We start from the raw sequence: 55,489 nt of genomic DNA, 5'->3' as shown, positions 1-55,489 counted from the left end.
TCGTCACCGGCACCGCCCGCCGCACCGGCCGCGACGAAACCGCGGCCTACTTCCGCACCCGCCCCCACGGTTCCCAGCTCGGCGCCTGGGCCAGCGCCCAGTCCTCGGTCATCTACTCCCGCGCCGAACTCGACGCCACGTACCAGGAGCTCACCGCCCGCTACCCCGAGGGCGCCCAGGTCCCGGTCCCCCCGCACTGGGGCGGCTTCCGCATCGCGCCGTCGGCGGTCGAGTTCTGGCAGGGCCGCGAGAACCGCCTTCACGACCGCCTCCGCTACGTCGCGGAACCGGACGGCACCTGGCGGGTGGAGCGCCTCAGCCCCTGACCCCGGCGCCCGAAAACGCAGACGGCCCGCGAGCTCAGGTCCTCCGCCGAAAGACGAAGGAGCCGGCCGGACGTACCGGCGAGCCCGCGGGCCGGGTGACTGCGTTGGATTAGGCCGGCTGCGCGCATCTCACACGCGCTGGTCCGGCGCCGAACCGAGTACGACGGCGGGCCACTAGCCCGCAGCCACCTCACGCGTCCGGATGTCATACATCTGCCGAACCACCTCCTTTCCGTGTACCTCACACCCTAGGAAGCGATCGCAACCCAATCAACAGGTTTTTCGAGATGTCGACGACGGGCGTGCCCGGCATGCCGGTCATCGTCCCATGCCTCGATCTTCACCTGAGCCCAGGGCCTGCAAAGGAATGGTTGCAACGTTTTCTTTGCAACGCTACCTTTGTATCCATGAACGAGCCCCAGGACCCGCAGGTCCGCAGTCTCGACGCCCGCTCCCTGCGTGGGCTCGCACACCCGCTGCGCATCCAGCTGCTGGACGCCCTGCGCTTCGGCGGTCCGGCCACCGCGTCCCAACTTGCCGAGAAGCTGGGTGAGTCGAGCGGTGCAACCAGCTACCACCTGCGACAGCTCGCCGCCCATGGCTTCATCGAGGACGCTCCCGAGCGGGGCAAGGGGCGGGAGCGGTGGTGGAAGGCGGTCCACCGGGGCCTGCGCTTCGACGACGCCCTGCTCACGGACGCCAACCCGGACGTACGCGGGGCCGCGGACACGTACCTCCATGAGGTCGCGACCGCCCAGACCCGCGACCTGTCGACCTGGCTCGGCAATCGCCACGCATGGCCCGAAGAGTGGAACCGCACCTGGGACATGAGCAGCGTGACGCTACGGCTGACGCCGGAGCTCACCCGGGAGCTCGTCGAGAAGATGCACGCGCTCGTCGCCACCTACCGGGACCGGGTCGGCGACGAGGGCGAGGCGGACACCGCTCAGGTGCGCATCCAGACACGTGCGTTCCCCCTCACGACGGATTGAGAGGCCACAGCCCGATGCACCCCGAGACCCATCTCGCCCTGCACCGAGTCCGCGCTGCCGAACTGCGTGCCGGAGCCGACGCGTACCGCCTCGCCGCGGCGGCCCGGCGCCCCCGGGACCTCCGTATCCGTCTCGGCTGGACCCTGGTGGAGGTCGGCCTGCGGCTGGCCGCCGGGCCCAGGACGGCTGCCGTCGGCCCCTAGGGGCTGGCAGCGCAATCAGGCAGGCGGCCGGTGAGGGGTGGCGGCGCTCACGGAGCCGGTACGCCGTCCAGGAACGGCTCGATCGCCGCTCGCCAGGCCTCCGGCTGGTCGTAGTGGAGGAAGTGTCCGGCGTCGGGGACCTCCGCGTACTGGCCGTGGGGGAGGACGCGGACCATTTCCTGGGCCTCCGCGCGGCCCAGTTCGCCGTCCAGGCCGCGGACGACCAGGGTGGGGCAGCGCACCTGCGCCAGCTCCTCCCAGTGCGCGTCGTACACCCAGGTCTCCCGGGATCTGAGCATGTGCTCGGGGTCGAAGACGGGGCGCCAGCCGTCCGGGGACTCGGTCATCACCTCGGCGTAGAACTCGCCGCGGGCGCGGTTCGGGCGCTCGGCCCAGGGATCGTCCTCGCCGAACCACTTGCGGACGTCGGCGAGTGTGGCGAAGGGGAGGGGCCAGGACTTGAACCAGGTCTCCCATTCGCGCTGGGAGGCCGCGCCGAGTGCGGACGCCCGCATGTCGCAGATGACCAGGGCACGCACCAGGTCGGGGCGTTTGGCGGCGAGCTGCCAGGCGGTCAGGGCGCCCATGGCGTGGCCGATGAGGACGGCCGGGGCGAGGCCGAGCTGTTCGAGGGCGGCTTCGGCGTCGTCGATGTAGGCCTCGCGGGTGTAGCCGTCGGCGGGCTTGTCGCTCCGGCCGTGGCCGCGCTGGTCGAGGGCGACGACGCGGTGCCGTTCGGCCAGCCGGCGGGCGGTGGGTGCCCAGTGCGAGGCGCGGCCCATGAGGCCGTGCAGTAACAGCACGCCCGGCGCCTGTTCGCCGTCGCCGGTCTTGGGCGGGTCGGCGAACTCCCATGCGGCGAGGCGTACGCCGCCCGCTCCGGTCACGTCGATGCGACGCATCGTCCTGGCACCCCCCTGCTCGGCCGGGACCGCTCGCTTCCGCGTCGGGCGGTCGGTCCGCGCGCTTTGTCGTACTGGTCGTACTTTCGCTGTCGTGCTGCTCCTGCTGGTGTCGGCGGTCGTCGCCGGCGCCGGGTGTCGCCGCCGGGCGCTGATGCCTGGTGCTCGCTGTGTGACGGTCGCGTCGGTTGGTACAGCGCCCGGCCCGGCGAGATCGTCACCGCCCACGCTATCGAATGGCTATTCGAAAGCACCGTTTTCGGCCACAACACCCCACCTTCGAGTGACCTCCCTCGAGGATTGGCCGCCCTCTGCGCGGGGAGATCTTCTGCGGGAGGCGGACCGCTCGGGGAAAACCGGTCCGAGGGGGACGACCCTGAGAGCTCGGGGCTCCGGGTCGAAACAGGGGAGGACAGGCCCCGGTGCCGATGGGCGCCGGGGCCCTCCCCGGGTCCGGGGTCGCGTTCGGGGGCACATCCTCCCTCCCCTTCCCGGCCGTTGACATCGCTGTCAAGCCCGGCCAAGAACCCTCAGGTCATATGCCTCATGCGACAGCCTTGCATGCGAACCGTCCGGGCGCTGCGATTCCGCTCACTGAATCTTGATTGCAGTACGATCGCGAAATCATCACAACCGTCCCGGGAGCCGCAGGAGTTGTGACGCAGGCGGGACCAGGGCGGACGAAGAGGACCGAGAGGGATCAAGAGGGCCTGGCAGGGCCCTCAGGTCCTCAGGGCTTGGCCACGAACACGTGGGACGCGACGTCCGCCTGCAACTCGGCCGCCTCGCCGCCGCTGCCGACCAGGACACCGCCCGCCGACTCCGTCACGCTGACCACCGAGCCGGGCTGCACACCCGCCCGCCGCAACGTGTACATCAGCTGGGCGTCCGTCTGGATGGGCTCGCCGATACGGCGCACGACGACCGTCTTGCCGTCCGTGCCCGGATCCAGGTCGGCCAGCGAGACCATGCCCTCGTCCAGGAACGGGTCCGCCATCTCCTTCTCGCCGAGCTCCTCCAGGCCCGGGATCGGGTTCCCGTACGGCGATTCGGTGGGGTGGCGCAGCAGCTCCAGGACGCGGCGCTCGACCGCCTCGCTCATCACATGCTCCCAGCGACACGCCTCGGCGTGCACCTGCTCCCACTCCAGCCCGATCACGTCGACCAGGAGGCACTCGGCGAGGCGGTGCTTGCGCATCACACGGGTGGCCAGGCGGCGGCCCTCGTCCGTGAGCTCCAGGTGACGGTCGGCGGCGACCGACACCAGGCCGTCACGCTCCATCCGCGCCACCGTCTGGCTCACGGTCGGGCCGCTCTGGTCGAGCCGCTCGGCGATACGGGCGCGCATGGGGACCACGCCTTCCTCCTCGAGCTCGAGGATGGTGCGGAGATACATCTCCGTCGTGTCGATCAGTCCGGACATACGTGCCCCTCGAAGAGATCTGCCGGAGGCTCGACTGCTCACCGGCGTGTGCGCTGGCCCTGGATTCAATTCTGACTCATCCCACTGACAACCGGGGCGCGGCGAGGGACCACGGGGCTACGGGGCGCGTCGGTACGCCACCCGGCACGCCTTGGGGGGCGCCGGTTCCCGGGCCCGCCCGCGCCCCCCGGGTGCCTGGGCGGCCGTATTGACATGCCACTGGTCCAGACCGCAACGTGATCCGCGACACGGGCCGACTTCGAAGGGGCGTCGCCGATGAGCGCAGGGCCGAGCGGTGGGGAGCCGCAGGGTGGAAGCACGCCGGCGGAGCGGTTCTTCGACGCGGCGATCGGACTGCTGCGGCGCGTGCGGGAGGAGGACGCGGAGGAGATCGCGGCGGCCGGCACCCTGATCGCGGACACCGTGGTCGCGGGCGGCCGGCTGTTCGCCTTCGGCGCCGGGCACTCCTCGCTGGCCGCGCAGGACCTGGTCTACCGCGCGGGCGGCCTCGCCCTGATGAACCTGCTCGCGGTGCCGGGAGTCGTCGGCGTGGACGTCATGCCGACGACGCTGGGCTCCGCGCTGGAGCGGGTCGGCGGCCTGGCGAGCGCGGTCCTCGGCACGAGCCCGCTGCGCTCCGGCGACCTCCTGGTGATCATCTCCCTGTCCGGCCGCAACGAGCTGCCCGTGGAGATGGCGATGACCGCCCGCGCGCGCGGCATCAAGGTCATCGGTGTCACCTCGGTCGCGTACGCGGCGGAGACCAGGTCCCGGCACGCCTCCGGCACGTACCTCAAGGACCACTGCGACCTCGTCCTGGACTCGAAGATCGCGGTGGGGGACGCGGAACTCACCCTGGACACCATCCCGGCGCCCTTCGCCCCCGCCTCCACCGTCGTCACCACGGCCCTGCTGCAGGCGGTCATGGCCACGGCGGCCGGCGTGCTCGCGGAGCGCGGCATCGAACCGCCCCTGCTGCGGTCGGGGAACGTCGACGGCGGTCATGAGTGGAACGCCCGGGTTCTGGCGGAGTACGCCGACCGGATCTTCTACCGCCAGGCGTAGCCGCGCCCCACGGCCCTACTGCGCGGCCCGCCCCTTCACCACGTCGGACAGGTCCAGCGCCGCGGCGATCCGTACCGCCACGTCCTCCGCGTACACCGCGTCCACCCGCTCGAAGCGGCTGCGCCCGGCACCCCGTAGAAACGTCACCACACCCAGCGTCCGTCCCCGGCTGCGCAGCACCGCGCACAGGGCGTGCACCGCGTCCGCGGGCCACTGCCGGGCCAGCGCCCACGCGCGCGCCTGGGCCGGGTCGGCGGCGCCCGCGTCGGCCCGTACGGTCCCGGCGCGCTCCACGCACTGCAAGGCGGGATGCCCCTCGTCGTACCGCACCGGCAGTCCCGCCTTCCCGGTGAGCATGCTCGGCCCGGGTGCACCGGACGGCGTCTCGGCGGCCCGCACCAGCCGTACCGGCCCCGCCCCGTCCGCCACCCAGCCGCCCGCCACCCGGTCGATCAGGGCGTGGTCGGCGAACCCGGCGAGGGCGAAGTCGAGATGGACCGTGGCCGCCTCGCCGGGGTCCTCGCACTCGGCGGCCGCCCGCGCCGCCCGGTGCAGTTGGTTGGAGCGGAAGCGCAGCAGAGCCGCCTCCTGCTCGCTCTGCTTGGTCTCGGTGACGTCCTGGAACAGCCACCCGACTCCCAGCGGAACCGGCTCCTCCGCCAGCGGTGAGGCCAGCCGCAGGAACCCGCTCCGCCAGCACCGCCGCTTCTCGCCCTCCGCGGTCCGCACGCCCACCCAGATCTCGGCGGGGGCGGGCGGCGCCCCCTCGGCGAGCACATGCGTCAGCGCGCTCTCCAGCTCCTCGACCCCCTGTGCGAGCAGGTCCCCGAGGGGCCGTCCCAGCACGGCCGTACGCCCGATGCCGAGCGCCCGGGCCGCGTGGGCGTTGACGACGGCGGGCCGCAGATCCGCGTCGACGAGCACGACACCCCAGCTCGCGTCCTCGAACAGGGCCTCGCTGAGCGCGATCGAGCGCTCCAGGTCGATCTGCGCGTGCACCTCGCTGAACGCGCAGTACACCCCGGCGGGCTTCCCGTCGGGCCCCCGCACCGCCGCGGACTGGGTCCGTACGAGCACCCGCCCGCCGTCCTTGGTCAGCAGCGCGAACTCGTGCACCTGCCGTCCCGGGGCCTGCATCGCGGACATCAGCCACGCCTCGACCTCGGCCGCGTCGGCGCTGCGCACGGCCCACCCGGCGAACCCGCGCCGCCCGACCGCCTCGGCCGCCGACCAGCCGAGGATCCGCTCGGCCTCCCGGTTCCAGTGCGTCACGACCCCGTCGGCGTCGAAGGCGCACAGGGCCGCGTCCATCCCGTCGAGGAGCGCGGCGAGAAGATCCGAACCGTCCCGCTGCGGCTCGTCCGGAACCGGCTCGTCCGTGGTCCCCCTCCGCCAGGAAGCACTCACCCGAACCCCCTGCAGCCTGCGCGTCCGCCCATACGGCACGCTCGTCCGCTCTCTCGCCCACATTCAACTCGACCGTGACCCAGCCCACATCTTCTTCACGGAAGATTGAGGGAAATCCTTGCGTGGTGATTCCCCGGCCTTACGGGCCGCGCACCTACCCCTTGCTGACCGCCGCCAGGATCTCCGGCAGCCGGCGGGCCGTGCGGGGGGCCGCGAGGCGGAGGCCGAGGAGGGTGATCAGGGCGCCGTAGGCGGCGCCCGCCGGCAGCAGCAGCCAGGTCCAGTCGTCGCCGCCCGCGGTGACGTTCAGCCAGATCGTCGCCGCGATCACGGGCGCGGACAGCAGGGCAGCCGACACCATGCCGCCGAGGATGGAGATCCAGGCGAGCCCCGCCTGCCCGGGGACCACGTTCTTGTAGCCCTCCTGCGGTATCGAGTACGGGAAGCGGGCCGAGCACCAGGCACCGGTGGCCATCATCGCGCCGAGCAGCGCGAGGGACAGTCCGAGCGCCTCGGGCAACCTGTCCCAGGCACCGAGCAGGGCGGTCGTGGTGACGGTGACGAGGGTGGCGTACGGCACGGTGATCAGCAGCAGGGCCAGCGCCCGGCCGCGCAGTTCGGCGTGGGCGTCGCGGGCGGAGGAGATGGTCATCGCGACCATCCAGAACGCGGAGGTGTCCTGCCCGAACTGGTTGTACATCTGGATGCCGAGCATGCCGGCCGCGAAGCAGGCGAAGTAGATCGAGCCGGTCCCCTGAAGGGCGTTGAAGACGGGCACGATCAGCCCGATGGCCAGTGACGTCACCCAGGCCGCCTTGGTCTTCGGGTCGCGCCACACATAGCGCAGGCTGCGCTCCGCCACCGTGCCGGTGCGGCCCGCGGGCAGCAGCCGGGACAGGCCCCGCGAGTCCCGCTCCCGGGGGGCCGGTTCGGCGGCCTGGAGGGTGGAGGAGTCCGGCGCGGTCATCAGCTTTGTCAGGCTGCGCGCCCACACGGCCAGCAGGCCCGCCAGCGCCGCCGCGCTCAGAGCCAGTTGCGCGGCCCCGACGCCGTACGAGCCCTTGCTCACGGAGTCCACCGCGCCGATCGCGGAGGCGGGCGGCACCCAGCGCACGACGTCGTCCACCGGGTCCAGCCGTGACAGCCCCGCCGAACCCAGCTCCCGGGCACCGAAGTTGACGAGCTGGGCGCCGACGGCGACGACAAGGCCGCTCAGCACGGCGAGGTCGCGGCCCTTGCGGCTGGTCAGCAGCCGGGTGTTGGCGGCGGCGACGGCCCGGGCGAGGGTGACACAGCTGAGCAGCGTGAGGACGACGGCGGCGACCGCGGTGATGTACGCGGCCGCCCCGCGCGCCACGGAGATCACCGAGCCGACCGCCATGCAGAGCGTGAACAGCGGCCCGATGCCGACCAGGGACGCCACCAGCAGCGCCCGGACCAGGGGACCCGGCCGCAGCGGCAGCATCACCAGACGGGTGGGGTCGAGCGTCTCGTCGCCGCTGGGGAAGAACAGCGGCATCACGGCCCAGCCGAGCGCGAGCACCTCGATGCCGAGCACGGCGACCGCGGCGGCGTGCGCGTTGCCGCGCAGGAGGACCAGGCCCAGCAACTGGGTGGCGGCGAAGAGCAGGACGAGGACGAGGGACGCGATGTACGCGGCGCGCCGCCCGGCGGACCGCCGCAGCCCGTTCCCCAGCAGGGACAGCTTCAGCCGTACGACGACGGAGGACAGGCCGCTCACCGGGCGCCGCCGCCGAGCCAGTCCAGGTCGGTGCCGGCGGTGCGGCCGTGCGCGCCGACCAGTTCCAGGAACGCCTGCTGGAGGGTGGGCGCGTCGCCGCGTACGTCGGCGAGCGGGCCGTGCGCGCGGATGCGGCCCGCGGCCATGACCGCCACCCAGTCGCACAGCGACTCGACCAGCTCCATGACGTGGGAGGAGAAGACGACGGTGGCGCCGGAGGCGGTGTAGCGCTCCAGGACGCCGCGGATGGTCTGCGCGGAGACCGGGTCGACGCCCTCGAACGGCTCGTCGAGGAAGAGGACTTCGGGGTTGTGCAGGAGCGCGGCGGCCAGGCCGATCTTCTTGCGCATCCCGGTGGAGTAGTCGACGACGAGCTTGTGCTGGGCCCCGGCCAGATCGAGGACGTCGAGGAGCTGGGCGGCCCGCTTGTCGACCTCGGCGCCGGGCAGTCCGCGCAACCGACCGGTGTAGGCGAGGAGTTCGCGCCCAGACAGCCGCTCGAAGAGCCGCAGCCCTTCGGGCAGCACTCCGATACGGGCCTTCACCTCGGCCGGGTCGCGCCACACGTCGTGCCCGACGACCTCGACGGTGCCACGGTCGGGCCTGAGCAGCCCGGTGACCATGGACAGCGTGGTGGTCTTCCCGGCCCCGTTGGGCCCGACCAGCCCGATGAACCGCCCGGCGGGCAACTCGAGATCGACCCCCGCGACGGCAACATGTTCCCCGAACCGCTTCCACAGGTCATGCACGCGTACGGCGGCGGGAGCGGTCACTGTTCCCTCGTTCATGCGAGAACCCTACGGCGCGGGGCCCCGTAAGGGGCTCGGGGAACAGCCCGAGCAACCACCCGCAACCCGGCGGCCGCCGACGAACCGGAACCAGGCAGACGCGACGGCGAACCGCTACCGATCCCGCCCGCACGCATACGCCAACGGCGACACCAGCTCCTCCGCGTCCGGCAGCCACCGATTCGCCGACGTGGGCCGCCGCACCCACTGCACGGCCCCCCGCGACCCGAACCGCGTGGGCGGCGCGGCCACATACGCGCCCTCGCCGAGCGTGACCAGGTCGAGCGAGGCCGACTGCCAGCCCAGCTTGCGCAGCAGGTCCGGCACCTTCGCGGACGCGCCCGGCAGCACGAAGAACTGCATGCGCCGCGCCGGCGTCAGCGTCACCGGACCGAGCGTCAGTTCCATGCGTTCCATGCGCGCGAGGGCGAGGAACCCGGCGGTCTCCGGAACGTCGACCGCGTCGAACGTGCGCCCGGTGGGCAGCAGGATCGACGCCGTCGGCCGCTCGGACCACAGACCGCGCGCGACGGTCGCACTGCCGGTCGCCTGCGTCGCCCAGTCGTCGCGTGCCGGGTGCGCGCCGGGCACGGGACACGCGGACTGACCGCAGGAACAGCGGTGCATCCCGTCGACGGCTTCCAGCCAGGTGCCGGGGAACACGTCCCAGTGACGCTCCTCGACGTAACGGACGGCGGCATCCAGGAGTGACTCGCCGCGCTGCTTCGGGATGTGGGCAGCTTCAGGGCCCGCGATGGTCTCTTCCACGATGAACTCAACTCTAGCGGTCACCGGGGGTTACGCCTCGCCCACTCCGCGCCGTCCGGCCCGGGACCAATGCTTTTTGAGCACGTCCTTTTCATCCCACATGCGCCGGGGAGGAGCACTGTCTCCGCGGGTGGGGCGCATGGATGCACGGGTGGGGGCGCGCACGGGCAACCGCGGCGGGCGTGGGGTAACCAGGTGGGGGGTGCGGGATCAGCCTTTACCCCGGCAACCCTCGCATATCTCGCATCAGAGGAATGTCCGCTGGGCATCGATCTTCAGGGCCGGATCTTTTCGGTGCACCGGCCACTCGGCGAACCGAGCCAGGAAGTAGGGGGTACGCCATGGCCGCCAGGCCTCTTGTCGCACGGCAGCCGAACGAACGACTGCAGGCGCTCATCCAGGAAGCGGGCTGCTCGAACGCGGGGCTCGCCCGCCGGGTCAACATGTGCGGCGCGGAGCACGGCCTCGACCTGCGCTACGACAAGACGTCCGTGGCCCGCTGGTTGCGCGGACAGCAGCCGCGGGGCCGGGCCCCGGCGATCATCGCGGAGGCGCTCGGCCGCAAGCTGGGGCGTACGGTCACGATCGACGAGATCGGCATGGCCAACGGCAAGAACCTCGCGTCGGGCGTGGGCCTGCAGTTCTCGCCGACGGTGCTCGGCGCCATCGAGCAGGTCTGCGAGCTGTGGCGCAGCGACGTCGGGCGCCGGGACTTCCTGTCCGGGTCCTCCGTCGCCGCTTCCGCGCTCGTCGAGCCGAGCCGTGACTGGCTGATCTCCGGGCCGGACTCGCAGGTCGCGCGGTCGGCCGGGCCACGGGTGGGGCAGTCGGACGTGGACGCGGTGCGGGCCATGACGCAGGCCCTGGTCGGACTGGACCACCAGTACGGCAGCGGCCATGTGCGGCCGGTCGTCGTGCACTACCTCAACAGCGTCGTCTCCGGGCTGCTGGCGGGCTCCTACCGGGAGTCGGTGGGCCGCGAACTGTTCGGGGCGGTCGCGCGGTTGACCGAGCTCGCGGGGTACATGGCGGTCGACACCGGTCAGCCGGGGCTCGCGCAGCGGTACTACATCCAGGCGCTGCGGCTCGCGCAGGCGGCCGGTGACCGCGGCTACGGCGGCTATGTGCTCGCCGCTTCGATGAGCCACCTCGCGGCGCAGCTCGGAAACCCGCGCGAGATCGCGCAGTTGGCGCGGGCGGCGCAGGAGGGGGCGCGGGGGCGCGTGACCCCGCGCGCGGAGGCGATGTTCTACGCCGCGGAGGCGCGCGGGCATGCGCTCATGGGAGATGTGCGCGCCACGCAGATCGCGTCCGGTCGTGCGGTGACGGCGCTGGAGGCGGCCGACGCGGCGTCCGGGGACGACCCGGCGTGGATCGCGCACTTCGACGAGGCCTACCTGGCGGACGAGCTGGCGCACTGTCACCGGGATCTGGGGCAGGCGGAGGCGGCGGCCCGGCGGGCGGAGGAGTCGCTCGCCGGGCACCCCGAGTCCCGGGCGCGGCGGCGGGCGATCGGCCTGGTGCTGCTCGCCACCGCGCAGGTGCAGCAGCGCGAGGTGGAGCAGGCGTGCCACACCGGGCTGAAGGCCGTGGAACTGCTCGGCACGCTGCGCTCCAGCCGGGGGGCGGAGTATCTGGACGACCTGCAGCAGCGGTTGGAGCCGTATCGGGAGGAGGCCGTGGTGCGGGAGTTCGGGGCGCGGGTGGAGCTGGCGGCGGCGTGACGCCTCCGGCGTTGCGGCTGTGTGACCTGTCCGGCGGCTGTATGACGTGCCCGGGGTCGGGGTGCCGTCGCGGGGCTCCGCCCCGGGCCCCGGGGAGATATCGCCGTTGGGGTGACGGATGTCTCGTTGGTGCGGGATGTTCCTGGCTGGGCGCGCAGTTCCTCCCAGCCTGAAGGGGCGCCCCCCTGTCCGGCGTGGCACCGGTCATGGGGACCCGGTAGCGTGAGCCGACGATTCCGAAGGTCCCCCATTCGTAGGAGTCCCGGTGACGCAGAGTGGACAGGGCGAGGAGCCCTCGGCGCGGCAGGCGCGCGAAGGCATCGTGCTGCCCTCCGACGGCGGCGCGCCCCTGCTGCCGGGCCAGACGGGCCAGACGGGCGGAGTGAACGGTTCCATACCCCCGGCGCCCGCACCGGGCCCCGCCGGCGGACAGGCATGGGGGCAGCCCTGGGGGCCGGGGCGGGCTCCCCAGCACCAGGACCACCAGGGCCACAGCCCGCAGCAGAACCAGCAGTGGGGGACGCAGCCGTCCTGGGAGGGCTCGGACCCGCGCTCGGCCTGGGGTCAGCAGCCGCCGGCCGGATCGGGACAGCCCCTGCCTCAGCAGCAGAGCGCCGGTGCCGGGCCCCTGCCCCCGGCGGTCGGCCCCGCCGACGAGGGCGCCACCCAGTACCTGCCGCCTGTCGCCGCCGCGCCGAGCGAGGGCGCGACGCAGTACATACCCCCGGTGGCCGGCTCTCCCGACGAGGGCGCCACCCAGTACATCCCGCCGGTGGGCCCGGGCGCACTGCCCCCGGAGATGCCCGCGGACCAGGCGACCCAGGTCCTCGGACGGGCCGCCGCCGGTCCGCTCCCGCCCGCCGCCGACCCCGACGCGCAGGCCACGCAGTACCTTCCGCCCGTGCCCGGGCAGCAGTACGCCGTGCGGCCCGGGGCGCCCGGGCAGGCCCCGCCGGCCGAGTTCGACAACCTCTTCCGCGGTGGCGCGGGCGGGGCGCCGGAGCCCACCCAGCACCTGCCGCGGTTCGACGGCGCGGCCGGCCCCGGCGCACCCGCGGGCGGCGCGACCGACCAGCGCGGTGGCCGTACCCGTTCGCGCGTCCCCCTCATCGCGGGCGTCGGCGTCTGCATAGTCGCCCTCGGGATCGGGGCCGGAGCCCTGCTCAGCGGCGGCGGCAGCGACGGCAGGAGCAACACCGGCACGTCCGTCGCCGCGACCGGGCCCGTCCCGGACGCCTCCCAGTCGGGCGCCGCCGACCCGGCCCGGGCGCAGGCCGTCGCCCTGGACAAGCTCCTCGCCGACAGTGGGAACAGCCGCGACGCGGTGATCAGGGCGGTCGCCGACGTCAAGGCGTGCCAGAACCTCGACCAGTCGGCCGGCGCCCTGCAGGACGCGGCCAAGCAGCGCAACGACCTGGTCGGCCGACTGTCCGGACTCCAGGTCGACAAGCTCCCCGACCACGCCGCGCTGACCGCCGCGCTCACCAGCGCCTGGCAGGCGTCCGCGTCGGCCGACGGCCACTACGCGGCCTGGGCCGACCAGGTCTCGGGCAAGAAGGGCTGCAAGAAGGGGCAGGCGCGCGTCACCCCCCAGGCCCAGGCGGGCAACCGGGACAGCGGCACGGCCAGCGCCCAGAAGGCGAAGGCCGCCCGGCTGTGGAACGTCATCGCGCAGAAGTACGGACTGACCCAGCGCCAGCCCACCCAGCTGTGAGCACGGCGGTGCGCGCCGCCCGGTGAACGGGGCGGCGCGCACCGGCACGCCTCACTCGTTGTCCGTGCTCTCCAGCGTCTTCGACACGTTCACAAAGCCCTTGCGCGCCGCCACCAGCCGGCCGTCGCGCACGACCTGGAAGGTCACCTCGGAGTTGATCAGGCGGGGGAAGTCGACGACCGCGGTCAGGTCCTGGAAGCGCCAGCGCAGCGTCGGGGTGAGGCCGCCGGTGTCGGCCTTCAGACCGCCGTCGAGGGCCTCGCGGATCGTGCGGGCGGACACCTCGCCGTTGCCGAGCGACTCGACGACCTGCTTCAGGACCGTGTACGCGATCCAGGTGGTCTGCACACCCGCGTCCGCCGGATCGATCCGGTTGTCGTCGAAGGCCTGCTCCTTGATCACTTCCTTCATCGGGTTCCAGCGCGGGTCCGACGCCTCCGGGTACCAGCCGGTGACGTACGCGCCCTCGTAGGGGCCCGAGCCGCCGCCGGAGGCGTCGATCACCGACTGGTCGACGCTGCCGAGCACGGAGGCGGTGCGCACCGCCGGGTAGTCGGAGCTCAGACGGCGGAAGGAGTCCATGAAGGTGCCGGTGCGTTCGTCGAGCGCGGGCACCACGCACCCCGTCTTCCGCGGGTCCGCGGTCGCCGCCCGCAGTGCCTGCTGGGCCTGGTCGTCGAGGGCGGTGGCGTCCTCCGCGGCGCGCACGTCGACCGCCGGGGCGTGGTGCGCCGCCTTCAGTCCGGCGTCCAGCAGCAGGGGCAGCTCGTCGCCGGCGACGGTGTCGGGGCGCACCAGGGCGACGGGGCCGCAGGTCCGGCCCAGCTCCTCGCCGAGGCCGGCCAGCAGCGCGGGCTGGCCGCCGTTGACGGGGTAGGACAGGACGCTCTTGAACTCGTCGTCGGTGAGGCCGTAGCCGCCTATGTAGGGGATGCCCGCCGATTCCAGGGGGGAGAGGAAGGAGCTGGCGTACTGGCTGTAGGAGCCGACGACCGCAACGGCGTGCTCCTTCACCGCGCGCCGGGCGCACTTCGCGGCGTCCACGTAGTCGTTGCGGTCGTTGCAGGTCAGGACCTCCAGCTTGCGGCCGCCCAGGCCGCCGTGGGCGTTGACCCAGCGGGCGTAGGCCTGCGCCATCGCCGGCATGCCCGGCTCGTTGGTCGCGGAGGTCTGGTCGGGTGCCCAGGTCATGACGGTCACGCGGTCGTCCCCGGGACCGCCCGTGGTACCGGGGACGACCCCGCAGGCGACCGCTATCGACGCACATGCCACCATCGCGCCCGCGGACAGCAGGACGGTCCTGACGCGGGGAGTCGCTTTTTCACGGACGGAGCCCGGAACGCGGGGGCGGGAGGAGGAGGTGCTGGTGCGTCGCCTGCCGGTCATGCACACGCACGATTCCCTCACACCGCTAACCACCGAGTGATCCGAGGCCAACAGAAAGTGACGTCGGGGTGAATTGCGGGGTCCGATGATCCGCATTTCACAGGGAACGTACGATCGATGACCGTGCAAGGTTCGGAGAACTCTTCCCGTCGCGGTCGTCGCTCATCCACCATGGGCGGCATGCCACTCAACGACATGCCGTGGTGGCGCTGGCGCAGCAATGTGCGCTCCGCGCTGCACATGCTCTCCGATCCCGTCTTCCAGCGGGACGTCTGGCTGGCCGGTGTCGAGGGGTACGGCGACGTCACCGACGCCGTCTACCGTCTGGTCGAGGACACCTGGCTGGACAACTGGTCGGCCGAGAAGTACGTCGGCACGATCTTCCGGGACTCGCAGGAGGCGGCCCTCGTCGACACCGCCGTCCTGCGGGTGCTGCGGATCATGCACCAGGTCGGGCCGGACGCCCCGGTGGAGGCCTACCTCAACCACCAGGCGTGGCCGGAGGCGGTGCGGGCGGCACGGGACGCCCATGTACGGCTCTCGGTGGCCGACGGTGAGGACCCGGACGCGCCGCCGCGCACGCTCGAGGTGCTGCGGATCCTGACGAGGAGCGCGTAGGCCCTTTCGTCCGGCGCGGGCCCTGTCGTCCGCCGGACCGTCCGGGTTGCGGGACGGCGGTCCACGCCGACCCGCGGACATGAGACCCTGGCGGGCATGAACGAGCAGTCCAACCGAGCCTCGGCCCCGGCCGACCAGTACGTCCTCACGCTCTCCTGCCCGGACAAGCAGGGCATCGTGCACGCCGTGTCGAGCTACCTGTTCATGACCGGCTGCAACATCGTCGACAGCCAGCAGTTCGGCGACCAGGACACGGGACTGTTCTTCATGCGGGTCCACTTCTCCGCCGAGGCCCCGGTGACCGTGGAGAAGCTGCGTGCGAGCTTCGCCGCGATCGGTGACTCCTTCCAGATGGACTGGGAGATCCACCGGGCCGACGAGAAGATGCGCGTCATCCTCATGGTCAGCAAGTTCGGCCACTGCCTGAACGACCTGCTCTTCCGGGCCCGGATCGGCGCGCTGCCCATCGAGATCGCGGCCGTGGTCTCCAACCACACCGACTTCGCCGAGCTGGTGGGCTCGTACAACATTCCCTTCCACCACATCCCGGTGACGAAGGACACCAAGTCGGAGGCCGAGGCACGGCTCCTTGAGCTGGTGCGCGAGCTGGACGTCGAGCTGGTGGTCCTGGCCCGCTACATGCAGGTGCTCTCGGACGACCTGTGCAAGCAGCTCAGCGGCAAGATCATCAACATCCACCACTCCTTCCTGCCGAGCTTCAAGGGCGCCAAGCCCTACCACCAGGCCCACGCGCGCGGTGTGAAGCTGATCGGTGCGACCGCGCACTACGTGACGGCCGACCTCGACGAGGGCCCGATCATCGAGCAGGAGGTCGAGCGGGTCGGCCACGACGTCACCCCGGACCAGCTGGTGGCAACCGGGCGTGACGTGGAGTGCCAGGCACTGGCACGCGCGGTGAAGTGGCACGCGGAGCGCCGCATCCTGCTCAACGGCCGCCGGACGGTGGTCTTCGCGTAGGCCTCCCGAGGTCTACATCCGGCTCAGGGACGCCGCCGCGAACAGGACGTCCCTGATCGCCTCCCGGTCGCCGACCTGCCCCGCGGCCGCCTCCTGCGGTGGCACATGGCCGGCGGCCAGGCGGCAGAACTCCACCTCGTCGAGGGCGACGTGCGCCACCTCGTGCTCGGCGGAGGCCACCGCGCCGGGGGAGTCCAGCGGTACCAGCCACTCGCCGCCGCCCAGGCCCTCGATCTCCAGGCGCAGGCTGCGCCCGGGCTCGCCCGCCGGGACCAGGTGCCGGCCACCGCGCGGGGGTGCGGCGAGGCCGGCGCGGCGCCGGGCGGCCAGGGTCAGCGGCAGTAGCCGTACCGCCAGGTCGAACATCTGGTGGAGATGGCGCGGCGCCGGCGGGTCGTAGGGGTAGTCGACGGCGTTCGCGATGTCCTCCGCGTGCACCCAGCACTCGAAGGCCCGGTCCAGCATCGCGTCGTGCAGCGACAGCTCGAAGGCGCCGTACGACACCGGGACCGCCCCGTCGGTGTCGTCGGTGAGGGACACCGTCCGGACGAGATGGTGGCTCTGGTCGCGCCACGGGACACGGATGGAGCGGGTCGGCGGGAAGTGGGAGGCGCGCCAGTACGCCTCCGTGCGCCCCTCGGGGCTGCCGTCGTCCCCGGCCGTGTCCCCGAGCGGGTCGTCCAGCCCGAGGGCCACCGCGATCAGCCCGTCGACGGAGAGCAGATGGGCGATCACCCCGGCCACGGTGGTTCGGCGGCTCGCCGGTGCCCTCCCGTCGAACCACCGCAGCCGGACCGGCGCGTGCCACTCGCCGTCGCCGAAGTCCTGGAGCAGGGCGTCCAGGCGCGCGGCCTCGGCGTCGTAGGGGACCGCCCACTCCGGTACCGGGATGCGCGGCGGGCGCCGGTCGAGGCAGCTCGCCAGGACACGGGTGCGCAGGGCGGGGTCGAGATCGAGACTCTCGGGCCGCTGCAGCAGCCCGACGGCCGTCCGCAGCCGCCGCGCCTCCTCCGCGCACGGCTCACAGCCGGCGAGGTGCGCCTCCACGGCGGTGGCCTCCTGCGCGGAACAGGCGGCCAGGGCCCAGGCCCCGAGCAGCGACTTCAGCACCCGGTGCCCGAGCGGGACCGCCCCCTCGGCCGCGGGCGCCGTGGCCCCACCGGCCGGCGGCCCCGGCGCCACTGCCCCTGGGGCGACCTCGGACACCTCGCGCTCGCCGGTACCCCCGGGCACGCCCTGCTCGTCGTATTCCTCGTAGGTGCCGTGCCGCTCGAACTCCTCGCGCCCCCGGGAACGCTCCGCCCCGCTCACCACACACCCCCCGTTTCCGGCGGCGTGCCCGAGGGCCGCGTCTCGTGGGCGGTGGCGAGGAGCTGGAGGCCGAGGCGGAGCCGGCGGCGGGCCTCGTCCTCCGTGATGCCGAGGTCGACCGCGGTCTGGCGGTAGTCCCGGCGCTGGAAGTAGGCCCGTTCCAGGGCGGCGCGCAGCGGCACCGGCATGGAGGTGACGATGTAGTCCGCGCGGGCCGCGACCGAGGCCTGGCGCACCCTGCGCTCCAGGTCCTCCGCCGTGCCCCGGCCGCCCCGGGCCAGCGCGGCGGTCTCGGTGGCGCGCAGCCGCTGGACGGCGAGCCGGTGGGTCAGGCCGGCGACCCAGGTCCGCAGCGGCTCCTGCCTGGGGTCGTAGGACTCGGGGTGCTCCCAGACGTGTGCGAACACCTCGCGGGTGACGGTGTCCGCCTCCTCCTCGTCCCCGAGCACCCGGTGGGCGAGGCCGTGCACCAGGGAGGCGAACCGGTCGTAGCACTCGCCGAGCGCGGCGGCCTCACCCCGGACGAGCCGCTGCTGCATCCTGCGGTCCCACCGGGGCGGTGCGTCCCTCTTCGCCATGCGGCCCCCTCGTCCCCGGACGTGCCCTGCGCCCTGCTCCGGTTCAGCGTGTGCCCCCCACGCTGTCGAATGTAGTCGGCACATCGGACAACGCACGCCCCTTTGTGGCAATGTGCGCCCCTCCGCACGCTGCAGATGGTAGAGGCGGTCCCGTGGAAGATGTGCCGGACGCACGGGCGCCTACCCAGCCGACTGCGGAGCAGGCCTGAACGAACAGGACCGTTACCGATTGAATTGGCTTATCTACTACCCAGTTTCGATCGGCAGTTCGGTGTTTCATAGAAGGACGTTCGGGCAGCCGCGCCCAAAGGAAGCGTAGGGACAGCTTCCGTTTCATGGACGGCGCGGGCAGGCGGGAGGCGTGGCGGTGACGCTCACAGTGACCGGGCAGGAGCACGGCGAGTGGACCGTGCTGCAAGTGGCGGGCGAACTGGACCTGATGACGTCACCGGCGCTGCGCCAACGGGTGCACGACGCGGTGGCGGACGGCCGCCACTGCCTCGTACTCGACCTCTCCCAGGTGCTCTTCTGCGACTCCAGCGGCGTCGGCGTGCTCGTCGCCGCCCGCAGACTGCTCCGCTCCTGCCGGGGCCGGCTCCGGATCGTCCTGCCCGGGCACGGCGCGCCCGAGGGCTCGCACGTCAACCGAGTCCTGGCCGCCCTCGGCGTCCGCCGTCTCTTCGACGTGCATCCGGACCTGGGCTCGGCCACCGACGACACCTCACCGTCCCTGTCGGCCTGAACCCGCTGAACCCGACCGCACGGCACCGCCCGGTGTGAGCGCCGGCACACCACGGTCAACAGAACGTCGCAGGACAGCCACACTGTTGTCCCGGAATTCCTGCGGTCTTGGTACAACCGCCGTTTTCCGTCTCCCCGCACGCCTCCCGCGTCGTACGCTCCCCTGCGAGATACACCCCCGATGTGACGTAAGGCGGCCCGAAACACCATGGTCAGCACCGAGTACGAGCGCAGGATCGCCGCCCGGTTCGCCAGCTTCGACCAGGACGGCAACGGCTACATCGACCGCGCGGACTTCAGCGCGGCGGCCAAGGCGGTTCTCACCGAGTTCGGCACCGCGGCCAGGTCCGAGCAGGGGCAGGCCCTGTACGCCGGGGGTGAGGCGTTCTGGCAGGGCATGGCCGGGATAGCGGACCGGGACGGCGACCAGCGCATCACCCGCGAGGAGTTCGTCGGCAGCGCGGTGAAGCGGCTGCGCGACAACCCCGAGCGGTTCGCGGAGATCGCCCGTCCCTTCCTGCACGCGGCGCTCGCCGTGGCGGACGGCGACCGCGACGGCGCCGCCACGGTCGCCGAGACCGCTCGTGCCCTGAAGGCCCTCGGCGTACCGGAGGACGTGGCCCGGGCGGCGGCGACCACGCTCGACGCGGACGGAGACGGCAAGGTCGGCGAGAGTGAGATCGTGTCCGGGTTCGCCCGCTACTTCACGGTCCCGGAGTAGCGCCCCGGGGCTCTTGTTCCGCGGTCCCCGAATAGCGCTCGCGCAGCTTGTACTTGAGCACCTTGCGCAGAGTGTCGTTGCGCGGAAGGGCGTCCACCACCTCGAGCTGCTCCGGCAGCTTGTGCACCGACAACCCTTCCGCGCGCAGGTACGAGGTGACGGCGGCCAGCGTCAGCTTCGCGGCGCCCGGCGGCTGTGCCGCCGGCTCGACCACCGCGCACACCCGCTCCCCGCGCTCGGCGTCCGGCAGCCCGATCACCGCCACGTCGCCGACCGCCGGGTGCCGGTGCAGCAGGTCCTCGATCTCCTTGGCCGAGATGTTCTCTCCCTTGCGGATGATCACGTCCTTGCGGCGCCCGGTGAGCACCAGATGCCCGGAATCAGTCAGATGTCCGAGGTCGCCGGTGCGCAGGAAGCCCTCCTCGTCGAAGGCCTCCGCGGTCTGCACCGGATCGAGATAGCCCTGGCAGACGGCCTCCCCGCGCAACCGCACCTCCCCGTCGACGATCCGTATCTCCATCTCCGCCGGAGGGCGCCCCTCGGTCGTCGCCAGGTTCTCGGCCGTGTCGTCCGGCGAGCCCATCGTGATCATCGGCACCTCGGTCATGCCGTAACCGTGGGTCAGCTGGACGCCCATCTCACGGACCACGCAGTGATACAGCTCGGGCGGCTTCGGCGCCCCGCCGCCCGCGAGCAGCCGTAGTGTGGGGATCACCTTCCTCCCCGGCTGCCTGCGCTGCTCGCCCAGGAACATCGAGTAGAAAGCCGTCGAGCCGCCCGCCACCGTCACCCCGTGCCGCCGGTACTCCGCCAGCGCGTCCGGGAGCGCGAAGTGCTCGAACATCACCGCGGGGAAGCCGTACGCCAACAGCATCACCATGTAGTCGAGGCCGCCTATGTGGGCGTACGGGAAGGCCATCGAGCCGATGTCGTCCGGGGTCGGACGCAGTGCGTGGGCCAGGCAGGAGCCGCCCGCGATCAGGGAGCGGTCGGTGTGCAGCACGCCCTTCGGGTCGGAGGTGGTCCCCGAGGTCCAGTAGATCCAGCGGACCGAGGTGCCCTCGGCGGGCGGGGCCGGGAGCATGGACGGGTCTGCGTCGGGAAGTGTGTCGTACGCCTCGAAGACGCCTTTCGCGCCCAGTCGGCGGGCCATCACGGTGTGGTCGTATCCGCGCCAGACGCCCGGCACCGCGAAGAACTCCGCCTTGGACTCGCGCAGCGCGAAGCCGACCTCGCGGTCGCGGTAGTAGGGGATGAGCGGGGACTGGACGGCGCCCAGGCGGGCCAGGGCGAAGGACAGCAGGGCGGTCTCGACGCGGGTGGGCAGCTGCCAGGCGACCACCGTGCCGGGGCGTACGCCCATCCCGTACAGGCCGGCCGCCACCCGCTCGGCGCGGGTGCGCAGGGCGCCGAAGGTGAGGGTCCGGTCCTCCTGGAGCAGCACCGGGCGGTCGGGGGTGAGGTCGGCGCGGCGCTCGACCAGCTCCCACACCGTGCGGGCGGAACTCAGGGCGTGCGGGGTCTCGTCCACGGCCGGCTCCCCTGCTTGGCTGACGACTCGTCAGGTGACATGCTATCTGACGGTCCATCAGATGAGAGCCGGTCCGGCGGAGGGGAACCATGGCGAGCGAACTGCCCCGCATCATCAGCGTCGACGATCATGTGATCGAGCCCGCGCACCTCTTCGAGACCTGGCTGCCGGCCAAGTACCGGGACCGGGGCCCGCAACCGCTGACCGCCGGAATCGGGGAACTGGCCTACGTCGGCGGGAAGTACCAGATCACCATGGACCCGGAGGGCCCGCCGACGGACTGGTGGATCTACGAGGACCTGAAGTTCCCGTACAAGCGGAACATCGCCGCCGTCGGGTTCGACCGGGACGAGATGACCCTGGAGGGGATCACCCGGGAGCAGATGCGGCGCGGGTGCTGGGACCCCAAGGCCCGCCTGGAGGACATGGACCTCAACCACGTCGAGGCCAGCCTCTGCTTCCCGACCTTCCCCCGCTTCTGCGGGCAGACCTTCGCCGAGGCGCACGACAAGGAGGTCGCCCTGGCCTGCGTACGCGCCTACAACGACTGGATGGTGGAGGAGTGGTGCGGCGACAGCGCAGGCCGGCTCATCCCGCTGTGCCTGATCCCGCTGTGGGACATCGACCTCGCGGTCGCGGAGGTCCGGCGCAACGCCGAGCGCGGGGTGCGGGCCGTCACCTTCTCCGAGATCCCCACCCACCTCGGCCTGCCCTCCATCCACTCCGGCCACTGGGACCCGTTCTTCGCCGTCTGCCAGGAGACCGGGACGGTCGTCAACATGCACATCGGCAGCAGCTCCCAGATGCCCGCCGCCTCGCCCGACGCCCCGCCCGCCGTCCAGGCCTCGCTCAGCTTCAACAACGCGATGGCCTCGATGATGGACTACCTCTTCAGCGGGGTCCTGGTGAAGTTCCCGCGCCTGAAACTCGCCTACTCCGAGGGGCAGATGGGCTGGATCCCCTACGCCCTGGAACGCGCCGACGACGTCTGGGAGGAGCACCGCGCCTGGGGCGGTGTCCGCGACCTGATCCCCGAGCCGCCGTCGACGTACTACTACCGGCAGATCTTCTGCTGCTTCTTCCGCGACAAGCACGGCGTCGCGTCCCTCGACACGGTCGGCCGCGACAACGCCACCTTCGAGACCGACTACCCGCACGTCGACTCGACCTTCCCGCACACCAAGGAGGTCGCCCTCGACCACGTGAAGGGCCTGGACGACGAGACGGTGTACAAGCTGATGCGGGGCAACGCGATCCGCATGCTGGACCTGGACCTCGACCGGTAGCCCCGGCCCATGGACCTCTCGTACACCCCCGAGGAGGAGGAGTTCCGGGCGCGCCTGCGTCAGTGGCTGGCGAAGGTGCTGCCGACGCTGCCCCCGAAACCGTTCCCCGGCGACTGGCCGGCCCGCCGCGCCTACGACCTCGGCTGGCAGCGCACGCTCCATGACGCCGGATACGCCGACGTCCACTGGGACGCCTCCCCGACCACGCGGCTCATCTTCCTGGAGGAGACCGAGAAGGCGGGCGCCCCCTACGTGGGGGCCAACTTCGTCGGCCTGCTGCACGCCGGGCCCACCATCGCCGCCGAGGGCACGCCCCGGCAGCGGGAGCGCTGGCTGCCGCCGATCCTGCGCGGGGACGAGGTGTGGTGCCAGGGGTTCAGCGAGCCGGATGCCGGGTCCGACCTCGCCGCGCTGCGCACGCGCGCGTGGCGGGACGGCGACGACTATGTGGTGAGCGGGTCCAAGATCTGGACCTCGCACGCCGAGGTCGCCGACTGGTGCGAACTGCTGGTGCGGACCGACCCCGACGCGCCGAAGCACCGGGGCATCACCTGGCTGGCGATGCCGATGGACGCGCCGGGCGTGACCGTACGGCCGCTGCGGACGCTCGCCGGGTCCGAGGAGTTCGCACAGGTTTTCCTGGACGAGGTGCGCGTGCCGGTCGTCAACCGGGTCGGAGCGGAGAACGACGGCTGGCGCGTGACCATGGTGACGCTCTCCTTCGAACGCGGCACGGCGTTCGTGGGTGAGGTGGTGGCCTGCCGCCGCGTTCTCGGCGAACTCGCCCACGAGGCACGGCGGAACGGCCGCTGGGACGACCCCGCGCTCCGGCGGAGGCTCGGCCGCCTGAATGCCGAGTTCCGTGCCCTGTGGCGGCTCACGCAGTGGAACGTGAGCGAGGCGGAGCGGACGGGCGGGGTACCGGGCGTGGGCGGCTCGGTCTTCAAGCTGAGGTATTCGCACGCGCGTCAGGAGCTGTACGACACCGCCGCCGAGGTCCTCGGCTCCGAGTCCCTGGATCTCGGCCGCCCATGGGTCCTGGACCGGCTGTCGTCCCTGTCGTACACGATCGCGGCCGGCACCTCGCAGATCCAGCGGAACATCGTGGCCGAACGCATTCTCGGCCTGCCGAAGGGACGGTGACGCGGCCGTGCGTTTCCAGCCGACCGACGACCAGCGGGCGTTGCAGGCAGGCGTGCGCGGCCTGCTCCGGGGCCGGTTCGGCCGGGACGCGCTGCGGGCCGCCGTGGACCGGCCCGGTGTGCTCGACCGTGGGCTGTGGCGGGAGTTGGGCGAGGCGGGCTTCTTCGCACTGCGGCTGCCGGAGGCGGACGGCGGGGTCGGACTCGGCCTGCCCGAGGCGGTCCTGGCTTTCGAGGAGGCCGGCCGGGTGCTGCTGCCCGGACCCCTGGTGGCCACCCACCTCGCGGCGGGCGAGGTGCCGGGCGCGGCGGGCGGCGAGGTGGTGGTCACGGCGGTGTACGGCGGGCTCGTGGAGTGGCTGGGGGAGGCGGACGTCGTCCGGGGCGACGCGGCCGGTGCCGTGCCGCTGGCGTCGGTGGACCCGCTGACGCCCCTGCACCGGCCCGCCCGGGCCGCCGAAGGCGAGCCGTCGGACCCCGTCGCCGTGCTCCTCACCGCCGCCGAACAACTCGGCGGCGCCGCTCGGACCTGTGAGCTGGCGGTGGAACACGCGCGGACCCGGGAGCAGTTCGGCCGGCCGATCGGGGCCTTCCAAGCGGTCAAACACCTGTGCGCGCAGAGCCTGGTGCGGGTGGAGACGGCCCGCGCCGCGGTGTACGCCGCCGCCGTCACCGCGGACCCCCTCGACATCGCCGCGGCCCGCCTGCTAGCCGACGAGGCGGCCGTCCGCTGCGCCCGCGACTGCCTCCAGGTGCACGGCGGTATGGGCTTCACATGGGAGGCGGAGGTGCACCTGTTCCTGAAGCGAGCGTGGGTGCGGACCCAGCGTATGAGTTCGAGTGCGGAGAGTGAGGAAAAGCTGGCGGCGGAACTGCTCGCGGAGGTGGCCTAGAAGGCTCTGAGCAGGGCTTCTTCATCGTCCCCGGGCCCCGCTGTCGCGGATTGTGGCAGTCCGGAATCACGGAGCGTTGATACCGGGTTGTGTCCTACGCGTGACTTGTCACGGCCTGGAGTCGCGGGAGGGCTCCGGTACCTTGTGTGGGATGCGAGCGGTTCTGACCCCGATCCACCACGGTGCGGCCCCTGCGGCGGCGCCGGATCCGGCGCTGCGTGCCGTTCGTGGGGCAGGGCGAGCCCTCGGGCCCGTCTGTTCGACTCACCGTGGCAAGCGTCGCACAGTATGGCGTACGCGTACTCCTTCGCGTTGGAATATGCCCGAAGCGCTTGTTGGGGTGACTGTACGTCAACCATGCTGTCATGCAAGGGAATCACGGTCCGTGATCCTGGTTCCTGCCATGCAGACGATGACCACGATCGTGGCCCTTGCGAGGCGCGAGGCGATGTGTCCGCCGGTTCGGATGGTGTGAGCGGTGCAGGTGCTTCAAGTGCAGCTGGAGATCCGGCCCGACCCCGCTGAAGTGGGTCGGGCCCGGCGGTGGGCGCGCTCGCGTCTCGCCGGGTCGGGCATAGCGGCGGACGAACCGCTCGCCGAGACGCTGATCCTGCTCGTCTCGGAACTGGTCACCAACGCCGTGGTGCACACCGGTTGTCCCGCCGTGCTGCGCCTACTGCTGACCGGCGCGTGCGCCGACCCCTCCGGCGCCCCCGCCGGGACCGTCCGTCTGGAGGTCGCCGACGCCAGCGCCCGCCCGCCGCAGCCCCGGCACGCGGGGGGTGAGGAGACCGGCGGCCGCGGCCTGGAACTGGTCGACGGGCTCGCCGACCGCTGGGGCTGGGACGCCGAGGGCGCGGGCAAGCGCATCTGGTGCGAGGTGGACCGCTGTACGGCGCCGGCCGAGGACGGGGCGACGGTGTGCGGCGCGGAGACGGCGGCCTGTGGGGTGGAGGCGGCGCCTCGGTTCGCGTACGGCGTGGTGTGACGGGACCGTCCGGCGAGGTGTGACGCAATCGGGCCGCACGGCGAGGTGCGGCCGGACCGGATCCGGCGTCCGCGCCGGGGCGCCGGAGCACGCGCCTGGGCACGGGCGGCTCGTAGGTCGTACGGGCCATGGCCGGCTGGAGTGGATCGTGGTCGAGTGCGCCGGGGTTTGCTTCCGTACGCGCCGTCACAAAAAGGGCGTACGTGATGAATCTCCGGGGGGCTGTTGACGCCGTGTGTCTGTTTGATCACGCTTGTGTTCGGCGATCCGTCGCGAGGGGACGTCGAGGACTCGGGTGACGGGAGCCCTCGGCGAGTGCGGATCGTGCTTCGGCGCCGGCTCCTTGCAGGGTCGGGCGGCCCTTCGGGGAGACCGCCCGGGGGCAGGCGGGTGCGCCGAACCGGCCGACGGCGCGCCGTGTCGCACTCGGGGTGAGGTGGGGGCGCCCGTCCGAGCGCAGTCGAGGGTGGGGGAGGCGCGCCGCCGGCCGACGTCCGTGTCACAGGACGGCCACCGGTGCCACGGGGCTTCCGGTGCCGCCGACGAAGGGTTCGGGTGTCGCGGACAGCAGGAAGGCGTAGCGCCCTTCTTGTCCACAGGCTGTGGACAACTCCTCGAGATTCCAGTTCTGCCCCTGCGGCATCCCCATCTCCACGAGATGAAGGGCGTGCACGGGCAGCCACAGATCGTCGATCTCGGGGGGAAAGACCTCGAAGGTGAGCGTGTCGTTCGCCACGGCCGCCACATCGCGCGCGTGGAACCACTCCGGGGTGCGCACCGACAGCCCCGGCGACGGAAACCCGTAGGCGTGCTTGTCGCCCGAGAGATAGGTGCGGATCTGCCCCGTCCGTACCAGGACGATGTCGCCCGCCCGCACCCGCGTACCGGCGAACTCCTCGGCCGCTTCCAGATCCTCCGGTGTGACGGCGTACGCACCCTCCAGCCGCTCCCGGCCGAGCGCGCGGGGAACGTCGAGGAGCACTCCCCGGGAGACGATGTGCCGCAGCCTGTCGATCCCGCCGAACGCGGCGCCGCCGTGCGGTGTCACCGTGCCGGCCGGCCGGCCGTTGTAGAGCTTCCCCGAATGCGAGACGTGCGGGAGCGCGTCCCAGTGGGTGGCCGCCTGCAGGCCCATGGTCACGGCGTCGTCGCTGCACGCGACCGTGCCCGGGCCGAAGAGCTCCTGGTTGATCTGCACCATCACATGCAGCGGATTGACCCGCCCCGGGATCACACCGGTCTGCACACCGTCCTGCTGGAGCGGAAGCGCGAGCGGTATGCACCGCCCGCTGCGCACACAGGCCGCGGCCGCGCGCACCACCTGGTCGGTCACCAGGTTCAGCGTCCCGATCTCGTCGTCCGCGCCCCAGCGTCCCCAGTTGTTCACGCGCCCCGCGATCTCGTGGAACTCGGCCGGCAGTGACATGGGTCCTCCCGGGGGCTTGTCTCGGAGTATCTGACGACCCGTAAAATCCGACTGCAGAGAAATCTAACGAACCGTCAGAAACTCCGGAAGGGCAAGGGGAGGGGCTGAGTATGGCGAACTTCCTGGCGGGCAAGGTCGTCGCCGTGACGGGCGGGGGCCGGGGCATCGGACGTGCGGTGGCGCTGGCCGCGGCGGCTGAGGGGGCGCGGCTCGTCGTCAACGACTACGGGGTCTCGGTGGACGGCGCCTCCCCCACGAGCGAGGTCGCCGACGTCGTGGTCAAGGAGATCGAGGCGGCGGGCGGGGAGGCCGTCGCGGTCGCCGACGACATCTCGACCATGGCGGGCGGGCAGCGGGTGGTCGACCAGGCGCTGACGGCGTACGGCCGTCTGGACGGGGTGGTGTGCGTGGCGGGCATCCTGCGCGAACGGATGCTGTTCAACATGACCGAGCAGGAGTGGGACCCGGTGGTCGCCACCCACCTCAAGGGCACGTTCACGGTGTTCCGCGCGGCGTCGGCGGTGATGCGGAAGCAGCGCTCGGGCACGCTGATCGGTTTCACGAGCGGCAACCACCAGGGTTCCGTCTCCCAGGCCAACTACAGCGCGGCGAAAGGCGGAATCATCTCCCTGGTCCGCAGCGCGGCCCTGGGCCTGCACAAGTACGGCGTGACGGCGAACGCGGTGGCTCCCGTGGCACGGACCCGCATGTCGGCGAACGTTCCCATGGAACTCAAGGAGATCGGCGACCCCGAGGACGTGGCGGCGCTGGTGGTCTACCTCCTGTCCGACCGTGCGAAGGAGGAGGGTGTCACGGGCCAGGTGTACACGATCGCGGGCCCCAAACTGGCGGTCTGGGCGCAGCCGAGGGAACTGAGGGCCGCGTACGCGGAGGGCTCCTGGACCCCGGAGAGGATCGCGGACCTCCTGCCCGGAACGGTGGGGACGGACCCGATGCCGCTGCTGGAGCAGGTGGAGGCGATGGAGAGGGCGGCGCGGCGGGGCCGCTGAGCTCGGCGGTTCGCTCGCGCTGGGCTTGCGCGGGGCGAGGTGGAGCTCGGGGCGCGGTAGAGCTCGGGGTGCGGGTGTGTCGGCGGCTGCGGGGGTCGTTGTGGCTGTTCGCTCCCCCAAGTTCTCGGCTTCGCTCGAACAGGGGCCCCATCGCGGCGGAGCCGCATGAGGTCACGGCCCCGCGCCCCCTGATGGCGGGCGCTGCCCGTCATGTCCAGCCCGTCTGGGGGCCCCAGCTCGAAGAGCTTGGGTGAGTTCGAGGACGAGGCCGGAGGTGGACAGCGGGGGTCTGGGGGCGCGGCCCCCAGGACGGGACGGGTAGGGGCGGCGGGGGCGAGAAACCCTCCGGCCCGCACCACATAGCGGCGGCAGACAACACGAGGCGGAGATAATGGACTTCGAGCCCGACCCGCACGACGAGGTGTTCCGTGCGCAGGCCCGCACCTGGCTGCACACCCACCTCCACACCCCCCACACCCGACGATCATGGGAACGCACCCTCGGCCGAGCCGGCTGGATCGGCCTGTCCTGGCCCGAGGACGGATACGGCAACCACCGAGCCACCCTCACCCAACAGGTCGTCTGGGCGGAGGAGTACGTCCGCTCCCAGGCACCGCCCCGCTCCGGCCACATCGGGGAGAACCTCCTCGCCCCCACCCTCCTCACCCACGGCACCCAGGACCAGAAGTCCCGCTTCCTGCCCCCCATAGCCCGAGGCGAGGAACTCTGGTGCCAGGGCTACAGCGAACCCGGCGCCGGCTCCGACCTCGCAGGCCTGCGCACCACCGCCGTACGCGACACCCCCACCTCCTACCGGGTCACCGGACAGAAGATCTGGACCTCCCTCGCCCACGAGGCGGACTGGTGCTTCGTCCTCGCCCGCACCGACCCGGCCTCCCACCGTCACCACGGACTGACCTTCCTCCTCGTCCCGATGGACCAGCCCGGCCGTATCGAGGTCCGCCCCATCCGCCAGCTCACCGGAACCAGCGAGTTCAACGAGGTGTTCTTCGACGGCGCGACGGCCCGCGTCGAACACGTCGTCGGCGGCGAGGGCAACGGCTGGCGGGTGGCGATGAGCCTGCTCGGCTTCGAACGCGGCGTCTCCACCCTGGCCCAGCAGATCGGCTTCGCCGGCGAACTCGCCGAGGTCATCCGCACGGCCGTGGCCACCGGCGCCGCCGACGACCCCGTCCTGCGCGACCGCCTCGTCACCCAGTGGGCCGAACTGCGCACGATGCGCTGGAACGCCCTGCGCACCCTCGGCGACACGACCGACCCGGCCGCCCCCAGCGTGGCCAAACTGCTGTGGGCCCGCTGGCACCAGCGCCTGGGCGAACTCGCGATGCAGGTCAGGGGCGCGGCCGGCACGGCGGGCCCGGCCGACTGGTCGCCCACGGCACCGTACGAACTGGACCCGCTGCAGCACCTGTTCCTGTTCAGCAGGGCCGACACCATCTACGGCGGCTCGGACGAGATCCAGCGCACGATCATCGCCGAGCGCGTGCTCGGCCTGCCGAAGGAACCCAAGGGAACCAAGGGCTGAGGGAGTTGCGATGCGAGGCGTGATCCACGACGACACCCGGACCCAGGTCGTGGACGATCTGGCGATCCGGGATCCGGGACCCGGCGAGGTTCAGGTGGCGATCCGGGCGGCGGGTCTGTGCCACAGCGACCTGTCGGTGGTCGACGGGACCATCCCCTTCCCCTCTCCCGTGGTGCTCGGCCACGAGGGCGCAGGGGTCGTGGAGGCCGTCGGCGCGGGCGTCACGCACGTCCGCCCCGGAGACCACGTGGCGCTGTCCACCCTGGCGAACTGCGGGACGTGCGCGGACTGCGACCGCGGCCGGCCGACGATGTGCCGGCAGGCGATCGGCCGCCCCGGCCGCCCCTTCACGCGGTGCGGCGGGCGGGTGTACCAGTTCGCGTCCACCTCCGCCTTCGCGGAACACACGGTCGTCAAGGCCGTCCAGGCGGTCCGCATCCCCAAGGACATCCCGCTGCCGTCGGCGGCCCTGATCGGCTGCGGAGTCCTCACCGGCGTCGGCGCCGTACTGAACCGCGCCCGGGTGGACCAGGGCGACACCGTCCTCGTCGTCGGAACGGGCGGGATCGGCCTCAACGTCATCCAGGGCGCGCGGATCGCGGGCGCGTCGCGGATCGTGGCGGTGGACGCCAACCCGGCGAAGGAGCCGGCGGCCCGCCGGTTCGGCGCCACCGACTTCCTGACCTCCACGGACGGTGTGAAGGACGTCCTCCCCACCGGAGCCGACCACGCTTTTGAGTGCGTGGGCCGGGTGGAGCTGATCCGCGCCGCGATCGACGCACTGGACCGCCACGGCCAGGCGGTGCTCCTCGGCGTACCGCCGGCGACGGCCGAGGCGTCCTTCGTCGTCTCGGCGATGTACCTGGACAAGTCCATCCTGGGTTGCCGCTACGGCTCCTCCCGTCCCCAGCGGGACATCGCCCGCTACGCCCGGATGTACCACGAAGGCCGCCTGCTCCTCGACGAGTTGGTGACGGCGACGTACCCGGTGGAGGACTTCGGGAAGGCGGCGGCGGACGCGCACGCGGGGCGGGTGGCGCGGGCGGTACTGACGTTCTGACCGGGTCAGGGCCGCCCGGTTCGGGAAGTGCCGATCGGGTCGGTGGCCTCCATGCGGAAGGTCCGCCGGTACGCGCTCGGAGTGACGCCCAGCGCCGCCTGGAGATGCTGTCGCATGGACTGGGCGGTGCCGAAACCGGCGTCCTGCGCCACCTGGTCCATCGACAGGTCGGTGGACTCCAGCAGATGGCGGGCCCGTTCGACGCGCTGCTGGGTGAGCCACTGGCCCGGGCTCATGCCGACCTCCTCGCGGAAGCGGCGCGTGAAGGTGCGTACGGACATGGCCTCCTGCTCCGCCATGTCGCGCAACTGGATCGGTTCGTGAAGGCGGCCCAGTGCCCAGGCGCGGGCGGCGGTCGTGGTCGCCAGCTGTGGCTCGGGAACCGGGCGGTGGATGTACTGCGCCTGACCGCCGTCGCGGTGCGGCGGAACGACCGTGCGGCGGGCCACGTCGTTGGCGACGGCGCTGCCGTGGTCGCGGCGCACCATGTGCAGGCACAGGTCGATCCCGGCCGCGACGCCCGCGGAGGTCAGGAGGTCGCCGTCGTCGATGAACAGGACGTCCGGGTCGACCTCGATCCGGGGGAAGAGCCGCTGGAACCGCTCGGCGTCGGCCCAGTGGGTGGTGGCGGGGCGGCCGTCCAGGTAACCGGCGGCGGCGAGGACGTAGACCCCGGTGCAGATGGAGGCGAGCCGGGTGCCCGGCCGGATGCGGGCCAGCGCGGCGGCCAGCTCGTCGGTGAGCACGCCTTCCTCGAAGACCGGGCCGAGCTCGTACGACGCGGGGACGATGACGGTGTCGGCGGTGGCCAGGGCCTCCGGGCCGTTCCCGACGTGGATGGAGAAGTCGGCGTCCGTCTCCACCGGGCCCGGCGGCCGGACGGAGCAGGTGACGACCTCGTACAGATGCCGGCCCTCGGCGTCCTGGGGGCGACCGAAGATCCGGTGCGGGATGCCCAGTTCGAAGGGGAGGAGCCCGTCGAGGGCGAGGACGACGACGCGGTGCGGCTGGAACGCGGACTCACGGGCCATGGCCCGATCCTAGCGAATGCTGTCCCTCGGGCCACTCGATCGGAACGGTCCCAGGCCGGAAGCTCTATGACGTGACCCAGACGACCGCAACCGCACCCGCTGTCGAGGAACCACGACCGACCACGACGACACGCATCCACCGCGCCTGGTTCGTCGCCGCCGTCACCTTCGTGACGATCATCGGCGCCGCGGCCTTCCGTTCGCTGCCGGGCCTGCTGATCGACCCGCTGCACCAGGAGTTCCACTGGTCGCGCGGCACGATCGGCGCGGCCGTGTCGATCAACCTCGCGCTGTACGGCCTGACGGCCCCGTTCGCCGCCGCCCTGATGGACCGCTTCGGCATCCGCAGGGTGGTCGCCGTGGCCCTCGCCGTGATCGCACTCGGCTCGGGCGCGACCGTGTGGATGACGGCGCCCTGGCAGCTCCTGCTCTGCTGGGGCCTGCTGGTCGGCCTGGGCTCGGGTTCGATGGCGCTGGCCTTCGCGGCGACGGTCACCAACCGCTGGTTCGCCGAGCGGCGCGGCCTGGTGAGCGGCATCCTCACCGCCGCGTCGGCCTCCGGGCAGCTGATCTTCCTGCCCGTGCTGTCCTGGATGGTGGAGCACCACGGCTGGCGCCCGGCCGCGGTGACCGTGGCCCTCGCCGCGCTCGCGGTCGTCCCCTTCGTCTGGCTCCTGCTGCGCGACCACCCGGCGGACGTGGGCCTGAAGCCGTACGGCGCAGAGGAGTTCGTACCGAAGCCGGAACCCGCGCTGGGCGCCGCCCGCCGCACCGTCACCGTGCTGTTCTCGGCGGTGCGCACGGGCCCGTTCTGGCTGCTGGCCGGCACCTTCGCGATCTGCGGCGCCTCCACCAACGGCCTGATCCAGACCCACTTCGTCCCCGCGGCCCACGACCACGGCATGCCGATCACGGCGGCGGCCTCGCTGCTCGCGGTCGTCGGCGTCTTCGACGTGGCGGGCACGATCGCCTCGGGCTGGTTCACGGACCGCTTCGAGCCGCGCCGTCTGCTCGCCGTGTACTACGCCCTGCGCGGGATCTCGCTGCTGTTCCTGCCCATGCTGCTGGCCCCGTCCGTGCACCCGCCGATGATCTTCTTCATCGTCTTCTACGGCCTGGACTGGGTGGCCACGGTCCCGCCGACGCTGGCGCTGTGCCGGGAGCAGTACGGCGAGGACAGCGCCATCGTCTTCGGCTGGGTCCTCGCCTCCCACCAGGTCGGCGCGGCCCTGGTCGCGTTCCTCGGCGGCGTGGCACGGGACACCTTCGGCTCCTACGACGTGGTCTGGTACGCGGCGGGCGCACTGTGCGCGGCGGCAGCCCTGATGGCCCTGGTGATCCGGCGCCGCCCGGTGGGCGCACCGGCCCTGGCCTGACCCGACCGGCTGTGCGGAAAGGGGTCTATGGGGTTTCGGCCGGTGCGGCGAGTGGGGGTTCCCCCGCCCGAAGAGCTTGGGGGAGCGTGCCGGGCGTCGCGACGGGGCAAACGTTGCCTGCCGCGGCACTAGAGGAACCGCCCCTTGTGGAACAGCAGCGGCGTGTCGTCCCCGTCACCGGTCCCCAGGGCCTCCACCCGCCCCACCACGATGAGATGGTCGCCGCCCGTGTGGACGGCGTGGATGGCGCAGTCGATCCACGCCGTGGCGCCGGCGAGGCGCGGCGCGCCGGAGAAGGGCGCCGGCTCCTGCCGGACCCCGGCGAACTTGTCCCCGCCGCTCACCGCGAAAGCTCGGCACAGCTCGACCTGGTGGGCGGCGAGCACGTTCACGCAGAAAACGCCGGCGCGGGCGATCCGCGGCCAGGTGCTCGACGTCCGGCCGACCATGAACACGACCAACGGTGGTTCCAGGGAGAGGGACGAGAACGACTGGCAGGCGAAACCGGCGGGGGCCACCTCACCGTCCACCGCCGGCGCGGTGACAACGGTGACGCCGGTGGCGAAGTTCCCGAGAACGCGCCGGAATTCAGCCGAGTCGACGGGCGCCCGCTCGTCCTCCCGCACGGCCCGCAACTCGGGCCGCGGCAACGCTTCGAGGGGTCCCGCGACCGCGGGCGCCCCGATGGACCTGAGGTATCGGACGGCGGTGGCCGCCATCCCTGCGTGTCCCATCACACCGCCCATTGAAGCTGACGCCCTGTCAGATGAGAAGGGTTGCGCAAACCGCTCGCACGCCCCCGCGTACGCTGCCCCTCATGGGGTGGGGGGACAGACGACGGCGCGCCGGTGCGGACCCGGCGGAACACAATGTGGAAGTGGCCGCGGCGGTGGGTGCGGCGCAGCTTCCAGCGGTCGGTCTGATCCTGTTGATCCACGCCTCGACCGGTGACGACCACGGTGTCGGATACGGCGGCATGTTCGGTGTGGCCTGCCTCCTCGTCCTCGCACCGCTGGTGCTGCCGGTCCTGGGGCTGTTCCACGCGGCCGTGCACACGATGCCGGCCGCCACGCTCGCCCGCCTCGTGGTCCGGCGCGTCGGCGGGGCCGAGTGGGTGTGGCACCTGGTGTGCTCCGCGGCCCTCGCGCTGCTCGGGGCCGGGGCGGCCGCCGCGCTCTGGGACTGGCCTTTGACCGTCACGGCCGGGTGGCTCACGGCCCTGGCCGTCCTGCCGGTCCTCGGGGTCGCGTACGTCCGCCGCCGCACGCGGGCCGGGCGGGTGTGGGGACGTTGGGGCGTCTGGTTCCGCTCGGCGCTCGCTTCCGTCGCGCTCTGCGTGGCGATCGGCGTGGGCGCCGCGCTCGCCTCGTCAGTGGGCCTGCTCCAGAACTACGAACCGCCGGTGCTGTCCGCGCAGCAGCTCACCGGGGTTTGGCGCGGAGGCGACGGCGCGGTGCTGCGGCTGCGTCCGGGCGGACGTGCGGACCTGACGAAGGTTCCGGCCCAGCCCGCGTCCCAGGACGACAAGGGGTTCGCCGATTTCGTCGTGTGCGACGGCACCGGCACCTGGGCGCTCGACACCGAGGGCCGCTACGGGCGCGACGGCGTGGTGGGACCCGAACGGCGGGACGGTGTCGTCGTACGGCTCGGTGGGGGATGCGGCGAGGAGACCTACTGGACCATCGGCGGAACGGAGCACGACCCGGAGCTGTTCGTCCTGTTCGGTGACCCGGACGCGGGAGACCTGCACATCCTGAAGCGGGACTGGGAGCCGCCGGGCCGGCGCCTCACCGGCCCGTGAACTCGGCGGTCCGCCGCTCCACGAAGCTCGCCACGCCCTCCCGGGCGTCCGCCGTCGTCATGTTGATCTCCTGGGCCGTGGCCTCGGCGGTGAAGGCGGCGGCGCGGTCGGCGTCCAGGGAGGCGTTGACCAGTTGCTTGGTGAGGGCCAGGGCGCGGGTGGGGCCGGCGGCGAGACGGGCGGCCCACTCGCGGGCGGTCTTCTCCAGGGCGTGCCCCGGTACGACACGGTTGACCAGGCCGAGGCGTTCCGCGTCCGCGGCCGGGAGCGCATCGCCGAAGAACATCAGCTCCTTGGCGCGCTGCGGGCCGACCAGCCGGGGCAGCAGGTACGCCCCGCCGCCGTCCGGGACCAGGCCGCGGCGCACGAACACCTCGACGAACGTCGCCGACTCGGCCGCGAGGACCAGGTCGCAGGCGAACGCGAGGTGGGCGCCGAGTCCGGCGGCGGTCCCGTTCACGGCGGCGATCACCGGCTTCTCGCAGTCGAGGACCGCGGCGACCAGCCGCTGGGCGCCCCGGCGGATCGTCCGCGCGACGTCGCCGGCGATCCGCGCACCGCCCGCCGCCCCGCCGCGCAGGTCCGCGCCGGCGCAGAAACCGCGTCCCGCGCCCGTGAGGACCACGGCGCGCACGTCGGGGTCCGCGGAGGCGTCGAGAAGTTTTCGGATGAGGAGTTCACGCAGGTCAGGGGTGATGGCGTTGAGGGAGTCGGGGCGGTTGAGGGTGAGCTGCGCGACGTGATTGTCAGTGGTGTGCAGTACCAATGACTCGACGGGATCTTCGCTGTCCATGGAGTCTTCGGGGGAGGACGTCATCGTGTTCCGTTTCGTGAGTCGGCTGATCCGGGCCTCAGCGGCACACCGCCAGCGCGTCCAGCGCCACGGCTCCCTGTCCCCTGGGCAGCACCATCAGCGGATTGATGTCCAGCTCCGCGATCCCGTCGCCGAGTTCGAGCGCCATGCGCTGGACGCGGAGCACCACCTCGACGAGCGCGTCGAGGTCGGCCGGGGGACGCCCGCGCACCCCGTCCAGCAGGGCCCGCCCGCGCAGCTCGCAGAGCATGGCCCGCGCCTGCTCCTCACCGAAGGGCGGCACGCGCACGGCCGCGTCCCGCAGTACCTCGACCAGCACACCGCCGAGCCCGACGGTCACCGTGGGTCCGAAGAGCCGGTCGTGCGAGACGCCGACGACCATCTCGACCCCCCGCTCGACCATCTGGCACACGAGGACACCGTCGAGCTTGATGCCTTCGTAGCGTGCGATGTCGGTCAGCTCCCGGTAGGCGTCCCGGACCTGGCTGGCGGAGGTCAGCCCGATCTTCACCAGGCCGAGCTCCGTCTTGTGGGCGATCTGGGCGCCGGACGCCTTCATCACCACCGGGTAGCCCACCAGCCCGGCCGCGCGTACGGCCGCCGCCGCGCTGGTGACCAGCTGCTCGCGCGGTACGCGGATGCCGTACGCCCGCAGCAGTTGCTTCGCCGCGTGCTCGCTCAGCTGCAGCCCGGGCCGCATCAGCGCCTGCGCCTTGCGGAAGGAGGGCGAGGGGGTGCGCGGCGCCTCGTCGAAGGGAGAGCGGTAGCCGCGTACGAAGCGGTGGTGGTCGAGGTGGGCGCGGACGGCCGAGACGCAGTTCGCGACCGTGCGGAAGGTGACCACGCGCGAGGAGCCGAGCAGCGTCTCGCGGTACGCGGCCTCGGTGCCGACCGGCGACCCCCACACCACGCACACCAGCTTGTCCGTGTGCTCCGCCGCGTCCACCAGGTCCCGCACCAGCCTGTCGCTCAGCGGTGGGAAGGGCCCGGGGATCGGGCAGATGAGCACGCCCACCTGCGGGTCGTCCAGGAGGGCGTCGATGATCTTCCGCCCGCGCTCGTCGCCCACCGGGTGACCGCCGTTGTCGACCGGGTTGGCGACGCTCAGGTACTCGGGGATCCACCGGTGCAGCTCGGCCTGCCTGGCCTCGGACAGCACCGGCAGCCGCAGCCCCGCCCCGGCCGCGAGGTCCGCGACGTGCGCGCCCGTGCCGCCCGAGATCGAATAGACGACGACACCGTCGGCGCGCGGGGGACGGGCCCGGGCCAACAGGGTGGCGGTGTCCTGGAGTTCGTCCAGTCCGTCGACGCGGATCACCCCGTACTGCCGCATCGCCGCATCGATCACGTCGTCCGCGCCGGTCAACTTGCCGGTGTGTGAGGCGGCGGTGCGGGCACCGGCCTCCGTGCGGCCGACCTTGACCGCGACGACCGGCACACCACGCCGGGCGGCCCGGTCGGCGGCCAGCAGGAAGGCGCGGCCGTCCTTCAGACCCTCGATGTAGCAGGCGATGGCGCCGACCTCGGGTCGCTCGGCGAAGTAGGAGAGGAAGTCGGCGGTCTCCAGGTCGGCCTCGTTGCCGGTGGGAGCCCAGTGGGAGAGCCGTATGCCGAGCTCCTGCAGGGCGAAGACGGGCCGCCCCTGGTGGCCGGACTGGGTGATCAGGGCGATGGCCGGCCCGTCGAGGTCGTCCCGGAACCGCTCGAAGGCGTTGAGGTTGGTGTTCGGCCCGAGCAGCCGCACTCCGGCCCGCCGGGCGGTGGCCGCCAGCCCGGCCTGGGCGAGGGCTCCGTGCTCGCCCAGCTCGGCGAACCCGGAGGCGAAGACGACGGCGAACTTCACCTTGGCCGCCCCCAGTTCCTCCAGGACGGGGAGCGGGTCGGAGACGAGGAGCACGGCGAGGTCCACCTGTTCGGGCAGGTCCGCGACGGAAGGGGAGCAGGGCGTGCCGAAGACGGACTGACGGGTGGGGTGCACGGGGTGCAGCCGGGCGCCGACGCGCTCGGCCCAGGCGAGCAGTTGCCGGGTGATGCCGGCGTTCGGGCGTCCCTCGGTGTCTGAGGCACCGACGACGGCGACGGACTCGGGCCGGAAGAACCGGTCCAGGTCGGGCACGTCGGCATGCAGCCGCCGCCCGCTGACATCGACGTCACCGGCGTCGGCGGTCCGGCCCCGCACCACGGGCGAGGGCGGCTGCCCGCAGGCGGCGACGCGGGCCCGGCGGGAGTCGGTGGTCAGGGTGCCACGGGTTGATCCAAGCATCGCTCCGCCCGCTTCTGTGTGACGGCTCCGACAACGGACAGCCTTTAGCTGACGCTCTGTCAGATTACTGAACCGATGCAATGTCAGGAAGAGGCGTGCAGCGCGGGGCCGTGGGCGGGCGCTCTGCCGGGTGAGGCCGGTTGGTGTCAGCGGGCCGCGCGGGTCCGTTCCGTGTGCCGTGCCACCGCCTTGGCGATCTTCTGGGCGTCGATGGCCAGTTCGCGGAGCATGCCGCTGATCGGATTGGTGAAGCCGGTGAAGTACAGGCCGGGGGCGGTGCGCGGGCTGCGGGCGCCGTGGACGACCGGCCTGCCGCGGGCGTCGAGGACACCGAGGTGCCCCACGAGGCCCTCCAGGGCGCGGACGTACCCGGTCGCGGCGATCACGGCCTCCGGCTCGATCCGGCTGCCGTCGGCGAGGGCGACCTTGCCGCCCTCGAAGCCCTCGACGGCCGCCACCACCTCCACCCGCCGCTTGCGCACGGCGTCGATGAGCCCGACGTCCTGCACCGGGATGGCACCGTCCTTGACCCTGTTGTACAGGCCCGTGCCGGGCCGGGGCAGCCCGTAGGCCGACAGGTCCGGCACGCTCAGCCTCGCCACCGGCCGGGCCAGCCGGTCCACGAGCCCCACCGGCAGCCGCCGTACGAGCACGCCGGTGTACTGCGCGGCCCACCCGGCGGTGGACCGGCGCACGATGTGGGGCGCCGTCCGTACCGACAGCCGCACCCGCGAGGCGCCGCCCTCCACCAGGTCGACGGCGATCTCGGCGCCGGTGTTGCCGACACCGACGACGAGGACGTCGCGGCCGGCGTACGGCTTCGCGTTGCGGTACTCGCCGGCGTGCAGGAACTCGCCGGTGAAGGCGTCACGGCCGGGCCAGTCGGGCACCCGCGGGGTGTGGTTGTGGCCGGTGGCCACGACGACCGCACTGCCGGTCAGCTCCCGGCCACCGGTGGCGCGCAGCAGCCAGCCGGTGCCGTCGGGGGCGGGATCTATGCGGGACACCTCGACACCGGTGACGATCTCCAGCTGGTGGTGCTCGGCGTAGTTCTCCAGGTAGCGCACCACGTCGTCGCGTGACACCCACCGCCCGAAGGATCGCGGCATCGGCAGCCCGGGCAGAGCGGACAGGCGCCGCGTGGTGTGCAGGTGCAGCCGGTCGTAGTGGCGCCGCCAGGACGCTCCGACCCGGTCGGACTTCTCCAGTACGACGGCCCGTACACCCTGGGCGCGCAACGCGTACGCGGTGGCGAGCCCGCCCGGGCCGCCGCCGACGACGTACACCGGTCGGTCCTCGTGGGCGGGTATCACGGCACGCGACGAAGCAGCAGACGAGTCGGCCATGAGCGGGAGCGTAACCACCCCATCCGTTGATGGGTCTCGGTCAAGACCGGAATCGGTTGCGAATCGATCACGACTGTAGGGGGAGTGCGTGCGGTTCGTGACGTGGATGGCCCGCTTGTGAGGAGTCTTGCGCGACTCCCATGGGGTGCGCTGAACTGACGTACCGTCAGAAAAACGCGGACGGGCCCTGGTCGGTGGAAGCGAGGCTGATATGGACACGATCTGGCTCACCGGCGCCGAGTGGCTCGCCCTGCTGCGAATCGGGCTCGGGCTGTGGTGGCTGGAGAGCTGGCGGCACAAGGACAAGAAGGCCTGGTTCGAGCGGGGTGCCGGGATCGCGTGGGCCGCGGACATCGCGGCCAAGCACCGTTGGACGGCGGTGCGCAGCGGCTTCGACGTCGTGGTCGCCCCCAGGCCCAAGGCGATGGCGTACGTGGTGGCGTACGCGGAGCTCGCCCTCGGGCTCGGGCTGATCGCCGGCTTTCTCACGCCGGCCGCCCTGGTCGGCGGCCTGCTGCTCAACGTCCTCTACTTCGTCCTCATGATCCACGACTGGGCCGAGCAGGGACAGAACTCGATGATGGTGCTGATCTCGGTGGTGGGGCTGTTCGGGATGTCGTGGCAGACATGGTCGGTGGACAGCGCCCTGGAGTTGTTCCGGTGAGTGGGGCGACGGGTGGGCGGCCACGGTTCGACCTTCCCGAGGTCGACGCCTTCACCCGCCCGTACTGGGATGCGGCGGCGGAGGGGCGGCTGCTGGTGCGCCGCTGCGCGGCCTGCGGGCGCGCGCACCACTACCCGCGCGAGTTCTGCCCGTTCTGCTGGAGCGAGAAGGTGACCTGGGAGCCGGCGAGCGGCCGGGCCACCCTCTACACCTGGTCCGTCGTCCACCGCAACGACCTGCCGCCCTTCGCCGAGCGCACGCCCTATGTGGCGGCCGTCGTCGACCTCGTGGAGGGGCCGCGGATGATGACCGAGGTGGTGGAGTGCGAGCAGGGCGGCCGGCTGCGGGTGGGCATGGAACTGGAGGTGGCATTCCGGGAGGGCGCACCGGTGTTCCGGCCGCGCAGCCGATGATCGGGGTGCCGGCCTTGGTTGAATGGCCGAATGGCTGACATACGCGAGCGATCCCCCCTCCGCCCCTTTCCCGAAGTGCACGGCCTGGGCCTGCGGCTCACCTCCTGGGACGTCGGGTCGGAGGAGCATGTCGAGACGTGGCTGCGGGGCCTGACCGACCCGGACTTCCTGCGGTGGAACACGCCGCTGAGGCTGGTCGGGGACCGGGAGAGCGCACGGGAGTCGCTGCGCTCGAAGGTGGAGGCTGCGGAGAGCGGGACGGGCATGACGTTCCGGATCACGGACGCGGCGAGCGGTGCCACGCTGGGCTCCATCAGCCTCAACGAGCTCAGCCTCGCCCTGCGCGTCACGCGCGTCGGTTACTGGGTCCTGCCCGAGGCCCGCGGCCACCGGGTCGCCGCCCGCGCCCTCGCGCTCGCCGCGCACTTCGCCTTCACCGATCTGGGGCTGCACCGGGTGGAGCTGGGGCATGCCCTGGGCCACGATGTCTCGTGCCGGGTCGCCGAGCGCTGCGGCTTCCGGTACGAGGGGACACTGCGGGGTGCGATGTTCGAGGCGGGCCGGCAGGACGCCTTCCGGGACGTGCATCTGCACGCGCGGATCGCGACGGATCCGGAGCCGGCGATTCCCTCGCCGAGCGCTTAAATGGCGTGCGCGGCGCGGTGGCTCACGAGACGGTGGCGTATGGACTCAGACGCATACGACTGGCAGTTCACCGACGACCTCGAGCAGTTCCTCGACCGCGTCGGGCCGTTCCTCTGGTCCGAGCCCGCGCTGCACACCATCCAGCTGACGGTCACCGACACCCTGCGCAGAAACGGCCCCACCACGTACGGCGACCGGGCGCCGTACTTCGGCCGCCTCGTGGACGGCGACGGAACGGTGCGCGCCACCGTCCTGCGCACGCCCCCGTTCCAGCTCAACCTCACCGAACTCCCGGAAGGGACCGCCGACGCGCTGGCGGCACGGCTCACGGAGGAGCAGCGGACGCTCCCGTCGGCCTTCGGACCGGTCGCGGCGGCCGCCGAGTTCGCGGCCGCCTGGGAGCGCCGCACCGGGGCCACCGCCCGGCTCGCGAGGAGCCAGCGCCTCTACCGCCTCGGCACCCTCACCCCGCCCGAGCCCCCGCCACCGGGCCGGGCCCGTGTCGCCGGGGCGGGCGACCTGGAAGTGGTCGCACGGTGGTTCGCCGAGTTCGCGGCGGACATCGGCGAGGCTCCCGGGCAGGACCCGGACCGCTGGGCCGAGACCCGGCTCGCCCGTGGCGGCGTCACGCTGTGGGAAACCGCCGACGGCACGCCCGTTTCGATGGCGGGGGCCACCCCCGAGGTCGCCGGGCAGGTCCGCGTCGCCCCCGTCTACACCCCCGCGCCGCTGCGCGGCCATGGCTATGCGGGCGCCGCCACCGCCGCCGTCACCCGGGCCGCGCTCGACTCGGGCGCCAAGGAGGTCCTGCTCTTCACCGACCTCGCCAACCCCACGAGCAACGGCCTGTACCAGCGGCTCGGTTACCGGCCGGTGGCGGACTTCGCGACGTACGAGTTCGGGGACGCGTGACGCTTCCTCACGGCCACAGCAGTTCCCTCGCCCAGCCACCGTCCGTGCGACGGTACCGGAGCCGCACATGCCGGCGCCGCGCGTCGCCCTGGAAGAACTCCACCTCCTCGGGCCGCAGGCGGTACAGCGTCCAGGAGGGGACCGGCGCGTCCGGCTCGCGCCGCGCCCGCTCCCAGGCTTCCTCCGACGCCCGCGCCAACTCCTCCGTGGACCCCAGCACCTCACTCTGCCGACCGGTCAGCGCCGCCGCCAGCGCACCGGTCGAGCGGGCGTGCAGATCCGCCTGCCCCTCCTGCGAGGGCGCGGCCGTGACCGGGCCACGCAACCGGACCTGACGGCCCTGCACGGGCCAGTAGAAGCCGAGGGCGGCATAAGGCCGGGCCGCCAGCTGCCGGCCCTTGCGGCTGCCCGCGTGCGTCGCGAACGACCAGCCGTCGGAGTCCGCGCCGTGCAGCATCACGATGCGGACGTCCGGGGTTCCGTCCGTGTCCGCCGTCGCCAGTGACATCGTGTGCGGCTCGGGCTGCCCCGCCGCCACCGCCTGCGCGAACCACTCGGTGAACAGTGCGAGCGGCTCCTCGGGCGCCGCCGCCGGGTCGAAGGCGGGCAGCTCGGTGGTGGCCGGGTCCCACACCCGCAGGGACCTGAGCAGCTCATGAAGATCCGTCGCCATGCCCCCGAGTATCGCCCGGGAGGGCCGGCCCCTGCCCTCACCCCCGCCCCAGCACCACCGTCCCCGACGAACAGAACCAGCCCCCCGTGCCCGACGCCACCGCCAGCTCCGGCAGCCGTCCGCCCCTCTTGCGGACCTGCCGCGCCCCGGCCTCGCCCCGCAGCTGCCGTACCGCCTCCACCAGCAGGAACAGCCCCCGCATCCCCGGGTGCCGGGCGGACAGCCCGCCGCCGTCCGTGTTCACCGGCAGCTCCCCGCCCGCCACCAGCAGCCGCCCCTTCTCCACGAACGCCCCGCCCTCGCCCTTCCCGCAGAAGCCGAGGTCCTCCAGCGTCACCAGCGTCATGTAGGTGAAGGCGTCGTAGATCTCCGCGAAGTCGATCTCCTCCGGTTGCACCCCCGCCCGCTCGAAGGCGAGACGGCCGCTCACCGCCGCCGGGGACACCGTGAAGTCCGGCCACTCGGACATCGCCGTGTGCGAGACGTGCTCCCCGGTGCCGAGCACCCACACCGGCCGGGTACGGCAGTCCCGTACCAGGTCCCCGGCCACCAGCAGGACCGCCGCCCCGCCGTCGGAGCGTATGCAGCAGTGCAGCTTGGTGAAGGGGTCCGCGATCATCGGCCCGGCCAGGACGTCCCCGACCGTGATCGGGTCCCGGAACATGGCCTCCGGGTTGGCCGCCGCGTTCGCCCGGGCCTGCACCGCCACCTCGGCCAGCTGCTCGATCGTCGTGCCGTAGGCGTGCATGTGGCGGCGTGCCGCCATCGCGTACTTGGCGATCAGCGTGTGGCCGTACGGCACCTCGAACTGCAGGGGGCCCCGGGCGCCGAAGGACAGGGTGCCCGTGCGGCGGCCCGCCCTGACGTCCGCGCGCGCGGTGGAGCCGTAGGCCAGCAGCACCGCCCGGGCGTGGCCCGCGGCGATCGCGTCCGCCGCGTGCGCTGCCATGACCTCCCAGGTCGAGCCGCCGACGGAGGTGGAGTCGACCCAGGTCGGCCGCAGACCGAGATACTCGGCGACCTCCGCGGGTGCCAGCGTGCCGAGCCCGGCGGAGGCGAAACCGTCGATCACCGTGCGGTCCAGGCCCGCGTCGGCGAGGGCACGGCGGGCGGCCTGGGCGTGGAGGGCGTACGAGGTCGCGTCGTCGGCCCGCCCGCAGTCGGAGAGCGCCACGCCGACGATCGCGGCACGTTCACCGGGCTTGGCAGTCATGAACCTGACGGTACATCAGATCTGCGGGGTGCGGGGCCTGTGCGCGCGAAGACCGTTCACCTAACATGACGGACCATCAGATGGTCGCGAAGGGACGGTTCGCGCATGGACACCCGCTTCACCGGCGAACAGGACGGGATCCGCCGTACGGTGCGCGAGGCGCTGGCCAAGCGCTGCGGGCCCGAGGACGTGCGCGCCGCCGCCCGGAACGCCGCAGGGTACGACCCCGCCCTGTGGGCCGTCCTCGGCGGACAGCTCGGTCTGCCCGGACTTGCGCTGCCCGAGGCGTACGGCGGTGCGGGCTGCGGCACGACCGAACTCGCCCTCGCCTGCGAGGAGGTGGGCCGCACCCTCGCTCCCTCCCCCCTCCTCGCCACCGCGATCCTCGCCGCGCCCCTGCTGCTCGCGCTCGGCACCGACGCGCAGCGTGCCGAGCTACTGCCCCGTATCGCCGCCGGGGAGCTGACCGCCACCCTCGCCGTCCCGGGCACCGCCCTCGCCACCGCCCTCGCCCTCACCGGGGACAACCGGGGCGACTGGGCGGGCGGCGGACGCGCCGGTGGCATCCAGGCCCGGCGGGCGGCCGGCACCTGGCGGTTGTACGGGGAGGCGGCGCAGGTCCTCGACGGACACAGCGCCGGGCTGCTGGTCGTGGCCGCGCACGCCGGGGGGTTCGCCCGGTCGCGGACGCTGCTGTTCCTCGTGCGGGACGGTGTCGTCCGTACACGGCAGACCACCCTCGACGAGACGCGGCCCTGTGCCCGGATCGAACTCCGTGACAGCGAAGCGGAGTTGCTGGGTGAGGACGGTGCCGACGTGGCGGGGGCGCTCGCCTCCGTCGGGGACCGTGCCGCCGCGGCGCTCGCCTGCGAGGCGGTGGGAGCCGCCGGCCGGGCGCTGGAGCGTACCGTCGAGTACGTCGGGCAGCGGGAGCAGTTCGGGCGGCCGATCGGGTCCTTCCAGGCCGTGAAACACCGACTGGCCGATGCGTACGTGCGGGTGCGGGCGGCGCGCTCGGCGGCGTACTACGCGGCGTGGGCGAGTGCAGGAGGGGAGCGGGTCGGGGGGCTCGCGCTCGCCCAGGCCCTCCAGGCGCTGCGGACCGCCGCGGCCGAGGGCATCCAGTTGCACGGCGGCATCGGTTTCACCTGGGAGCACGCGGCGCATCTGTACTTCAAACGGGTCACCGGCGACGAGCTGCTGTTCGGGCCCGTGCACCGGCTGCGGGCCCGCGCGGCGGACGCGGCGGGGCTCTTCGAGCAGAGGGAGGTGGCCGTGTGACGGCCCTCGGGGTACGGATCGTGCAGAAGGTGTCCTCCACGCGGGCCTTCGCCAAGGCCGCGCCGCACGTCGTGCCCGCCCTCGACCGTGCGGTGCACCGGCTGACCGGGGGAAGGGTGCTGCTCAGCGCGCAGATGCTGCCGGGAGTGATCCTCACGTCCACCGGTGCGAGGAGCGGCCTCGCCCGTCGGACGCCGCTCGCGTGCATGCCGGAGGACGGCGGAAGCTGGCTCCTCGTCGGCTCCAACTTCGGGCGGCCCGGCCACCCGGCCTGGACCCACAACCTCCTCGCCCACCCCGACGCGGAGATCAGCTTCAAGGGCGAGGACATCCCGGTCACGGCCCATCCGCTGCGGGGGCGGGAGCGGGAGGCCGCGTGGCGGGCGGTGCTGGCGTTCTGGCCGCCGTACGCCACCTATCAGGAGCGGGTCGAGCGGGAGATCCGGCTGTTCCGGCTCGTACGGCGGTGACCGCACCCCCGGGCACCGGGCTTCGGCGCGCGGAGTGCCGGACGGCGCTGCGGGCGACGGCCCACTCGGGTGAACCGCCGCCGCGATGACAGGACGTGCGCCGTGCCGGCGGGTGCCGCCCGCCGGGCTACTTCGTCGGCTTCCTGCCGGTGACGCCCAGGTGCACCAACAGCGCCAGGTTCGGCTTCAGTTCCGCCTGCTTGACGCCCCAGGACGTGAAGCCCTTCTGGTGCGAGGACACGGACGCGAGCATCGCCACCAGCGCGCCCGCCACGGCCGCCGGGTTCACGTCCTTGTCGACCCTGCCCTTGGACTGCAGCTCGGCGATGGAGTCCGCGAGGGAGTTGTTCACCGAGTTCAGGATCTTCATGCGGATCTTGTAGAAGCGCTTGTCGCCCTCGGCCGCGCCGAGGTCCACGACCCGCAGGATGGCGTCGTGTTTGCGCCAGAACTCCAGGAAACCCTCCACGAGTTCCTGCGCGGTCTGCCAGCCGGCCTTCCCGGCCCAGGAGCGGCCTTCCAGCAGCTGGGTCAACCCGGCGCCCTCCGCGGCCATTTGGTCCGCGATCTCGAGGACGGCGCCCTCGACATCCGGGAAGTACTGGTAGAAGGTCGCCGGTGACGTCCCCGCCTTCCGGGCGACATCAATGACTTTGACGTCGCGGTAAGGCGAGGAGCTGAGCATCTCGCTGAGGCAGGCGAGCAGCTTCTGTCGCGTCGCCTGACCGCGCCGACCGGCCACGCGGCCGTCGACGGTACGCACTTGTCCTGTCATGCCGTCAGCTTACCGAGGGGTGATCGAAGCGCGATTCGGCCGACTGCAAATGGGGAGTACAGGGGCCTGCGCGCGCTTTGGGGGCGGTGAAAAGGGAGTACGCCCGCGAGCGCTCCACGGGTCGTGCACGTTAGCTTGGCAGCATGGCCGAAAATCCGCCATGGTCTTCGCACGGCGACCCCTTCCCGGAGGGCGTCCCGTGCTGGATCGACGCGCAGTTGCCCGACGTCGAGGCGGGCAAGCGGTTCTACGGTGAGCTCTTCGGGTGGAGCTTCGAGGAGGCGCCCGGCTCATCCGTGCGGGCGCACCTCGGCGGCGAACCGGTGGCCGCGCTGACCCACAAGGTCGACGGGCGGATGCCCACCGTCTGGACGGTGTACTTCGCCACCCCCGACGCCACCGCGCTCGCCCGGCGGATCCAGGCGGCCGGCGGCCAGATCGTGGCCCTGCCCACGCCCGTGGACGACCTCGGCACCATGGCGCTGGCCGCCGACCCCGAGGGTGCCGTGTTCGGGCTCTGGCAGGCCGGGACGCACGCGGGCTTCGGCAGGCGGCACGAGCCCGGCTCCTTCACCTGGGCCGAGCTGTACACGAGGGACACCGCCGCCGCGAACACCTTCTACACGGGCCTCTTCCACGAGGCCCTGTTCGGCCCCGGCGCCGTCCCCGACTTCGGTCGGGCCCCGCTCCAGGACGTCTTCCCCGCCGAGATGCCCCCGCACTTCCTCGTCCACTTCGGCGTCCGGGACGGCGCCGCGGCGCTCGGCGCGGTGGCCCGGCTGGGCGGCCGCGTACGGGTACCGGCGTTCGACACCTCGTACGGACGGGTGGCGGTGGTCAGCGACGATCAGGGGGCGTCCTTCGCGCTGCTCCAGCGCTGACACGGCCCCGCGGGCCCCTGTCCGCAGGCCCCTGTTCCACCATGCGGGCGCCCGCTTCCCGTATCCCCGCACGCCATGCTTTTGTCCTGAGACACCCCGTTCCGCCCTCGGGTTAGCTTCCACACGCCCGGACAGGAAGAATCGGGGTGCGTGCCGCCATGGCGGTGCGGTGGTGAGACGCTGCACGGGGTCGCGTGCACAAGGCGGACGACGCGACCCGTACGGGGAGGTGGCAGGCAAGTGGTGGATCAGCTGACGCAGCACGATCCGCGGCGGATCGGGCCGTTCGAGGTGCTGGGACGGCTGGGTGCCGGCGGCATGGGGCTGGTCTATCTCGCGCGCTCGGCGTCCGGCCGGCGCGTGGCGATCAAGACGGTGCGCACGGAACTGGCCGAGGACCAGCTGTTCCGGGTGCGCTTCACCCGCGAGGTGGAGGCCGCCCGGGCGGTTTCCGGTTTCTACACCGCCGCCGTGGTCGACGCCGACCCGCGCGCGGCCGTGCCCTGGCTCGCCACCGCCTATGTGCCCGCGCCCTCCCTGGAGGAGATAGTGACCGAGTGCGGCCCGCTGCCGGCCCAGGCGGTGCGCTGGCTCGCGGCGGGCGTGGCCGAGGCCCTGCAGTCCATCCACGGGGCGGGCCTGGTCCACCGGGACCTGAAGCCGTCCAACGTCCTCGTCGTCGAGGACGGCCCCCGGGTGATCGACTTCGGTATCGCCTCCGGTGTATCGAACACACGTCTGACCATGACCAACGTGGCCGTCGGCACGCCCGCGTACATGTCCCCCGAACAGGCCAAGGACTCGCGCAGCGTCACCGGCGCCAGCGACGTCTTCTCGCTCGGCTCGATGCTCGTCTTCGCGGCCACCGGGCATCCCCCCTTCCACGGCGCCAACCCCGTCGAGACCGTCTTCATGCTGCTGCGCGAGGGCCCGGACCTGTCCGGCCTGCCCGACGAGCTGCGCCCGCTCATCGAGTCCTGCATGCAGATGGACCCCACCGCCCGCCCCAACCCCGCCGACCTCCAGGCCCAGCTCGCCCCGCACCTGTTCGGCTCCGGCTCCGACGACAGCGGTACGGCGTCGGCGTGGTTGCCCGAGAAGGCGGTCGGCCTGATCGAGGCCCGCCGGGGCGGACGCCCGGCCACCAAGCCCTCCCCCTCCGGCAACCGCAGCGGCGGCGGCGCGCGCCCCGCGGTGCCGCCGCCGCCCTCCCGCGACCCGGTCCCGCCCCCGCCGTCCCACGACCCGGTGCCGATGCCGGTCGGCGCGCCCGACTCCGGGCCGGTGCGGCTCGCGGGCGCTGCGGTGCCGATCGGGCCCGGGCCGCGGGTCGCCGACGCCCGGGCCGCCGCGCTGAAGCCGGCGCCGCCCGAGGCGGCGCTCGCCGCGTCCTGGTCCCGGCCGGGTGCCGGGGTCAACGGCGCGCCCGGGACCGCGCCCGCGGTCCCCGCGCCGCCCGCGCCCCCGGACAGCGCCTCCGGCTGGCGCCCGTGGCGCTTCCGCATGTCGAACGACGTCTGGGGCACCCCCGCCGTCGCCGACGACCTGGTCTACGTCACCTCCTTCGAGGTGCACGCCCTGGACGTGGCGACCGGCCGCCGCCGCTTCAAGACGCGGGACGTCGCCTGGTCGATGGCGATCGCGGACGGCCGTGTCCACGCCTCCGACGGGCCCACCCTGTTCGCCCTGGACGCCCGCGAGGGCACCGATCTGTGGCGGCTGCAGATGGACGGCTGGGTGTACTCCCTCAAGGCCGACCGCGGCACGGTCGTCACCGCCACCCGCGGCGGCGGCGTCCAGGGGTGGGAGGCGTCGGGCGGCCGGAAGCTGTGGGAGCTCACCGGAGCGCAGACCGAGTTCGAGACCCCCGAGGCCGGTCCCACGCTCCACGACGGCACCGTGTACGTGTGGCAGGACGCCCGGCTGCGCGCCCTCGACGCCCGCACGGGCGAGGAGCGCTGGTCGTACCCCATCGGCGACGCGGCCGCCTGCGGCGGAGTCCCCGTACGCCTCACCCACGCCACCGACGGCTCCGTGTACGTCTGCGCCGGTACCCGGGTCCTGGCCCTTGAGGTGGCGAGCGGCATGGTGCGCTGGCACTTCGAGGCGCCCGCGGTCTTCCTCAGCCCGCCCGCCTTCGCCCCGGGCCCGGCGGTCACGGGCGGCGGCGTCTACCTCGCGGACTACCTCGGCACCGTGTACGCCCTCGACGCGGCGGACGGCCGCGACCGCTGGCGCATCGCCACCGAGTCCCGGGCGGCCATCGACCCGGTGCTGGTGGCCGCCGGGCACGTCCACGTGGGCAGCGGCAAGGGCCTCTACACCCTGGACGCGGTCACCGGCACCCCCAAGTGGCGCTTCCAGGCGGGCGGCGACATCGTAGGCTCCCCGGCCGTCGCGGAGGGCCGCATCCACTTCGGCTCCACGGACCACCTGCTGTACACCCTGAAGGCCGACGACGGCCGCCTGCGCTGGAAGCTGGCCACCGGCGGCGAGATCACCGGCGCACCGGTGGTGAAGGACGGCGTGGTGTACGCGTGCAGCAAGGACCGCTGCGTGTACGCCCTGGACGCGGAGAAGGGCACGGGCACGGCGCGGACGGCGTGAGGCGTGGGCGGGGACGGCCGTGATGCCGGGCCGGATGGTGTGGGGCGTGGGTGGGGACGGCCGTCGTGGCGGGCCGGGGGGCGTGTGGGGCGTGGGTGGGGACGGCCGTGATGCCGGGCCGGATGGTGTGGGGCGTGGGTGGGGACGGCCGTGATGCCGGGCCGGATGGTGTGGGGCGTGGGCGGGGACGGCCGTGATGCCGGGCCGGATGGTGTGGGGCGTGGGTGGGGACGGCCGTCGTGGCGGGCCGGGCGGCGTGTGGGGCGTGGGTGGGGACGGCCGTCGTGGCGGGCCGGGCGGCGTGTGGGGCGTGGGTGGGGACGGCCGTCGTGGCGGGCCGGGCGGCGTGCGGCACGGGCGGGGACGGCCGTCGTACCGGAGCGGACGGAAGGGGCTCGAGACGGCGGCCGTCTCCCCTGACGCTACGCGCTGTGGTCGAGATGTGCCATACGGTGGCGAACCGGACCAGAACGGACCAGAACGGACCGGAACGGACCCGACTGGACCGGGTGCGGTGCGGTGCAGTGCATCACCGCACCCGGAAGCCGCCCCTCCGCCGCCCCGCGAACAGCTCCGCCTGCCGCTCCGCCGGCAGGTTCCCGAGCGCGATCAGCGCCGGCGCCTGCGCGAAGGCCTGCGCCCGCGCCGCCTCCTTCGCCGCCCACAGTGCCCGTACGGTGCCCTGCACACCCTCCGGCGGATAGGAGGCGACGACCGAGGCACAGCGCACCGCCGCCTCCAACGCGCCGCCGGGCGCGGTGAGTTCGGACACGAGCCCGATCTCGTACGCCCGCTGCGCGGAGATCCGCTCGGCGATCCCCATCAACGCCATCCGGGCGGCCTCCCCGTACGGCATCCGGTGCGCCATGTACACCGCCTCGTACGCGCTGACCATCCCGTAGGTGGTGTGCGGATCGAAGAAGGCCGCGGTCGTGTCGGCGACGACGAACTCGCTCTCGCCGAGCAGGTAGAACGCCCCGCCGCAGGCCATGCCCCGCACCGCGGCGATCACCGGCTTCCACAGGTCGTTCGCCTTCGGGCCGATCCTCAGCAGCGGATCGTCCAGCATGTACGGGGACTTCGGCTGCGGCACGTCCGCGTCCCGGTCGAGCCCGGCGCAGAACGCCCGCTCTCCGGCGCCGGTGAGGACGACGGCCCGTACGGAGTCGTCGTAGCGGAACGCGCGCCAGCAGGCGGCGAGTCGGGCCGCCATGTCGAGGTCGATGGCGTTGAGCTTCGCCGGCCGGTCCAGGGTGACGATCGCGACCCCGGTGTCCTTGTCGGCACTGATCCGCACCCCTTCGACCCCTTGGACCCTTTGGACACCTTCGACCTCTTCGACCCCTTGGGCACCTTCGACCTCTTCGACCCCTTCGCTCATGACCGCTCCAGCACCCACCGGGGCACCCCGTCCCCGTCGAAGACGACCTGCACCCTCGCACCGATCCGGACCCGCTCGGGCGGCACGGAGTTCAGGGGCGCGCCGGGTCCGGTGACGAGGTTCCCGACGAGGCGGATGCGCGGCGCCTCGGCCAGCTCGACCAGGATCACGGGGTACGGGGCGTGCGCCGCGTAGGCCGGAAGCAGCGGCGGGTGCGGGACGACGTACGACCAGATCCGCCCCTTCCCGCTCGTCCGCCGCCACTCGCTCGCGAAGGACCGGCAGTGCGGGCAGCAGGGCCGCGGCGGGAAGCGCGGTTCGCCGCAGTCGGAGCAGGCCTGGACGCGCAGTTCGCCTCGGGCGGCGTACTCCCAGAAGGGGGCGCCGTCGTCGTCGGGGACGGGGGAGAGGAGGGCGGGGGCGGTGTCGGGCATGCTCAGCTCCTCAGCAGAAGGGCGGAGGTCGGGACCCCCTCGCCGGCGGTGACGAGACAGGTGGCGGCGCCCGGAACCTGGGCGGTGCTGGTTCCGCGCAGCTGCTTCACACCCTCGTTGATCAGGTTGAACCCGTGGACGTACGCCTCGGACAGCCCGCCGCCCCCGGTGTTGACGGGCAGCCGACCCCCGGTCTCCAGCGCGCCACCCTCGGTGAACGCCCCGCCCTCTCCCCGGCCGCAGAAGCCGTACCCCTCCAGAGACAGGAGGATCAGCGGCGTGAACGCGTCGTAGATCTGGGCGACGTCGACGTCGCCGGGGGTGAAGTCGGCGTGCTTCCACAGGTGCCGGGCGGCGGTCCAGGCAGGGCCGGTGAGCGGGTCGTCGTTCCAGTAGTTGACCATGCCGTGGTGCTGGGCGGGGAGCCCCTGGGCGGCGGCGTGGACGTAGACGGGCCGCTGCCGGCAGTCACGGGCGCGCTCGCGGGAGACGACCACGCAGGCCAACGCCCCGTCTGTCTCCAGGCAGTTGTCGAAGAGGCAGAGCGGTTCGCTGATCCACCGCGAGCTCATGTACATGCCCCTGGTCAGGGGCCGCTCGTACATGATCGCGGCGGGGTTCTGGTTGGCCCGGTTCCGGCAGGCGAGGGCGACGTTGAAGAGGTGATCCCTGGTGGCCCCGTACTGGTGCATGTACCGGCGCGCGAGCATCCCGATCTCGTCGACGGGCCGGAGGAGCCCGAAGGGCCGGGTCCACTGGGCGGGAGTGGGCAGCTGCGCGGTCGTGTTCTTCCACGGCCGGGGGCCACTGCCGCGTTTGCGGGACCGCCAGGCGACGCCGACGGTGGCCTGCCCGGTGGCGACGGCGGCGGCGAGATGGGCGACGGTCGCGCAGGAGCCGCCGCCCCCGTACCCCACCTTGCTGAAGAACGTCAGGTCCCCGAGCCCGAGAGCCTTGGCGACCTCCACCTCGTCGGTCTCCTCCATGGTGTACGAGGCGAGCGCGTCGACCTCGCCGGGCGCGATCCCGGCGTCATCGAGGGCCGCGAGGACGGCACGGCAGGCCAGGGCCTTCTCGGACTCCAAGAGCCGCTTGGCGAAGGCGGTCTGCCCGATGCCGACGATGGCGGTCGCGTCCTTGAACCCGACCATGGCTGCACCTCCGCGGACGTAGGGGAGCGATGTCTGACTGGGCGTCAGCGGGCTGGCGGCTGACAGGCTGGTCAGGTTACAGCTAATCTGACGGTCAGTCAGCTATGCGGCAATCGGCTGTGCGTACCGTGGGGAGGACGCCGTGCACGGTGACGTGGGGGAGTGGAGCAGCATTCCGAAGCTGGTGCGCGGCGCGGCCCGTCGCTACGGCGACTCGGAGGCGGTCGTCGAGGGCCGTACCCGGATCTCGTACGCCGAACTGGGCGCCCGCGTCGAACGCGCGGCGGCGGCCTGCATGGCCAGCGGCGTAGGCGTCGGCGACCGCGTCGCCATCTGGGCCCCGAACACGCTCGACTGGATCGTGTCGGCTCTGGGCGCCGTGTCGGCGGGCGCGGTCCTGGTCCCGCTCAACACCCGCTTCAAGGGCTCCGAAGCGGCGTACGTCCTGCACCGGAGCCGGGCCAAACTGCTGTTCGTGACGGGCGCGTTCCTCGGGACGTCGTATGTGGCGTCGCTACGGCGGGCGGCGGGGGAGGGGCCCGGGGACGGTCCGCTGCCGGGCCTGCCGTATCTGGACCAGGTGGTGGTCCTCGCGGACGACGCCCCGGCGGACTTCCGCACCTGGAAGGACTTCCTGGCGAGCGGGGAGGGGGTGGGGAAGCCGGAGGTGCGGCGGAGGTCATCGGCCGTGACGGGCGACCGCCCCTCGGACATCATCTTCACCTCGGGTACGACCGGTCGCCCCAAGGGCGCGGTGATCACGCACACGCAGACGCTGAGGGCGTACGAGACCTGGGCGGACCTGACGGGCCTGAGGCAGGACGACCGCTACCTGATCATCAATCCCTTCTTCCACACGTTCGGCTACAAGGCGGGCGTACTGGCCTGCCTGATGCGGGGCGCGACGATGATCCCGCAACCGGTGTTCACCGTGGAGGCGGCACTGGCGAACACGGCAGCGGAGCGGGTGACGGTCCTGCCCGGCCCGCCCACCCTGCACCAGGCGCTGCTGGACCATCCGTCACGGAGCTCCTACGACCTCTCCGCTCTGCGCCTGGTGGTGACCGGAGCGGCGGTGGTGCCACTGCGCCTGGTGGAGCGGCTACGAGGCGAACTGGGCGTCGAAACGGTCCTGACGGCGTACGGCCTGTCGGAAGCGAGCGGTTTCGTGACGATGTGCCGCAGGAGCGACGCGCCGGAGGTGATCGCGACGACCTCCGGCCGCCCCATCCCCGGAGTGGAGGTACAGGTGGTGGGCCCGACGGGCGAACCGCTCGACGCGGGAACTCCGGGCGAGATCCTGGTCCGAGGCTTCAACGTCATGCAGGGCTACTTCGAGGACGAGACGGCCACGGCGGAAGTCCTGACCCCGGACGGTTGGCTCCGCACGGGCGACGTCGGACTACTGGACCCGGCGGGCAACCTCCGCATCACGGACCGCATCAAGGACATGTACGTCGTGGGCGGCTTCAACGCCTACCCGGCGGAGATAGAGCAACTGCTGGCCCTGCACCCGGACGTGGCGGACGCGGCGGTGATCGGGGTCCCGGACGCCCGGCTGGGGGAGGTGGGGAAGGCGTACGTGGTGCGCAGGCCGGGGGCGGTGGTGACGTCCGACGACCTGATCGCCTGGTCCCGCCGCGAGATGGCGAACTACAAGGTGCCGAGGACGGTGGAGTTCGTCGAGGACCTGCCGAGGAACGCGAGCGGGAAGGTCCTGAAGGGGGAATTGCGGCGCGGTATGCGCCAGGCGTGATCCGAGGGCCCGAGCCCTAGGCCGGATGCACGAGCAGGTCTCGATCCCGCGCCCGATGAGGGCGCAGCAATGGCCGCTTACCGTCAGGTCCCATGACCATCGACGGCACACTCGACGAGGCGTACGAACGGCTGCATCGGACGGGACCGGAGTTCGAAGGCTGGCTGAGCAACCACGGCCCCATGGCGGTCGAAGCCATGGTCAGGCGCGGCCACGCCCGCCAGGTCCACCGCTGGTTGGACCTCTACTCGCGCCGACTGGACGATCTGCCGCGCGGCACCTCGCCCATCGCGGCCGACAACTGGCGTACGGCGCTCGGGGACCCGCGTCGCCTCGGCGACTGGCTCGCTTTCTTCGCACGTGAAGTGGGTGAACAACCCTGGCGTACGGTGCTGGAGACTTGGTGGCCACGGCTGCTGCCCGGCATCGCGGCCGGCGCCACCCACGGCGTGATCCGCACCGGCCACGCGGTCCACGCCCTGCTGGACCACGAGGACGGACCGCGCCTGGCCGAACTGGGCCAAGCCCTCGGCTACTGGGCGGCGCGCTGGCAACGGGTCCCGCTCGCCCCTCCTTCCGGAACCGCAGACCCGGCGTCGGCTCTGGCGGCCGTCCCGCGGGTGCCGGACCAGACCGCGGGCATCAACCACCGGCTCGACCAGCTCACCGACCTGCCCGACTGGCCGACCGCGCTGGCCGCGCTGCGCCCGGCGACCGAGCCGGAACACGCCCGGGACCGGCTGGCCGACCTGACGACCGCCGCGGCCGTGCACTACCTCCCCAACGCCCACGGCTCGGCCGTCATGCTGGTCCACGCCGCGACCGCCCCCATGGCCGTCCTGCGCACCCTGCCCGCACTGCCGCCCACCCAGTGGACGCCGAGCCTGCACGCGGCCTGGGCGGCGAGCGCCGCCGTGACAGCGGCCTACACCCCCGCCGCCCCCGCACCCCGGCACAGCCTTCCCACGGCCCCCGAGTCGACGGAGGAGGTGTTCGCCCTGGCCGTCCACCACGGCGACGAGCACGTCATCAAACTCGCCGACACCTGCCTCGAGGTCCACCAACGCACGGGAGAGGTGGATGCGCTGGCAGCGGTGATCCGGGCGGCCACGCTGATCGAGGGGCTGTGAGGGCTGGGGGAGTGTGCCGGGCCGGCCGGGGGTGGTTTGGGTGGCTCGGGGGGGTTTGGGTGGTTCGGGGGGGTGGTTTGGGTGGACGCGTGGTGCTGATGTGGCCGTGGGGCCGCCCGCTTCTTTGCCAGGGTCGTGCTTCCGCGGGCCGAGTCAAGGGCGCTGCACTCCGCTGCGCTGCGTTCCGCGTCGGCTGTGCCGATC

Annotated in this window: 51 protein-coding genes (1 of these 51 cut by a window edge); 29 read left to right on the top strand and 22 right to left on the bottom strand. The window is 72.6% G+C overall.

Translation table 11 applies throughout. The features are described 5' to 3' along the window. The 3 genes from pdxH to ACFYZJ_RS26015 form a co-directional block, all read left to right on the top strand. Window positions 1-326 carry the 3' portion of a pyridoxamine 5'-phosphate oxidase gene (gene pdxH / locus ACFYZJ_RS26025; RefSeq protein WP_388572114.1) on the top strand. It extends 313 nt beyond the left edge of the window, so 326 of the gene's 639 nt are visible here — the last part of the coding sequence; its start codon lies beyond the left edge, outside the window; its stop codon occupies window positions 324-326. A gap of 407 nt (window positions 327-733) precedes the next feature. Further along, on the top strand, window positions 734-1,318 hold the full coding sequence (locus ACFYZJ_RS26020) for an ArsR/SmtB family transcription factor (protein ID WP_388571750.1): 585 nt from the start codon (window positions 734-736) through the stop codon (window positions 1,316-1,318). 14 nt (window positions 1,319-1,332) lie between these two features. Next, window positions 1,333-1,521: a hypothetical protein gene (locus ACFYZJ_RS26015; RefSeq protein ID WP_388571748.1), complete on the top strand. Its 189-nt coding sequence runs from the start codon at window positions 1,333-1,335 to the stop codon at window positions 1,519-1,521. A 47-nt stretch (window positions 1,522-1,568) separates the two neighbouring features. Here ACFYZJ_RS26015 and ACFYZJ_RS26010 read toward each other — a convergent pair whose 3' ends face one another. Then, window positions 1,569-2,423: an alpha/beta fold hydrolase gene (locus tag ACFYZJ_RS26010; protein WP_388571747.1), complete on the bottom strand. Its 855-nt coding sequence runs from the start codon at window positions 2,421-2,423 to the stop codon at window positions 1,569-1,571. Window positions 2,424-3,153: 730 nt separating this feature from the next. Then, on the bottom strand, window positions 3,154-3,846 hold the full coding sequence (locus tag ACFYZJ_RS26005) for a metal-dependent transcriptional regulator (protein WP_263230582.1): 693 nt from the start codon (window positions 3,844-3,846) through the stop codon (window positions 3,154-3,156). Between the two features lie 276 nt (window positions 3,847-4,122). Here ACFYZJ_RS26005 and ACFYZJ_RS26000 point away from each other — a divergent pair, with 276 nt between their 5' ends. Continuing rightward, window positions 4,123-4,911 (top strand): SIS domain-containing protein, encoded by a 789-nt coding sequence (locus ACFYZJ_RS26000; RefSeq protein WP_388571746.1) that lies wholly within the window; start codon window positions 4,123-4,125, stop codon window positions 4,909-4,911. A 15-nt stretch (window positions 4,912-4,926) separates the two neighbouring features. On the opposite strand, the gene ACFYZJ_RS25995 is transcribed toward ACFYZJ_RS26000, so the two are convergent. The 4 genes from ACFYZJ_RS25995 to ACFYZJ_RS25980 form a co-directional block, all read right to left on the bottom strand. After that, window positions 4,927-6,318 carry a PAS domain-containing protein gene (locus tag ACFYZJ_RS25995; protein ID WP_388571745.1) on the bottom strand — a complete coding sequence of 464 codons (1,392 nt, stop codon included), beginning with the start codon at window positions 6,316-6,318 and terminating at the stop codon, window positions 4,927-4,929. 154 nt (window positions 6,319-6,472) lie between these two features. Next, window positions 6,473-8,059: a transporter gene (locus ACFYZJ_RS25990; RefSeq protein ID WP_388571743.1), complete on the bottom strand. Its 1,587-nt coding sequence runs from the start codon at window positions 8,057-8,059 to the stop codon at window positions 6,473-6,475. Next, complete coding sequence (locus ACFYZJ_RS25985) at window positions 8,056-8,847, bottom strand: ABC transporter ATP-binding protein (RefSeq protein WP_388571742.1); 792 nt, start codon at window positions 8,845-8,847, stop codon at window positions 8,056-8,058. Before ACFYZJ_RS25985 ends, ACFYZJ_RS25990 begins: the two co-directional genes overlap by 4 nt. A 114-nt stretch (window positions 8,848-8,961) precedes the next feature. Beyond that, the gene (locus ACFYZJ_RS25980; RefSeq protein WP_388572113.1) at window positions 8,962-9,615 is read right to left on the bottom strand and encodes a bifunctional DNA primase/polymerase; all 654 of its coding nucleotides are present in this window, start codon (window positions 9,613-9,615) and stop codon (window positions 8,962-8,964) included. 341 nt (window positions 9,616-9,956) lie between these two features. Here ACFYZJ_RS25980 and ACFYZJ_RS25975 point away from each other — a divergent pair, with 341 nt between their 5' ends. Further along, a complete protein-coding gene (locus ACFYZJ_RS25975) occupies window positions 9,957-11,339 on the top strand; it encodes a transcriptional regulator (protein ID WP_388571740.1) in 1,383 nt (460 codons plus the stop codon). Window positions 11,340-11,604: 265 nt separating this feature from the next. After that, on the top strand, window positions 11,605-13,053 hold the full coding sequence (locus ACFYZJ_RS25970; RefSeq protein WP_388571739.1) for a hypothetical protein: 1,449 nt from the start codon (window positions 11,605-11,607) through the stop codon (window positions 13,051-13,053). 51 nt (window positions 13,054-13,104) lie between these two features. Here ACFYZJ_RS25970 and ACFYZJ_RS25965 read toward each other — a convergent pair whose 3' ends face one another. Then, window positions 13,105-14,439 carry an ABC transporter substrate-binding protein gene (locus ACFYZJ_RS25965; protein ID WP_388571738.1) on the bottom strand — a complete coding sequence of 445 codons (1,335 nt, stop codon included), beginning with the start codon at window positions 14,437-14,439 and terminating at the stop codon, window positions 13,105-13,107. 117 nt (window positions 14,440-14,556) lie between these two features. Between ACFYZJ_RS25965 and ACFYZJ_RS25960 the strand changes: the two genes are divergently transcribed. Further along, window positions 14,557-15,057, top strand: a complete 501-nt coding sequence (locus tag ACFYZJ_RS25960; protein WP_388571737.1) for a hypothetical protein — start codon at window positions 14,557-14,559, stop codon at window positions 15,055-15,057. Between the two features lie 96 nt (window positions 15,058-15,153). Beyond that, complete coding sequence (gene purU / locus ACFYZJ_RS25955) at window positions 15,154-16,035, top strand: formyltetrahydrofolate deformylase (RefSeq protein ID WP_388571735.1); 882 nt, start codon at window positions 15,154-15,156, stop codon at window positions 16,033-16,035. A gap of 12 nt (window positions 16,036-16,047) precedes the next feature. Here purU and ACFYZJ_RS25950 read toward each other — a convergent pair whose 3' ends face one another. After that, window positions 16,048-17,346 carry a zf-HC2 domain-containing protein gene (locus ACFYZJ_RS25950; protein WP_388571733.1) on the bottom strand — a complete coding sequence of 433 codons (1,299 nt, stop codon included), beginning with the start codon at window positions 17,344-17,346 and terminating at the stop codon, window positions 16,048-16,050. Further along, a complete protein-coding gene (locus ACFYZJ_RS25945; RefSeq protein ID WP_388571732.1) occupies window positions 17,343-17,924 on the bottom strand; it encodes a sigma-70 family RNA polymerase sigma factor in 582 nt (193 codons plus the stop codon). The genes ACFYZJ_RS25950 and ACFYZJ_RS25945 overlap by 4 nt, the downstream gene beginning before the upstream one ends. A 361-nt stretch (window positions 17,925-18,285) precedes the next feature. Here ACFYZJ_RS25945 and ACFYZJ_RS25940 point away from each other — a divergent pair, with 361 nt between their 5' ends. Together ACFYZJ_RS25940 and ACFYZJ_RS25935 are read left to right on the top strand one after the other, a co-directional pair. Further along, window positions 18,286-18,666, top strand: coding sequence for an STAS domain-containing protein (locus ACFYZJ_RS25940; protein ID WP_388571730.1), 381 nt, complete (start codon window positions 18,286-18,288; stop codon window positions 18,664-18,666). A 207-nt stretch (window positions 18,667-18,873) separates the two neighbouring features. Then, on the top strand, window positions 18,874-19,386 hold the full coding sequence (locus ACFYZJ_RS25935) for an EF-hand domain-containing protein (protein WP_388571728.1): 513 nt from the start codon (window positions 18,874-18,876) through the stop codon (window positions 19,384-19,386). Here the strand turns inward: ACFYZJ_RS25935 and ACFYZJ_RS25930 are convergent. Next, window positions 19,370-20,917 carry a class I adenylate-forming enzyme family protein gene (locus ACFYZJ_RS25930; RefSeq protein WP_388571727.1) on the bottom strand — a complete coding sequence of 516 codons (1,548 nt, stop codon included), beginning with the start codon at window positions 20,915-20,917 and terminating at the stop codon, window positions 19,370-19,372. The two genes, ACFYZJ_RS25935 and ACFYZJ_RS25930, sit on opposite strands and share 17 nt — an antisense overlap. A gap of 89 nt (window positions 20,918-21,006) precedes the next feature. Here ACFYZJ_RS25930 and ACFYZJ_RS25925 point away from each other — a divergent pair, with 89 nt between their 5' ends. The 4 genes from ACFYZJ_RS25925 to ACFYZJ_RS25910 all read left to right on the top strand — a co-directional run bounded on the left by ACFYZJ_RS25925 (window position 21,007) and on the right by ACFYZJ_RS25910 (window position 25,226). Continuing rightward, on the top strand, window positions 21,007-22,203 hold the full coding sequence (locus ACFYZJ_RS25925; RefSeq protein ID WP_388571725.1) for an amidohydrolase family protein: 1,197 nt from the start codon (window positions 21,007-21,009) through the stop codon (window positions 22,201-22,203). Window positions 22,204-22,212: 9 nt separating this feature from the next. Beyond that, entirely contained in the window at window positions 22,213-23,346 is a 1,134-nt protein-coding gene (locus ACFYZJ_RS25920) for an acyl-CoA dehydrogenase family protein (RefSeq protein ID WP_388571724.1), read from the top strand. A 7-nt stretch (window positions 23,347-23,353) separates the two neighbouring features. Then, window positions 23,354-24,238, top strand: a complete 885-nt coding sequence (locus ACFYZJ_RS25915) for an acyl-CoA dehydrogenase family protein (protein ID WP_388571722.1) — start codon at window positions 23,354-23,356, stop codon at window positions 24,236-24,238. A 478-nt stretch (window positions 24,239-24,716) separates the two neighbouring features. Continuing rightward, a complete protein-coding gene (locus ACFYZJ_RS25910) occupies window positions 24,717-25,226 on the top strand; it encodes an ATP-binding protein (RefSeq protein ID WP_388571721.1) in 510 nt (169 codons plus the stop codon). Between the two features lie 499 nt (window positions 25,227-25,725). On the opposite strand, the gene ACFYZJ_RS25905 is transcribed toward ACFYZJ_RS25910, so the two are convergent. Beyond that, window positions 25,726-26,652 (bottom strand): cyclase family protein, encoded by a 927-nt coding sequence (locus ACFYZJ_RS25905; protein ID WP_388571720.1) that lies wholly within the window; start codon window positions 26,650-26,652, stop codon window positions 25,726-25,728. A 110-nt stretch (window positions 26,653-26,762) separates the two neighbouring features. Between ACFYZJ_RS25905 and ACFYZJ_RS25900 the strand changes: the two genes are divergently transcribed. The 3 genes from ACFYZJ_RS25900 (at window position 26,763) to ACFYZJ_RS25890 (ending at window position 30,268) form a co-directional block, all read left to right on the top strand. Further along, complete coding sequence (locus ACFYZJ_RS25900) at window positions 26,763-27,662, top strand: SDR family NAD(P)-dependent oxidoreductase (protein WP_388571718.1); 900 nt, start codon at window positions 26,763-26,765, stop codon at window positions 27,660-27,662. Between the two features lie 391 nt (window positions 27,663-28,053). Next, window positions 28,054-29,208, top strand: a complete 1,155-nt coding sequence (locus tag ACFYZJ_RS25895; RefSeq protein WP_388571716.1) for an acyl-CoA dehydrogenase family protein — start codon at window positions 28,054-28,056, stop codon at window positions 29,206-29,208. A 10-nt stretch (window positions 29,209-29,218) separates the two neighbouring features. Then, window positions 29,219-30,268, top strand: coding sequence for a Zn-dependent alcohol dehydrogenase (locus tag ACFYZJ_RS25890; protein ID WP_388571714.1), 1,050 nt, complete (start codon window positions 29,219-29,221; stop codon window positions 30,266-30,268). Window positions 30,269-30,273: 5 nt separating this feature from the next. Here ACFYZJ_RS25890 and ACFYZJ_RS25885 read toward each other — a convergent pair whose 3' ends face one another. Next, on the bottom strand, window positions 30,274-31,299 hold the full coding sequence (locus ACFYZJ_RS25885; protein WP_388571713.1) for a GlxA family transcriptional regulator: 1,026 nt from the start codon (window positions 31,297-31,299) through the stop codon (window positions 30,274-30,276). 71 nt (window positions 31,300-31,370) lie between these two features. Here ACFYZJ_RS25885 and ACFYZJ_RS25880 point away from each other — a divergent pair, with 71 nt between their 5' ends. Continuing rightward, window positions 31,371-32,675, top strand: coding sequence for an MFS transporter (locus ACFYZJ_RS25880; protein WP_388571711.1), 1,305 nt, complete (start codon window positions 31,371-31,373; stop codon window positions 32,673-32,675). A gap of 128 nt (window positions 32,676-32,803) precedes the next feature. Here the strand turns inward: ACFYZJ_RS25880 and ACFYZJ_RS25875 are convergent, their stop codons facing one another. Then, a complete protein-coding gene (locus ACFYZJ_RS25875) occupies window positions 32,804-33,409 on the bottom strand; it encodes a flavin reductase family protein (RefSeq protein WP_388571710.1) in 606 nt (201 codons plus the stop codon). 83 nt (window positions 33,410-33,492) lie between these two features. Here ACFYZJ_RS25875 and ACFYZJ_RS25870 point away from each other — a divergent pair, with 83 nt between their 5' ends. Continuing rightward, window positions 33,493-34,476: a hypothetical protein gene (locus tag ACFYZJ_RS25870; RefSeq protein WP_388571708.1), complete on the top strand. Its 984-nt coding sequence runs from the start codon at window positions 33,493-33,495 to the stop codon at window positions 34,474-34,476. Here the strand turns inward: ACFYZJ_RS25870 and ACFYZJ_RS25865 are convergent. From ACFYZJ_RS25865 to ACFYZJ_RS25855, 3 genes are all read right to left on the bottom strand, one after another. Next, window positions 34,463-35,269 carry an enoyl-CoA hydratase/isomerase family protein gene (locus ACFYZJ_RS25865; RefSeq protein WP_388571706.1) on the bottom strand — a complete coding sequence of 269 codons (807 nt, stop codon included), beginning with the start codon at window positions 35,267-35,269 and terminating at the stop codon, window positions 34,463-34,465. The two genes, ACFYZJ_RS25870 and ACFYZJ_RS25865, sit on opposite strands and share 14 nt — an antisense overlap. 58 nt (window positions 35,270-35,327) lie before the next feature. Next, window positions 35,328-37,553, bottom strand: coding sequence for an acetate--CoA ligase family protein (locus tag ACFYZJ_RS25860; RefSeq protein WP_388571704.1), 2,226 nt, complete (start codon window positions 37,551-37,553; stop codon window positions 35,328-35,330). Window positions 37,554-37,699: 146 nt separating this feature from the next. Further along, window positions 37,700-38,899, bottom strand: a complete 1,200-nt coding sequence (locus tag ACFYZJ_RS25855) for a flavin-containing monooxygenase (RefSeq protein ID WP_388571703.1) — start codon at window positions 38,897-38,899, stop codon at window positions 37,700-37,702. A 211-nt stretch (window positions 38,900-39,110) separates the two neighbouring features. On the opposite strand from ACFYZJ_RS25855, the gene ACFYZJ_RS25850 reads away from it, so the two are divergent. From ACFYZJ_RS25850 to ACFYZJ_RS25835, 4 genes are read left to right on the top strand one after another with little or no spacing between them, the layout of a single operon-like run. Next, window positions 39,111-39,563, top strand: a complete 453-nt coding sequence (locus ACFYZJ_RS25850; protein WP_388571701.1) for a DoxX family protein — start codon at window positions 39,111-39,113, stop codon at window positions 39,561-39,563. Then, window positions 39,527-39,976 (top strand): Zn-ribbon domain-containing OB-fold protein, encoded by a 450-nt coding sequence (locus ACFYZJ_RS25845; protein WP_388572111.1) that lies wholly within the window; start codon window positions 39,527-39,529, stop codon window positions 39,974-39,976. The genes ACFYZJ_RS25850 and ACFYZJ_RS25845 overlap by 37 nt, the downstream gene beginning before the upstream one ends. Before the next feature lie 30 nt (window positions 39,977-40,006). Beyond that, window positions 40,007-40,621 (top strand): GNAT family N-acetyltransferase, encoded by a 615-nt coding sequence (locus tag ACFYZJ_RS25840; protein ID WP_388571700.1) that lies wholly within the window; start codon window positions 40,007-40,009, stop codon window positions 40,619-40,621. Window positions 40,622-40,660: 39 nt separating this feature from the next. Then, window positions 40,661-41,533 (top strand): GNAT family N-acetyltransferase, encoded by an 873-nt coding sequence (locus ACFYZJ_RS25835; protein ID WP_388571699.1) that lies wholly within the window; start codon window positions 40,661-40,663, stop codon window positions 41,531-41,533. Between the two features lie 7 nt (window positions 41,534-41,540). On the opposite strand, the gene ACFYZJ_RS25830 is transcribed toward ACFYZJ_RS25835, so the two are convergent. Together ACFYZJ_RS25830 and ACFYZJ_RS25825 are read right to left on the bottom strand one after the other, a co-directional pair. Then, window positions 41,541-42,206 (bottom strand): pyridoxal 5'-phosphate synthase, encoded by a 666-nt coding sequence (locus tag ACFYZJ_RS25830; protein WP_388571698.1) that lies wholly within the window; start codon window positions 42,204-42,206, stop codon window positions 41,541-41,543. Between the two features lie 37 nt (window positions 42,207-42,243). Then, window positions 42,244-43,419, bottom strand: a complete 1,176-nt coding sequence (locus ACFYZJ_RS25825) for an acetyl-CoA acetyltransferase (RefSeq protein ID WP_388571696.1) — start codon at window positions 43,417-43,419, stop codon at window positions 42,244-42,246. A 105-nt stretch (window positions 43,420-43,524) separates the two neighbouring features. On the opposite strand from ACFYZJ_RS25825, the gene ACFYZJ_RS25820 reads away from it, so the two are divergent. Both ACFYZJ_RS25820 and ACFYZJ_RS25815 read left to right on the top strand, forming a co-directional pair. Then, window positions 43,525-44,700, top strand: a complete 1,176-nt coding sequence (locus ACFYZJ_RS25820) for an acyl-CoA dehydrogenase family protein (protein ID WP_388571694.1) — start codon at window positions 43,525-43,527, stop codon at window positions 44,698-44,700. Then, entirely contained in the window at window positions 44,697-45,170 is a 474-nt protein-coding gene (locus tag ACFYZJ_RS25815) for a nitroreductase/quinone reductase family protein (protein ID WP_388571693.1), read from the top strand. Before ACFYZJ_RS25820 ends, ACFYZJ_RS25815 begins: the two co-directional genes overlap by 4 nt. A gap of 127 nt (window positions 45,171-45,297) precedes the next feature. Here ACFYZJ_RS25815 and ACFYZJ_RS25810 read toward each other — a convergent pair whose 3' ends face one another. Further along, window positions 45,298-45,933 carry a TetR family transcriptional regulator gene (locus ACFYZJ_RS25810; RefSeq protein WP_388572110.1) on the bottom strand — a complete coding sequence of 212 codons (636 nt, stop codon included), beginning with the start codon at window positions 45,931-45,933 and terminating at the stop codon, window positions 45,298-45,300. Window positions 45,934-46,088: 155 nt separating this feature from the next. Between ACFYZJ_RS25810 and ACFYZJ_RS25805 the strand changes: the two genes are divergently transcribed. Continuing rightward, window positions 46,089-46,826: a VOC family protein gene (locus ACFYZJ_RS25805; RefSeq protein WP_388571691.1), complete on the top strand. Its 738-nt coding sequence runs from the start codon at window positions 46,089-46,091 to the stop codon at window positions 46,824-46,826. Window positions 46,827-47,066: 240 nt separating this feature from the next. Further along, complete coding sequence (locus ACFYZJ_RS25800) at window positions 47,067-49,433, top strand: PQQ-binding-like beta-propeller repeat protein (RefSeq protein ID WP_388571689.1); 2,367 nt, start codon at window positions 47,067-47,069, stop codon at window positions 49,431-49,433. 529 nt (window positions 49,434-49,962) lie between these two features. On the opposite strand, the gene ACFYZJ_RS25795 is transcribed toward ACFYZJ_RS25800, so the two are convergent. Genes ACFYZJ_RS25795 through ACFYZJ_RS25785 form a run of 3 tightly spaced genes read right to left on the bottom strand, consistent with a single transcriptional unit; the run spans window position 49,963 to window position 52,399 of the window. Next, complete coding sequence (locus tag ACFYZJ_RS25795; RefSeq protein ID WP_388571688.1) at window positions 49,963-50,814, bottom strand: enoyl-CoA hydratase/isomerase family protein; 852 nt, start codon at window positions 50,812-50,814, stop codon at window positions 49,963-49,965. Further along, window positions 50,811-51,248 carry a Zn-ribbon domain-containing OB-fold protein gene (locus ACFYZJ_RS25790; protein WP_388571687.1) on the bottom strand — a complete coding sequence of 146 codons (438 nt, stop codon included), beginning with the start codon at window positions 51,246-51,248 and terminating at the stop codon, window positions 50,811-50,813. The genes ACFYZJ_RS25795 and ACFYZJ_RS25790 overlap by 4 nt, the downstream gene beginning before the upstream one ends. Before the next feature lie 2 nt (window positions 51,249-51,250). Then, window positions 51,251-52,399 (bottom strand): lipid-transfer protein, encoded by a 1,149-nt coding sequence (locus ACFYZJ_RS25785; protein WP_388571686.1) that lies wholly within the window; start codon window positions 52,397-52,399, stop codon window positions 51,251-51,253. A gap of 142 nt (window positions 52,400-52,541) precedes the next feature. Between ACFYZJ_RS25785 and ACFYZJ_RS25780 the strand changes: the two genes are divergently transcribed. Both ACFYZJ_RS25780 and ACFYZJ_RS25775 read left to right on the top strand, forming a co-directional pair. Then, complete coding sequence (locus tag ACFYZJ_RS25780; protein WP_388571684.1) at window positions 52,542-54,155, top strand: FadD3 family acyl-CoA ligase; 1,614 nt, start codon at window positions 52,542-52,544, stop codon at window positions 54,153-54,155. A 92-nt stretch (window positions 54,156-54,247) separates the two neighbouring features. Beyond that, window positions 54,248-55,285 carry a questin oxidase family protein gene (locus ACFYZJ_RS25775; RefSeq protein WP_388571683.1) on the top strand — a complete coding sequence of 346 codons (1,038 nt, stop codon included), beginning with the start codon at window positions 54,248-54,250 and terminating at the stop codon, window positions 55,283-55,285. Window positions 55,286-55,489 lie beyond the last annotated feature (204 nt).

The organism is Streptomyces sp. NPDC001848, from assembly GCF_042891915.1.
Lineage (GTDB): Bacteria > Actinomycetota > Actinomycetes > Streptomycetales > Streptomycetaceae > Streptomyces.
The sequence above is the reverse complement of the archived record's forward strand: the minus strand, read 5'-3'. Positions and strand labels throughout refer to the sequence as shown.

What these genes read in the sequence shown, in the direction of transcription:
- ACFYZJ_RS25965 (WP_388571738.1), bottom strand. Translation starts at nt 14,439, where the DNA reads ATGACCGGCAGGCGACGCACCAGCACCTCCTCCTCCCGCCCCCGCGTT.
- ACFYZJ_RS25895 (WP_388571716.1), top strand. Translation starts at nt 28,054, where the DNA reads ATGGACTTCGAGCCCGACCCGCACGACGAGGTGTTCCGTGCGCAGGCC.
- ACFYZJ_RS25865 (WP_388571706.1), bottom strand. Translation starts at nt 35,269, where the DNA reads ATGGACAGCGAAGATCCCGTCGAGTCATTGGTACTGCACACCACTGAC.
- ACFYZJ_RS25945 (WP_388571732.1), bottom strand. Translation starts at nt 17,924, where the DNA reads ATGGCGAAGAGGGACGCACCGCCCCGGTGGGACCGCAGGATGCAGCAG.
- ACFYZJ_RS25775 (WP_388571683.1), top strand. Translation starts at nt 54,248, where the DNA reads ATGACCATCGACGGCACACTCGACGAGGCGTACGAACGGCTGCATCGG.
- purU (WP_388571735.1), top strand. Translation starts at nt 15,154, where the DNA reads ATGAACGAGCAGTCCAACCGAGCCTCGGCCCCGGCCGACCAGTACGTC.
- ACFYZJ_RS25835 (WP_388571699.1), top strand. Translation starts at nt 40,661, where the DNA reads ATGGACTCAGACGCATACGACTGGCAGTTCACCGACGACCTCGAGCAG.
- ACFYZJ_RS25820 (WP_388571694.1), top strand. Translation starts at nt 43,525, where the DNA reads ATGGACACCCGCTTCACCGGCGAACAGGACGGGATCCGCCGTACGGTG.
- ACFYZJ_RS25960 (WP_388571737.1), top strand. Translation starts at nt 14,557, where the DNA reads ATGACCGTGCAAGGTTCGGAGAACTCTTCCCGTCGCGGTCGTCGCTCA.
- ACFYZJ_RS25885 (WP_388571713.1), bottom strand. Translation starts at nt 31,299, where the DNA reads ATGGCCCGTGAGTCCGCGTTCCAGCCGCACCGCGTCGTCGTCCTCGCC.
- ACFYZJ_RS25935 (WP_388571728.1), top strand. Translation starts at nt 18,874, where the DNA reads ATGGTCAGCACCGAGTACGAGCGCAGGATCGCCGCCCGGTTCGCCAGC.
- ACFYZJ_RS25785 (WP_388571686.1), bottom strand. Translation starts at nt 52,399, where the DNA reads ATGGTCGGGTTCAAGGACGCGACCGCCATCGTCGGCATCGGGCAGACC.
- ACFYZJ_RS25840 (WP_388571700.1), top strand. Translation starts at nt 40,007, where the DNA reads ATGGCTGACATACGCGAGCGATCCCCCCTCCGCCCCTTTCCCGAAGTG.
- ACFYZJ_RS25790 (WP_388571687.1), bottom strand. Translation starts at nt 51,248, where the DNA reads ATGCCCGACACCGCCCCCGCCCTCCTCTCCCCCGTCCCCGACGACGAC.
- ACFYZJ_RS26000 (WP_388571746.1), top strand. Translation starts at nt 4,123, where the DNA reads ATGAGCGCAGGGCCGAGCGGTGGGGAGCCGCAGGGTGGAAGCACGCCG.
- ACFYZJ_RS25875 (WP_388571710.1), bottom strand. Translation starts at nt 33,409, where the DNA reads ATGGGACACGCAGGGATGGCGGCCACCGCCGTCCGATACCTCAGGTCC.
- ACFYZJ_RS26010 (WP_388571747.1), bottom strand. Translation starts at nt 2,423, where the DNA reads ATGCGTCGCATCGACGTGACCGGAGCGGGCGGCGTACGCCTCGCCGCA.
- ACFYZJ_RS25985 (WP_388571742.1), bottom strand. Translation starts at nt 8,847, where the DNA reads ATGAACGAGGGAACAGTGACCGCTCCCGCCGCCGTACGCGTGCATGAC.
- ACFYZJ_RS25900 (WP_388571718.1), top strand. Translation starts at nt 26,763, where the DNA reads ATGGCGAACTTCCTGGCGGGCAAGGTCGTCGCCGTGACGGGCGGGGGC.
- ACFYZJ_RS25830 (WP_388571698.1), bottom strand. Translation starts at nt 42,206, where the DNA reads ATGGCGACGGATCTTCATGAGCTGCTCAGGTCCCTGCGGGTGTGGGAC.
- ACFYZJ_RS26015 (WP_388571748.1), top strand. Translation starts at nt 1,333, where the DNA reads ATGCACCCCGAGACCCATCTCGCCCTGCACCGAGTCCGCGCTGCCGAA.
- ACFYZJ_RS25795 (WP_388571688.1), bottom strand. Translation starts at nt 50,814, where the DNA reads ATGAGCGAAGGGGTCGAAGAGGTCGAAGGTGCCCAAGGGGTCGAAGAG.
- ACFYZJ_RS25905 (WP_388571720.1), bottom strand. Translation starts at nt 26,652, where the DNA reads ATGTCACTGCCGGCCGAGTTCCACGAGATCGCGGGGCGCGTGAACAAC.
- ACFYZJ_RS25920 (WP_388571724.1), top strand. Translation starts at nt 22,213, where the DNA reads ATGGACCTCTCGTACACCCCCGAGGAGGAGGAGTTCCGGGCGCGCCTG.
- ACFYZJ_RS25825 (WP_388571696.1), bottom strand. Translation starts at nt 43,419, where the DNA reads ATGACTGCCAAGCCCGGTGAACGTGCCGCGATCGTCGGCGTGGCGCTC.
- ACFYZJ_RS25845 (WP_388572111.1), top strand. Translation starts at nt 39,527, where the DNA reads ATGGTCGGTGGACAGCGCCCTGGAGTTGTTCCGGTGAGTGGGGCGACG.
- ACFYZJ_RS26020 (WP_388571750.1), top strand. Translation starts at nt 734, where the DNA reads ATGAACGAGCCCCAGGACCCGCAGGTCCGCAGTCTCGACGCCCGCTCC.
- ACFYZJ_RS25855 (WP_388571703.1), bottom strand. Translation starts at nt 38,899, where the DNA reads ATGGCCGACTCGTCTGCTGCTTCGTCGCGTGCCGTGATACCCGCCCAC.
- ACFYZJ_RS26005 (WP_263230582.1), bottom strand. Translation starts at nt 3,846, where the DNA reads ATGTCCGGACTGATCGACACGACGGAGATGTATCTCCGCACCATCCTC.
- ACFYZJ_RS25925 (WP_388571725.1), top strand. Translation starts at nt 21,007, where the DNA reads ATGGCGAGCGAACTGCCCCGCATCATCAGCGTCGACGATCATGTGATC.
- ACFYZJ_RS25805 (WP_388571691.1), top strand. Translation starts at nt 46,089, where the DNA reads ATGGCCGAAAATCCGCCATGGTCTTCGCACGGCGACCCCTTCCCGGAG.
- ACFYZJ_RS25850 (WP_388571701.1), top strand. Translation starts at nt 39,111, where the DNA reads ATGGACACGATCTGGCTCACCGGCGCCGAGTGGCTCGCCCTGCTGCGA.
- ACFYZJ_RS25890 (WP_388571714.1), top strand. Translation starts at nt 29,219, where the DNA reads ATGCGAGGCGTGATCCACGACGACACCCGGACCCAGGTCGTGGACGAT.
- ACFYZJ_RS25975 (WP_388571740.1), top strand. Translation starts at nt 9,957, where the DNA reads ATGGCCGCCAGGCCTCTTGTCGCACGGCAGCCGAACGAACGACTGCAG.
- ACFYZJ_RS25860 (WP_388571704.1), bottom strand. Translation starts at nt 37,553, where the DNA reads ATGCTTGGATCAACCCGTGGCACCCTGACCACCGACTCCCGCCGGGCC.
- ACFYZJ_RS25870 (WP_388571708.1), top strand. Translation starts at nt 33,493, where the DNA reads ATGGGGTGGGGGGACAGACGACGGCGCGCCGGTGCGGACCCGGCGGAA.